We start from the raw sequence: 46026 nt of genomic DNA on the forward strand, positions 1-46026 counted from the left end.
ATTAAAAATTGAATAATATTTTTTAAGATATAAATTATAACTTGTTTATTATTAAAACAAAGGCAAAGTTGCAAACATGCTAAGTCAACTAATAAAAAAACCATCACCAATGATGGTAGGTATTGATATTGGATCGCACTCTATCAAGGCCGTACTTTTAAGTGAAACAGAAACTGGGCTTCGACTAGAAGCACTTGCAATTGAACCTATGCCAAAAGGCGCTATGAGCGAGCGTAATATTCAAGATATTGAAGCAATTGGTAATGTGATAATCAAGTTAAAACGAAAGCTACCAAAGTCGCTAAAATTCGCGTCTGTTGCCGTCTCTGGGCAAACCGTGATTACCAAAGTTATTTTCATGGATGTTTCCTTAAGCGACGCTGAATTAGAGTCGCAGATTGAAATTGAAGCCGACAGCTTAATTCCTTACCCACTAGATGAAGTGAGTCTTGATTTTGAAAAGCTCTCTACAAATAGTGCTGACCCGAGCAAAATAAATGTACTGCTCTCTGCCGCTAGAACCGAAAGCGTTGAAGCCAGAGTCGGTGCGTTAAGTGCTGCGAATTTAACCGCAAAAGTAGTGGATGTTGAAAGCTATGCGCTAAGTCGCGCTATGGATGTTTACTACCAACAGTTACCATCAGATGCATATGACAAAACGGTTGCAGTGGTTGATATTGGTGCTGTACTCACCTTGGTGAGTGTAGTGCAATCTGGTGAGACAATTTATACCCGTGACCAAGTATTTGGTGGCGACCAATACACAAATAGTATCGTTGCTTACTACAACAAAGGCTTTGATGAAGCTGAAATTGGCAAAACAACCGGTGATTTACCTCCAAACTATACATTTGAAGTGTTAGCTCCTTTTCAAACATCGTTACTCCAGCAGGTTCGTCGTGCTGTTCAAATGTTTTTAACCACCACAGGTAAAGAACAATTGGACTATATTGTATTGACGGGCGGCTCAGCGATGATTAAAGGCATTGATAGATTGCTGATTGAAGAATTAGGAATACACACAGTTGTTGTTGAACCATTTGATAAGATGGAAATATCCCCTAGAGTTGATCGTAATATAATACAGCGCCACCGCACTCAATTTGCAATTGCGACTGGCCTGGCGTTGAGGAGCTTTTCATCATGCCACATATAAATTTATTACCTTGGCGTGAGCTACAGCGTGAGCAGTCTAAAAAGAAATTTATAACACTTCTTTTGGCTGTGGTTATCGTCTGTTTTGCTGGTATGTATATGCTGAGTGTGTTTTATGGTGCTCTAAAAGAAGGGCAAACGTTAAAAAATAATTATCTTAGTTCAGAAATTACAACCCTCGACAATAAAATTCGCGACATACGTGATCTAGACAAGAAAAAAGAAAACTTACAACAACGTATGCGTTTAATTGAAGAGTTACAAAGTAGCCGTAATTTAGGCACCCAAATAATGGATGAAGTGGCAAAAATAGTGCCAGCAGGGGTTTATTTAACCAAGCTGGAGCGCAAAGGTAATCAAATTCATGTGTTAGGCAAAAGTGAGTCTAATAATCGTTTATCTACTATGCTCAGACAGGTACAAAGCTCTTACTTATTAGAGCGCCCGACTATGCAAGGTATTGTTGCCGGCGATCAATCTTCACGTTTACTCAGCGATTTTAATATGGAGTTTTACGTAAAACCATTTGGCAAAATAGGTGAGGTACGTAATGAACCTTGATTTTAAATCGTTTACAGAAATCGATTGGAATGAAATCGAGCTCGATAACATTGGTGAGTGGCCCGTTATTGTAAAAGCAATATGCGGAACTTTTGTAGCTTGTTTGGTGTTGTTTTTTAGCTACAGCTTATTAGTGTCGGATGAAATAGACAGCTACCACAATGCCGTTGCTAAGGAAATTGAGTTACGCACAACCTACCGAACTAAATATGCAGTTGCCAGCAAGCTTGATATTTATCGTGAGCAAATGGTTGAGATGGAAGATAAATTCTCTCAATTATTAAAACGCCTACCTACTTCAAATGAGACGCCAGGATTATTGGACGACCTTTCTTATGTGGGTACTACCAGCGGGTTAACATTTTTAAAAATTGGTTGGTTGCCAGAAGTTGAAAAAGAGTTTTATACCGAGTTGCCAATTAAAATTGAAGTGGTAGGTACTTATCATGAGTTTGGCGAATTTGTAGGGAAAGTGGCTCAACTACCAAGAATTGTCAGTTTACATGACTTTTCTATTTTATCATCTGGCGAAAAGCAGCTAACATTCAGTGTAGTAGCAAAAACTTACCGTTATGAAGAGGGGGTGAGATGATGAAGCAGCTTCTCTTTTTAACCACTGTGATGTTTTTGCTCAGTGGCTGTAACGAGGATACATCGGAGCAAAAAGAATTTATTGATCAGGTTAAGGCAAATACCACGGCACGTATTGAAAAAATACCTGAGCTAGTTAAGTTTGAGCACTTTGAGTATAACGCCAAAGACTTACGTAGCCCTTTTGTAGCGCCAGAACCAGAAATTATTCAAAACAAGCTAACACAAGTTAAAAACTGTCTTCACCCAGATCCAGAGCGTGTTCGTCAGCCACTGGAGAAGTACCCATTAGATAATTTAGCAATGAGGGGCACAATAGGATCGAACGGCAAAACATGGGCGCTCATTACAGCTGCTGATGACACCTTGCACCGAGTAACAATAGGAAGCTATTTAGGCACCTATGACGGAAAAGTAAGCAGTGTTAATAGTGACTATATTGAATTAGTAGAATTAATCCCTGATGGGTCAGGTTGTTGGAAAGAACGTTTGACCAAATTAGAAATGTTAGAGGCGGCAACCAATGGCGCAAATTAATAAGAAAAAAGGTATACCCTATATGCACAAAGGTGAGTGTTCGCATCATCGTATTTTATCTGCCTTATTGTTTGTTTTTTTACTACTAATGACAAAAGCCGTAAGTGCAGCCCCTTTACTCTATGACGTTCGATATAATCCATTGCTTAAAGGTGAAACCGAATTACAGCTAGTTTTTGATGAAGAGTTGCAGCAGCAACCAGCAGTACAAGTTTTTAATAGCCCTGCAAGAATAGAGCTACTATTTGATGGGGTAGAATTAGATGAAGGGTTGACGAATATCGCTATCAACCAAGCTGGTATCAGTAACATCACGAGTATGATGACCAGTGCGGGTTTAAAAGTGACCATTAACTTGGACCGATTAAAAATTTATGAGACTGAAGTAAACAATAATTTAGTTTCTATTAGAATTTCTGATAACCCACTCACAGAGCAAATTTTAACAACCAGCGAAGATAAGCCTGCTTACACGTCTAATTATATTAACGGTATTCAAGCAATTGACTTTCGACGTGGAGAAAAAGGTGAAGCGAAAGTACTTGTTTATCTACAAGATACTCAGGCAGCTGTAGAGGTGCATGAAAGCGGCGGAAAAATCATTGCCGAGTTTCATCATACCGATATTTTAGATGATTTATTGTATGAATTAGATGTACTTGATTTTGGTACTGTGGTGAGCAGTATTGAAACGTTTAAAGAAGATAACCTTACACGTTTAGTGATTGAACCGAACACTGCTTTTGCCTATACCTATCAGCAAATTGAGAATATTTTTACCTTAACGGTTGAGAAAGATGAAACGCAAAATGCCTACTTAGATGGTGGTAAGGAGTACTTGGGTCGTCCTATGACGCTTAATTTTCAAGATATCTCTGTTCGTGCTGTGTTACAGATTATTGCCGGTTACAATGATTTTAACTTGGTAACAAGCGACTCAGTGACAGGCAATATTACTCTTCGCCTTGATGGGGTTCCGTGGGATCAGGCGTTAGATGTCGTGCTTAGAATAAAAGGCTTAGACAAACGCATGGACGGTTCTATTTTAATGGTTGCACCATCTGAAGAGCTGGCTGCCCGTGAAGCAAAAGAGTTAAAAGCTAAACAGCAAGTTGAGGATTTAGAGCCACTTTACAGTGAATACATCCGCTTAAATTATGCAAAAGCAGAAGATTTTGCCGACTTATTAAAAACAGATACCAATAGTATTATTACAGCCAGAGGGAGCGTGTCTGTTGATCAACGTACTAATACGTTATTAATGAAAGACACTGCAAAAAGTATTGAAAGTGTTCGTCGTATGGTCGAGACCTTAGATATACCGGTTAAACAAGTGGTTATTGAAGCGCGTATGGTAACCGTACGTGACAACGTAACTGAAGACTTGGGGGTTCGTTGGGGGTTTAGTGATCAGCAAGGCTCAGACGGTGTTTCTGGCACATTAGAAGGAGCTGAAACGATTTCTAATGGTAATATTCCTAGCCTTTCTGATCGACTTAACGTTAATTTACCTGTGGCGAATCCATCGGCAAGTATAGGTATGCACATTGCTAAATTGGCTAACGGAACATTAATTGATTTAGAATTAACCGCCCTTGAAGAAGAAAACAAAGGTGAAATCATTGCAAGCCCACGCATTACTGCTGCTAATCAGCAAAAAGCGCGTATTGAACAAGGTACTGAGATCCCGTATGTGGAGTCAGCTTCAAGTGGTGCAACAACCGTAAGTTTTAAAAAGGCGGTACTAAGCCTAGAGGTGACACCTCATATCACACCCGATAACAAAGTTATTTTAAATTTAATCATTACTCAAGATACCCGAGGGGATACGGTTCAAACAGGTACAGGCCCAGCGGTTGCCATCGATACGCAACAAATTGAGACTCAAGTACTCGTTGAGAATGGACAAACGGTAGTGTTGGGTGGTATTTTCCAACAGCAAATTATTAATTCGACCAAAAAAGTACCTTTATTGGGCGACCTTCCTTACGTAGGAAGACTATTTAAAAGCACAAGCGAGTTCAATGAAAAGCGCGAACTGCTGATTTTTGTCACACCTAAAATCCAAATAGACTAAATATTTAAGCTATCTAGGTTGAATACCAGCCTAGATAGTATGGGTATGTAATTTAGTTATCGTGGTGTGAACACTCCCTATAAATGTACAATAAGACAGTATATAATTTTGATTATGTACTGTACTGCGGATGCATTTAAGGCTGCGTTTATGTTGTTTGTAATTCAGGCTCTTGTAAAGTTACCATGCAAAAGCTTTCATGAAGCAACAATGTAGTAACCTTAATTGCATAAATTTTAACCCTAGAAGATAAACTTGCCTATAATAAGGTGCTTTTTTGTTAACCAGTGGGTAATTATTTAGTTTAATTGCTCGTTATATGGCTTTTTATCCTAATTGACTTGAAATACCCGACCGATTACTGAGATAATCCCTTTCTTAATTTTGGGGCCAGGTCGTTAGGCGGGGTTTTATTTCAAATTTTAGAGTTCGTTTGTACTAAAAGATATGGCTGAGAAACGTAATATATTTCTAGTTGGCCCCATGGGGGCTGGCAAAAGCACGATTGGTCGTCACATCGCTGACCAATTACACCTTGAATTTGTTGATTCTGATCAAGAAATCGAACGTCGCACGGGCGCAGATATTGCCTGGGTATTCGATCTTGAAGGTGAAGAAGGCTTTAGACTTCGTGAAGAATCTGTTATTGGTGACTTAACCGAAATGCAAGGTATTGTACTTGCAACCGGTGGTGGCTCAGTAATGAGTAAAGAAGTTCGAAACAAGCTTTCGGCTCGCGGTATTGTTGTATACTTAGAGACACCGATTGAAAAGCAAGTTGCACGTACGCAACGCGACAAGCGTCGCCCATTACTGCAAACAGAAGAAGCACCTCGTGATGTACTTGAGCGCTTAGCAGAAGAGCGTGAACCATTATATAAAGAAGTAGCTGATTTTGTTGTACGCACTGATGAGCAGAGCGCGAAAGTTGTTGCTAACCAAATCATCGAGAAATTGGATTTTTAAAAGCCAGTATTAAAAAGGACTAACCCAGCATGCTTGAATTAACTGTTAATTTAGACGAGCGAAGTTATCCTATTTATATTGGTCAATCTGCACTTCAAGATACAGGCCGTCTAATCCATCACATTGGTGATTGTCGGCCTATCATCATTACTAATGAAACGATTGCACCGCTGTACCTTCAACAGTTGCTTGATTCATTAGCACAGCTAAACCCACTGCATTTTATTATTCCAGATGGTGAGCAATATAAATCACTCACTTGGTTTGAAAAAATTTCGGCATTCCTACTTGAGAATAATTGCGGCCGTGACACCTGCTTAATTGCATTAGGTGGTGGCGTTGTAGGTGATTTAACTGGATTTGTTGCTGCTTGTTATCAGCGTGGCGTCCCTTTTATCCAAATACCAACCACTTTATTATCTCAAGTTGATTCTTCAGTTGGCGGCAAAACAGCGGTTAATCACCCGCTAGGTAAAAATATGATTGGGGCTTTTTATCAACCCCAAGCTGTATTTATTGACACGCGTTCGTTGCATACCTTACCAACACGCGAGTTTGCTGCAGGCATGGCTGAAGTTATTAAGTATGGCTTGATTTACGATACTGAACTGTTTGCTTATCTAGAGCATAACATCGCTAAATTACAACAATTAGACGAGACGTGTTTACAGCACATCATCTTCAGATGCTGTGAAATTAAAGCGCTTATTGTTGCACAAGATGAAAAAGAGCAGGGCCTTCGTGCGTTGTTAAATTTAGGGCACACGTTTGCGCATGCTATTGAAGCACAAATGGGTTACGGTGTTTGGTTACATGGTGAAGCTGTCGCGACAGGTATGGTGCTTGCTGCAAAGCTTGCTTATACTCGCCAAGATTTAACACGAGAAGATGTAGAGCGTATTGCTGCATTAATAGCGCAATATAGCTTACCAATCGATATACCTAGCGTTATGACCAGTGAGCACTTTTTACTGCATATGCGAAAAGATAAAAAGAATAAAAAAGGGACTATCCGATTCATTTTACCCACCGAATTTGGTCAATGTGCATTAGTTGATGATGTGTCTGATGATCAAGTCAGAGCATTGATCGAGCAATAAATGCAGTCACAAATTTTACCGAGCCGTGCGGCTTTGGTGGATAGAATCGCATTGCAATTTGAATATGGTCAAAACCTAATTGTTTTGTTGGGCACTTCTGGTTTAGGTAAAAGCTATTTGCTTGAAACCTTCATCACTGATAAATATAACGATTTTAATAAAGCGTTTGTGCAAGTTGGCGCTCAAATGACTGATGTGCAATTGATGACTCAATTATTAGAGCAAAGCTTTAATGCCCCTTTAATTGATCACAACCTGAGCTTATCACAAAACTATTATCAATTAGCGAAGCAACAACAATGCGGCGCGTGTTTATGGGTTATCGATGGCGGCAGGCACCTATCTGAAGAACTAATTGCAGAGCTCGAGCTGTTATCAAAAAGTGCGCCCAATGTGCTTTACATTATGATTGCATCGCAATCTAAATTGCCGTTTAAAGAGGCGGTTAATATTCATTTAGAGCCATTAAACTTGGTTGAAAGTAAGCAGCTAATGGGATGGTACTTCACGGCGCTACCTTATGATGAAGACCCTGTATTTAAAACCTTTTTAGTTGAAGCCCAAGGTAACCCAAGTCTTTTATTAGCCTGGCAGCCTAGCGAACAAGTTGCTGATATTATCGTAAAAGACAAAGTATCTTGGCGCTTACAGTTGCTCACACTATTACTCATAATTATGTTATTGATTATTGGCGTTGTATACAAAGCTGATATGACCCAATGGTGGAAAAATGCTAATAGTCAAAGCGATGAGCAAGTCCTCACAACCGCTATTACAACCGAGCAAGCTATTCAAAATAAACAACAACCGGTTAAATCACCAACCCTGTTTACTTCACCACAGCCTATAACTAAAGAGCCAACTACAGATGAGCGTGCCCACAATGACGTGCCAGCAATTGTAGGTAGTTTAACTGAGCCATCGACTTTAACTGAACAAGAAAAGCCAGCACCGCCGCCGGTTGAAGAAGAAGCCATTAGCGTGCCTGAGGTGGTAAAGCAGCAAAGCCAAATAGTAAAAATACCCAGTAACTGGTACCTAGAACAGCCTGAAGATAATTTTGTTATTCAGCTATTAGCCGTAACTCAGCAGCAGGTAGGCAATGAGTTTATTGCTGAACATAAGCTAGAAAGTATTACCAATACATATCAAACTAAGCGAAATGGTAAAATGTGGTGGGTGGTAACAACAGGCAGTTTTGCTAACTTAAATGAGGCAAAACAAGCACTGCAAGCACTCCCTGCTGGAGTAAGAAAAAATAAACCTTTCTATAAAAAAATTAGCAAAATAAAACAAGAAATTGCACGAGTTGATCAGTAAACTCAGTGACTTTAGTGTAAAATCGCGCAACACCGAATTGAAGTAAAGAGCCAATGCAGCAAAAGAGTAGAGCCTTCCTTAAATGGGCTGGCGGAAAATACAGCCTCGTTGAAGATATTAACGCGCGACTAAATCAAGCAAGTAAACATGCAGATACCTTGGTTGAACCTTTTGTTGGTGCGGGCTCAGTGTTTTTAAATAGTAATTTTAAACACTATGTACTTAACGATATAAATGCTGATTTAATCAATTTATATAAAGAGCTTAAACGTTCGCCGGATGAGTTTATTAGCGATGCAAAAAAACTATTTGTTGATTTAAATAACCATCCAGATGCGTATTACGATTATCGTGTGCAGTTTAACCAAAGCAGCGATGTGTATGAGCGAGCTATTTTATTTTTATATATGAACCGCCATGGTTATAACGGATTATGTCGATATAACTTAAAGGGCATTTTTAATGTGCCTTTTGGTAAATATAAAAAGCCTTATTTTCCTGAAAAAGAAATGTACTTTTTTGCCAACAAAGCACAAAAAGCAACATTTACCTGCTTAGGCTACGATGATGTATTTAAACTGGTCCCTAAAAATGCGGTGATATACTGCGATCCGCCCTATGTGCCATTAAGTAAAACCGCATCGTTTACCTCTTACGCTAAAGGCGGATTTAATTTAGATGATCAGGCTAATTTAGCTAACTTGGCTGAGCAAGCGGCATTTGAGAATAACACGCCAGTCCTTATTTCAAACCACGATACCGTGTGGACACGCAAAATTTACAGTCAAGCATCACTGGATAAAATTCAGGTTAAACGTACGATTAGTCCAAAGGGCGGTTCACGAAATAAAGTGGATGAGCTAATGGCTATGTATTTAGCACCGAAGTCACGGTTGCATAAATAGCCAATACAAACAATACAAACAGTACTACGGCAATAGCTATCAGCGTAATTGGAGAGTGGTACTTAAAGTCTGTTTTGCGCTTATCTTCAGATTGAACACCAAAAAATGCAGCCAGTACGCTTTGTAACGCGCTAAAAAAGTGCTGCATTTAATTAAAATAATGGCTTGATTGAAGAGGGCTTGTGTTTGTCATCAGTACCCGTTAACAATTCTAGCAAGTCTAAGTAATGAAACTGAGCGCTACGGCTATCACCTGTCAACCAAGAGGCCCAAGACGAATCTTCTTCAATTTGAATGCAACGGGTTGCGCTATTATTAATAGCGTTGGTTTGCTCTTTATGAAGACAAATGTTGGCTGAGCCTAAATCTTGCTCAGTATTTGAGCAAAGCGATGTTGCTCCAATAATAACACTTACCGACGTGATTAATAATCCAATTTTAAAAGCACGCATAATATAAACCTAATAATTTAGTTCTTCGCGCAGCATAACAAAAACTGCTTAAATAATACACTTTATTTTTGTTATTGTTTATTTGTATTGTGTTTTAAATACTGAGTGGCCCCCGCTTAAAAACTGATTCTTTTTTTAATTATAAAGCCTACATCCTCAGCAGGTTATTCTTTTTCATGAATAGCCACAATAAGGCTTTAACATTACTTATTTGGCGCTATTTTTAAAGGTGCTACTTGGGTAACTTCGCTAATTAAGTTACATTAACGGCATAAATTATTCATTAACGGATTAGCGATGCTCAACTGTGAACAAAAATACTTAATAGCGCCCTCAATATTATCTGCAGACTTTGCACGATTAGGCGAAGATGTCGACAAAGTGTTAGCCGCAGGTGCTGATGTCGTTCATTTTGATGTAATGGATAACCATTATGTACCTAACTTAACGATTGGCCCAATGGTATGTAAAGCACTTCGCGACTACGGGATTAAAGCCCCGATTGATGTGCATTTAATGGTAAAACCGGTAGATAGCTTAATTCCACAATTTGCCGAGGCGGGTGCATCAATTATTACCTTCCATCCAGAGGCGAGCGAGCATATTGACCGTACTTTGCAATTGATAAAAGATGAAGGTTGCCAAGCTGGCTTAGTGTTCAACCCTGCAACAAGTTTAAGTTACCTCGATCACGTAATGGATAAAGTAGATGTGATCTTATTAATGTCTGTAAATCCTGGGTTTGGTGGGCAAAGTTTTATTCCACAAACACTCGAGAAACTGCGAGAGGCAAAACAACGCATTGTTGAATCTGGACGTGATATTCGTTTAGAAGTAGATGGCGGTATTAAAGTAGATAACATAGCCGCGGCGGCTGAAGCGGGTGCCGATATGTTTGTTGCAGGCTCAGCTATTTTTAATCAGCCTGATTATAAAACGGTGATTGATGAGATGCGTCAGCAATTAGAAAGTGTTAAATAATGAAATATGATGCAGCGTTTTTTGACTTAGACGGCACCCTAGTTGATAGCGTGTACGACTTGTATATGGCTTTAAATTTAACACTTAGCGATTTAGCGTTTCCAATTGTCAGTCAGCGATTAGTTGAAAGCTGGGTAGGTAATGGCATTGAGGTGTTAGTTAAACGAGCCCTTTGCGGCGATATGCAAATTAGTGAGCACCTCGATGAGGCTTTAAGCGAACGAGCTATCAACCTGTTTTATCAACATTACAGTGAGCAGGTCGGTGAATACAGCGTGTTATATCAGCATGTTGAAACTGGTCTTGCTGCTCTCAGTGGTATGCCTAAAGCACTTATTACTAATAAAGCACGCCGCTTTACAGAAATGCTTTTGGATAAGCTCGCTATTCGCAGTCATTTTGAGGTAATAGTGTGTGGTGACGACATGGCAAAAAAACCGTCACCTGAGCCGCTATTATTTGCTTGCGATACATTAAATATAACGCCAGATAAAGCGATTATGATTGGTGATTCAAAGAGTGACATACTCGCAGCGCAAGCCGCTAATATTGATGTGATAGCCCTTACTTATGGGTATCATCAGGGAGAGCAGTTAGCGGATTATAATCCGCAGTACCTATGCGATAACTTCTTAGCTATAATACCGACACTAACACAGCGTTAAGCATTTTTAATTAAGTAAAAATAAAGGAAAATCATGAGTAAACCAGTAGTATTAAGTGGCATGCAGCCAACCGGTGGTATGACAATAGGCAACTATGTTGGCGCTATTAACCAGTGGGTTAAGCTACAGGAAGAATATGATAGCTACTTTATGCTTGCAGACTTGCATGCAATTACCGTACGCCAAGACCCTGAATTATTGCGTGCTCGTGTACTCGATGGCGTTGCGTTATATACGGCATGCGGTATTAACCCAGAAAAAGCGGCGTTATTTGTACAATCTCAGGTACCTGAGCATGCGCAACTTGGCTGGGTATTAAACTGTTATGCGCAAATGGGTGAGCTTAATCGCATGACCCAGTTTAAAGATAAGTCGGCAACGCATGCTAATAATATTAATGTGGGGTTATTTGCTTATCCGGCTTTGCAAGCGGCTGATATTTTACTGTACCAAGCAGACAAAGTACCTGTAGGTGAAGATCAAAAACAGCACCTTGAACTAACGCGTGATATTGCAACTCGCTTTAATAATGTTTACGGCGATATTTTTACGCTGCCAGAACCGTATATTCCAGAATTTGGTGCGCGAGTAATGAGCCTGCAAGATCCACTGAAGAAAATGTCTAAGTCAGATGAAAATCCAAATGGCTTTATTATGATGTTAGACGAGCCGAAAAAGATTGAGAAAAAGCTTAAAAAAGCAGTTACCGATTCTGACGATCAAGCGCGTATTTACTTTGATCGCAAAGAAAAGCCAGGTGTATCTAATTTACTTACGCTACTAAGTGTGGCAACTAAGCGCTCAATTGAAGAGTTAGTCCCTGAATACGAAGACAAAATGTATGGCCATTTGAAAAAAGACACCGCAGCAGCTGTTGTCAGCATGATTGAGCCAATTCAAACACGTTTTAAAGAAATTCGTGAAGATCAAACACTTCTTAATGACATCATGAGAACAGGGGCTGAAAAAGCCAGCGCGCGTGCAGAAACTACATTAAAAGCAGTTTATGATGCGGTTGGGTTTATTCCACGCCCATAAGCGCGTTTATTTGCAGATACAAAAATGCCGCTAATTTAGCGGCATTTTTTGTATTTTAATGTTTTGTAGCAGAAATACCGGCAGACTCACAGGCTCTAACTATAAATTTATAACCGTAAGGCATGCTTTGATCAGGCGTTATTTCAATAATTTCGTAATCATTGAGCTCGATTGACTTACTCTCTGTTGATTTCTGACAGCGTGAATAACTGTCTGCTTCATAACTATAGGCAAACATGGCAATTAAGCGCTTACTACGTTCAAAGTAGCCTTTAGTATCTAAAAACTGCCTAACCGTTTGAGTGTTCTCATCTTCGCCTTCTAAGCGAATACCAAATGTTTTTGTCTGAGCGCCGTCATTGTCTGAAGAGGGGAGTTTTTTCTCTATTTGCTCACTCAACTTTTCTATGGCTTGCTCTTGCTCAGCGGGGGATTTATTTGCGAGCGATTGGCTATTTTCAAAGCTATTTACTATATCGTTTAATACTTTTTCAGGCGGTTTTTCATCAATAAATGCAATCAGACTTACAAACACTACCGTCGCTAAAAAAAGCGGGTTAATGCAGTTAGAAGTGGTGAGTAGCTTTGGCTAATAAACTTTATGCGATCAGATCCAAATGGCTTGATTAGTAATAACACTATGATGTAAAAAGGCAAAATAAGTTGTAAGCCGAGCAGTGTTGCCAGAGTTATTCCTAGTGTCCAAGGCGGTAAATATAATAAAGTGGCAAAGTTATGAGTGTAATTAAAGTGATTAGCTGATACCTGAGTGACTTCATTTACAATGCCACTAGCACTTGCTAAAACAAAGTTAGCAATACTGGCATAAAATACCAAAATAAGTGCTTTACCTGCGAGTGAATTCCATAGTTGATTAAACTTAGGCCAAAATTCTACGATTAGTGCAACAATGGTGATGCTGGCGCACAACCAGGTTAACTTAAAAATAGCTAAACTTATAAGTGCAAGAAGATAAAGTTTTTGCGCGGTGTTAAGGTTAAACCATATGCTTTTTATATGGCTAAGCAGTTTAACTTGGTGTGGTTGCCAGCTTTTTTGCTGTTGCTTAAACTGCTTATTAGCACGCCATTTTGCAATTTTTAAATACCTTAACACCGACTTTCCTTATCTAAAGCGTATTACCGTTATTTATTTAATAACGGTTTTAAGTAGTGCCCAGTATGAGAGCGCTGGCATTCAGCCACTTCTTCTGGTGTACCTGCAATCAGTATTTCACCGCCGCCAGCACCACCTTCAGGGCCTAAATCAACGATCCAGTCGGCTGTTTTGATGACATCTAAATTGTGCTCAATCACTACAATGGTATTGCCATGATCGCGCAGACGATGCAGTACTACTAATAACTGCTCTATATCTGCAAAGTGCAGGCCTGTTGTTGGCTCATCTAATATGTATAGCGTTTTACCGGTATCACGCTTAGAAAGCTCACGTGCTAACTTAATTCGCTGTGCTTCACCACCAGAAAGTGTTGTAGCGGCTTGGCCTAAGCGGATATAAGAAAGTCCAACATCCATTAGGGTTTTAAGTTTGCGTGCTATAGCCGGTATTTTATCAAAGTAGTCATGGGCATCTTCAACGGTCATGTCGAGCACTTGGTTGATGTTTTTGCCTTTATATTGTACTTCTAAGGTTTCGCGATTATAACGTTTACCCTTACACACATCACACGGTACATAAACGTCAGGTAAAAAGTGCATTTCTACTTTAATAACGCCATCACCTTGGCATGCCTCACAACGCCCACCTTTAACATTAAAGCTAAAGCGACCCACTTTGTAACCACGTGAACGGGCTTCTTGAGTACCCGCAAACAGCTCACGAATACCGGTGAAAATACCAGTATAAGTTGCAGGGTTTGAACGCGGTGTGCGGCCAATAGGGCTTTGGTCAATATCAATCACTTTGTCAAAGTGTTCAAGACCTGCAATTGACTTGTAAGGGGCCGCTTCTGCGGTTGTGGCACCATTAAGCTCAGTGTGAGCGAGTTTAAATAAGGTGTCGTTAATGAGTGTAGATTTACCTGAGCCCGATACACCGGTAATACAGGTCATTAAGCCAAAGGGTATTTTTAAATCAACATTTTTTAAGTTATTACCGGTAGCGCCAAACAGCTCTAACCATTTATCATTAGTAGCATGGCGCTCTTTAGGCACTTCAATTTTACGCACCCCCGATAAAAACTGACCGGTAACCGAGTCTTTGCTCGCTAAAATATCATCGCGTGTACCTTGAGCAATAACATGGCCGCCATGCACACCAGCACCTGGACCAATATCAATAATATGATCTGCCGCGCGGATCGCGTCTTCATCATGCTCTACAACAATAACGGTGTTACCTAAATCACGTAAATGCACTAAGGTTTTTAATAAACGGTCGTTATCACGTTGGTGTAAACCAATAGATGGTTCATCTAATACATACATTACACCTACTAATCCAGCGCCAATTTGACTCGCTAAACGAATACGCTGTGCTTCACCGCCAGAGAGCGTGTCGGCGCTGCGCTCAAGTGATAAGTAATTTAGGCCAACATTTATTAAGAACGATAACCGGTCGCGAATTTCTTTTAAAATCTTCTCCGCAATTTGGCCTTTTTGCCCAGTCAAATGCAAGCCTTCAAAAAAGCTCATTGCCTCACCAATACTCATATGTGTGATGGTTGGTAAGTTAGTTTGACCAATAAATACATTGCGCGCTTCTTGGCGAAGACGCGAACCTTTACAACTAGGGCACGCCTGGCTGGTTTGATATTTAGCTAGCTCTTCGCGTACAGAGTTTGATTCTGTTTCGCGGTAGCGGCGGTTCATATTGTTTAACACGCCCTCAAATTCATGATTACGCGTAATTAAATCGCCGCGGTCATTACGATAGCTGAACGCAATTTTTGTAGTACCTGAGCCATCTAAAATAATTTTTTGATGTTCTTTTGCAAGTTCCTGATAAGGCACATCTAAATCAAAGTCATAATGCTGTGCAACTGCTTGCAACATTTGATAGTAGTAAAAGCTGCGTTTATCCCACCCCTTAATTGCACCGCCAGCTAAACTTATTTCAGGATTATGAACCACGCGATTAGGATCAAAATACTGTCTTACACCTAAACCGTCACAGCTTTGGCAAGCGCCAGCTGGGTTGTTGAATGAAAATAGACGCGGTTCAAGCTCTGTCATCGCATAGCCACAGGTTGGACAGGCAAAATTTGCTGAAAACAGCATTTCTTCAGCATTGCTATCGTCCATAAACGCAATGTTGGCAACGCCGCCTGACATTTCAAGTGCTGTTTCGAATGATTCCGCGAGACGTTGTTGCTGGCCGTCTTTGACTTTAAAGCGATCAACCACGACTTCAATTGTGTGCTTTTTATGTAGATCTAGTGGTGGTGGATCAGATAGGTCGCACACTTCGCCATCAATACGTGCGCGAATGTAGCCTTGGCTTGCAAGCTGCTCTAATAGCTTTACATGTTCGCCTTTACGGTCTTTAACAACAGGCGCCAAGAGCATTAGCTTTGTGCCCTCAGGCAGTGCCAGCGCAGTATCGACCATTTGGCTGATTGTTTGCGCCGCGAGCGGTAAATCATGAGTCGGGCAGCGAGGCTCACCGACTCGTGCAAACATCAAGCGTAAATAATCGTAGATTTCAGTAATAGTTCCCACGGTTGAACGTGGGTTATGCGAGGTTGATTTTTGTTCTATGGAAATAGCAGGAGAAAGGCCTTCAATATGATCTACATCGGGCTTTTCCATTAATGACAAAAACTGCCTTGCATAAGCAGAGAGTGATTCAACATACCGGCGTTGCCCTTCTGCATACAGCGTATCAAATGCAAGTGATGACTTTCCTGAACCAGATAAGCCAGTAATAACAATTAGTTTATCACGTGGGATGGTTAGGCTGATGTCTTTTAAATTGTGCGTGCGGGCGCCTCGGACTTCAATGTTTTCCATGCTATCTCGTTTATTGCCAAAATTATTTGCTCAGTATCGCATAATACGCTGCAATATTAATCCTTGATCATCGAAAAAATCCTTAGTTATAGACGATTAATTCTTGCCAAGCTTGTGATAGAATCCTTGCCTAATTTTTTAACACAGTAAGATCACGCAAATAATGACCGCATCTTCACTTAATTCACGAGAAAAACGCGCCGCCGTATCGTTAGCGAGTGTGTTTGCATTTAGAATGCTCGGCTTGTTTATGCTGATGCCTGTTTTAGCTATTTATGGTCAAGAGCTTGAAGGCTTTTCACCTATCTGGATTGGTTTTGCAATTGGTGCGTATGGTTTAACGCAGGCCGTATTACAAATCCCAATGGGGAGACTTTCCGACAAAATAGGTCGTAAAAAAGTCATAGTCGGTGGTTTGGCAGTGTTTGCTTTAGGTTCGGTAATTGCCGCTTTGGCAGAGTCTATTCAAATGGTGACGGTAGGGCGTGCCTTACAAGGCATGGGAGCTATAGCCAGCGCATTATTAGCGTTTGCATCAGATTTAAGCCGTGATGAACAGCGCCCCAAAGTCATGGCGGTGATTGGTATGAGCATCGGGATGAGCTTTGCGTTTGCTATGTTATTAGGGCCGATAGTGGCAGCCTCGTGGGGCATTGCAGGCGTATTTTGGCTAACGGCTATTTTGGCTGTGTGTGGTATTTTTATAGTCACTATGCTCGTTCCTAGTGCAATAAATAAAGCCCCAAAAGGCGATACGCTTGCTAGTTTTAGTGACATTAAAAAATTGATTAAACACCCACAGCTGGCACGTTTAAATGCAGGCGTATTATTGCTGCATCTAACATTAACGACTATTTTTGTAGTATTACCAAGCCAATTAATTAAAGATGGTTTAGTGGCCGAAAACCATTGGCAGCTTTATATTCCGGTTTTATTTTTGGCGTTTTTTTTAATGGTGCCCGTGATGATAGTGGCGATTAAAAAAGAGAAAGAAAAACAAGCCTTTATTGGTTCAGTTATGGTTTTAATAGTAAGCATGCTAAGTATGTCTATGTGGGCAAACAGCGTTGTTGGTATTGCTGTTTGTATGCTGTTATATTTTGTTGCGTTTAACTTTTTAGAAGCCACTATGCCGGCTCTTGTTTCGCGTATTGCCCCTGCAAGTCAGAAAGGCTCAGCCATGGGTGGGTATTCATCGAGCCAGTTTTTAGGCGCTTTTTTAGGCGGCATGCTTGGCGGGTATGTAGCACAAACAACCAGTACGCAAGCTGTGTTTGCGGCGGCGGCACTTGTTGGGGTAATATGGCTTATTATTGCGTGGAAAATGCAAGTCCCACCGAAAAGCAAAGTTATTAGTTTAATGACCCAATTAGATTCTGAAGAGCAGGCACAAACACTGGCTTCTCAGTTAGTTGCTTTACCCGGCGTAATAGAAGCAACCGTAGTTCGCGATGAAAGTCGTAGCTACTTAAAGATTAATGATAAAGAATTTGACCTAGACCAAGCCCGAAGAGTGGCTGGTTTAATCTAACGTTTATAGGAGATGGTTCCATGGCACGCGGTGTGAACAAAGTAATTTTGGTTGGTAATTTAGGGCAAGATCCTGAAGTTCGTTACATGCCTAATGGTAATGGTGTAGCAAATATTACCTTAGCAACTTCAGATAGCTATAAAGATAAAAACACTGGCCAAATGGTTGATAAAACTGAGTGGCACCGTGTGGTATTTTTTGGCAAGTTAGCTGAAATTGTGGGTGAATACTGCCGCAAGGGATCACAAATTTACGTAGAAGGTAAACTTCAAACCCGTAAATGGACTGATCAACAAGGCCAAGAAAAATACACCACAGAAATCGTTGTTGATGGCTTTACGGGTCAAATGCAAATGCTAGGTGCACGCGGTGGCGACCAACAAAGTGGTGGCTATCAAGGTAACCAAGGTGGTCAACAAAGTAGTGGCTATCAAGGTAACCAAGGCGGGCAACAAAGCGGTGGTTATGGTCAAAATAACCAAGGCCAAAATAGCCAGCAAGGCAGTTATGCTCCACAGCAGCAATCTGCACCTGCTCAGCAGCCAGCACCGCAGCAAAACAACCAATACCAGCCACAGCAGCAAGGTGGTTTTGCACCACAACAAAATAGTGCACCACAACAGCAAGGCGGGTTTGCACCTAAGCCACAAAATGCACCGCAAGGTGGCGCATCAAACCCTATGGAACCAACAATCGACTTTGATGACGATATCCCGTTCTAGACAAAGACAAAACATCAAATGTTGAAAAATAATCTTAAAAGCCGCTTTTTAGCGGCTTTTTTATTAAAAAAATGACCGTATTCCATTTCTACAGTTTTTAAATCTGAATAAACACTTCCTAAAGTAAACATATGAATGTGTAAAAAGCACTGTGATACTGGTGTTTTTATTTTTTAAGCCAAGCCCTCCTTTGTTCAAACTAATATATAAATAATGACAGCTGTTTAGTTAACTAATTGAAGGCTAAATATAATGTTTATAAACATTAAGTACTAACTTTTAAACCTCCGCTAAACTTTTATTATTGGCTTGTACAATTGCAAATAGTAGACAACACTTTAATAACTTATTTGATGTGCCGGTGGGTTATGAAAGCCAGTAAATTTCACTTTACCAATTATTCAAATGCTTTGTTTTATGCTCTGTGTATCGCCTTGCTAGTTATTATTAATAGCGGTTTAAGTTTGGTTTTACAGCATCAAAACGAGCAAGTTGGTTTAAAGCTAGCGAAGCAATTGCAACAGCCATTGGCCAATGAAAATCAACTTATTGCAAATACGCCTTTTACGCTCGCCCCTAATAAAAACCCTATTTATATAGAAAAACAAAAACATTATTTTAGCGCTAACTCAAAGGGGATTTTGCTCTATTCATGGCCAGTTTGGTATACCTATAGCTATTTGTTTTTAATAATAAACGCGGTTTTTTTGCTCGCTATGTTTTGTATTCGACGCTTTAAAAAGCCTAAAACAATAAAAAACAGCACAATAACCTTTAAACGTCAGCAGCACTTTAATAATAAGAAAGTACGTTATGCACCCAAAGTGAGTTCTTTACAGCTCGCTCCAATAGCGACAACTAATGTGCAGGAAGCAATTAAATATAATGTATTTGCACTTATTCAGTGTGAATGCCATTTTGATGCAAACACTGACTTACAAGCGACTCTTAAAGTCTTATTGGCAAAAGACTTTATTAATACGACTGAAATATCCGTTAAGTTATTAACTGCAGGCAATTTCGCTTTTACTCTCAAAGGGATTGATGCAATTGATAAACTCAATTGCGCTAAATATTTACATCAATGCATTGTAAGTGCCGCTCATGTATTGGCGCCAAGAACTGCACAGAGGCATGTAAAAGTAGGTTTATGTACTTATTATTCAGAGGCTGATCAGGTTATGGTGTATCAGTTGGCAAAGTCGGCACTTACTCTTTCGCAGCAAAATCGAGTTAAGCATTATCACCAATTAGCGTTAAATTATGGTCATGTTCAAAAGCTCGATAGACACTCAATACCACAACGAATTAAAAAGCAAAAATTGGCTATTTTATTTCAACCAGTATACGAGCTCGATAGCGGCGCTATTATTAAGCATTACGTATCAATTAAAAGTAATGACAGGGGAAATAAACAATTACTTAATCAAGAAAGTATCAGTCAATTTTATAACGAAGGTGAGGCGCTATTGCACGATCAAGCGGTAGTTATGCAAGTAAAAAAACTATTGCTTATAGATAACTCATCGTCAGTTATCAGTATTAAGTTACATCCTAAAAACTGGTTTAATACCGAGTTTTGGAGCTGGTTAACTGCTTATATCAATGACTTAAAAAACCAACATACACTGCAATTTTCTATAAATGAATCAGAATTCTTAAATAATCAATTACGTTTGCAAGGCGCTTTTGCAGCAATAGCGGCACTAAACTGCAATATTGTAATTGATGATGTGAGAAGCAGTAAAAATATTTTTAAGTTTACGCTTAATAAACAAATATCAGGGCTTAACTTAGCTTCTGAACTTGTCCATGGGATAGAGCGCAGTAATTCACAACAAAAATACGTTAGGGGGATTGTGCATATAAGTAGATTATTGAGCTTGTCAGTATTTGCACTTGATGTAGAGACGCCTCAGGAGCTACAACTTTTAAAAGTAATAGGCATTAGCGGCGCGCAAGGAGGATATTTTTCTAAATTTCTTCCCAATTATACTCAAGTCGCATTTCACTAATGCTAAGCAATTAACAAGTTAAATACACTCTACACTAATTTGCGATATTTTAGCCCTTCTAAACCTTGCAACCCACCAGTATGTATTGCAATAATTTTGCTGTTAGGGGCAAAGTAATCATTATTGATGAGCTGCCAAAGTGCGTACATCATTTTACCGCTGTAAATAGGCTCCAAGGGTAATTGATGTTGATGCTGCATGTGTTGGCAAAACTGCCATAACTCAGCTGTAAAACGACCATATCCACCACCGTGAAATTGCGTAAGTAGTTGCCAGTTATTTTGTGATTTTGCTTTAGGGCTAAGAGCGCGTATTTCGTCCCGCAGGTAGTCGGCTTGCTTTAAAACAGCAATCCCTAGTAGGTTGATTTTATTTGAGCTGCCCTCTATCAATCCAGCCAAGGTGCCGCCACTGCCAGTTGGACAGATTAAGTAGTCGTGCTCAGGTAAACTCTGGGCAAGCTCTTTACATCCATCTATAGCAAACGAATTAGTGCCTCCTTCAGGTAGAATGTATGCGTTTGGAAAGCGTGCCTGTAATGCGGCTAAATAGGCTTCATCATGTCGTTGTTTGTACTCTATACGATTGACTGCATATAACTGCATACCACATTGCTGTGCAAATTTTAGAGTAGGATTATTTAGATCAAGCTGTGGGCCGCGCACAATTGCGTGGGTTGTTAAGTTAAACTCTTTACCAGCAGCGGCGCACGCATGAATGTGATTTGAAAAAGCACCACCAAATGTAAGTAATTCAGATTTACCCAGTTGTTGCATACGAACTAAATTGTATTTGAGCTTTCGCCATTTATTACCGCTGATAAGTGGATGCAATAAATCATCGCGCTTAATAGTTAAAGTTATTTTCTTGTCTGTTAGTAATTCACTGGTAATTGTTTGTAAATAGCTATGTTCATTAATACTGAATGGTATTGGCATTATCACTCTTTTTCATTAGTTACATGATGAATGTGCTGTGTAATAGCGTTATTTTGACTCAGTTTTTATTACTTAAGCAAACTAAAAAATATGAATACGCGGCTAAATTGGCATCTTAATAGCGTAAAATGCAGATAAATCTCGGTGTTGTTAAATAAATTAGCTATTTAGTACAAATGAAACGGTTATTTACTGGCATGAAACGGGATAATAGTTGTAAACTGAGATAATAAATGAACAAAGCTTGTGTTTTGTGCTTCAAGTACATAGCATAAGGTTTTATTATAAAAAATAATAATAACCAAATAATTGCCGCTTTTTTGGGACTGGAATATATGCGAATTGCTCCTTTATCTCTGTTAATTTCTGCTAGCTTTTTTGCAAGCACAGTATTTGCACAAGATACAACTACTGTAAACAGAATTGAATCAGAGATTAATACGAAACAAACAGAATACACTCGTTCAACGACGATGCTCGACAAATATTTAAAAGAAGAGAATCAACTTCAAACCCAACTTGAATTGCTGAGAACGCGTTCCACACAGCTTGATAAAGAAAAAAACCAAGCGTTGGATGCGATGAATGATATGTATCGACGTTTAATTGATAATCCGTCGCTAGACATTACCTCTGCACAATCGCGTTATCAAAAAGCCGTTGTTGATCAAGAACAAAATAAAAATGATATTTCTATGCAATTGGCGGCAATTGCATCCCATCTAAAAGATATTGAGCAAATTCGCGCTGATAAACATGCACTTCAAAACACGATTGAAAGCTTAAAAGTGCAATATACTACGGCGCGTGTAGAGCGATTACGCAATGAATTTACCCGAGAGGGTACGCTTGAAGTTGACCATACCATTAACTGTAAGCGCACTGAAACACTGGCGGCATGTGAGCAGAGCGGTCAGCAAATAGGGCTGAAAAAGGCAACTAAACGTTTTTTAGATCAAATATTTGAAAATCTTACAGAAAAACGTCTTGTTGAACCTAAGCGAGACATGGCAGGGGCACAAGTACAAATTTTAAGTAGTCACGTGATTAAGAGCGCATTTAGCGGGCAAGGTGATTACAACGTCAATTTAAGCGTTACTATGCGCGGAGATGTAAACAGCAGTCGTTTATGTCACTTACTTAGTGTGAATAATAGTTTTTGTTTAGAGTATGGTACCCCGCTGGCAAATACTTATCAGCCAGCTTATAGCACTACTTTCTCTGATAGTCAGTTAACATTCAGCGATAATGGGGATAATAAAGCCGCTGCCGTTGTCGCTAAAACAGTTAATAAAAAGCCTAAAGTGGTCGCTGAGAACAAGAAAGATCAATTAGTTCAGTTAACCTTACGCTCTAATGTACACGGCGATGAAGTATTTATTAATGATATTCGAGTAGGTTCTACTCGTTTGGTGACGAACTTACCACGTGGTTTGCATAAATTAGAAATACGCAAAGAAGGTTACATCCCTTATAAAGCACGTATTGACTTAAAAAAGACACGCACGCTTTTTGCTAAGTTAGAAAAAAAGTCAGAGTCGATTGCTGCACCGACTAAAAAGCGAGAGCAAATAATACAAGCAGATTGTCCTAAGGGAATGGAAATTGATACGCAGCCACCAACAGTGGATTCGTCAGCCGTAATAATCCCTGTTGGCACATTTAAAATGGGCGATATTAACGGCAATGGACTGGAAAACGAGCGTCCTGTTGTTGAAAAAACGATTAGTGAATCTTTTGTCATGCAAAGTAAAGAAGTCACTGTTGGCGCATTTGAAGCGTTTGTAAACGAAACGCAATATAAAACCGAAGCTGAAAAAGGCAAAGGTTGCGCATATTACCTCAACGGCGAACCTGTTTGGGAAGCAAGCTTAAATTGGGGTGCTCCAGGATTTGAGCAAACCAATGAGTTTCCTGCTGTGTGTTTGACAAAAAATGATGCTATTGCTTACGCTGAATGGTTTTCTGATAAAACAGCGCAAACGTATCGTTTACCTACTGAGGTTGAGTGGGAATATGCGGCGCGTGCAGGCACTGAGACAGAGTACCCATGGGGTAACGAAATTGGTAAAAACCTAGCTAACTGTGGTTGGTGTGGTAGCGAGTGGTCGAATAAACGCACGGCTCCGGTAGGGTCTTTCTCTGCAAATGCATTTGGCTTATACGATACTGTAGGCAATGTATGGGAATGGACTAGCAGCACAGGGAATAAAAAAGATGCCGTTGTTCGCGGAGGTGCATGGAATTTTGCCCCTAGCCTTGCTCGTGCATCAACGCGTTTAATTTTAGCGCCAGATTTTAGAGCTAATTATATTGGCTTTCGCTTAATGAGCGAACGATAATATTTAATGGGGAAGCGGTGCTTCCTCTTTTTAATGATTACAAAGACGGCTGCGCTTTACATTGCTCATTGTGTTGAGAATGTTAAAGTAAGCGCAACTACAATAAGAACGAATTTCAAAGGTCATCCAGCCTCATGTTTAAAAAACTCCGTGGTATTTTTTCAAACGATCTATCGATCGATTTAGGTACAGCCAACACACTAATTTATGTAAAAGAAGAAGGTATTGTATTAAATGAACCTTCAGTTGTTGCTATTCGTCAAGAGCGTGCTGGTGGACCTAAAAGTGTTGCATCTGTAGGTACAGAAGCTAAGCAAATGTTGGGCCGTACGCCTGGTAATATTAAAGCTATACGTCCAATGAAAGACGGTGTGATTGCTGATTTTTATGTTACTGAAAAAATGTTACAGCACTTCATCAAACAAGTGCACAATAATAATTTTATGCGCCCAAGCCCACGCGTGCTTATTTGTGTTCCTTGTGGAGCTACTCAAGTTGAAAAGCGTGCAATTCGTGAATCAGCAATGGGTGCAGGTGCTCGCGAAGTCTACTTAATCGAAGAGCCAATGGCAGCTGCAATTGGTGCCGGTTTACCGGTGTCTGAAGCAACGGGTTCTATGGTGGTTGATATTGGTGGCGGTACAACAGAAGTCGCTATTATTTCACTTAATGGTGTTGTGTATTCATCTTCAGTACGCATTGGTGGTGATAAGTTCGATGAAGCCATTATTAATTATGTGCGTCGTAACTTTGGTAGCTTAATCGGTGAAGCCACCGCTGAGAATATTAAACACCAAATTGGATCGGCATTTAAAACAGACGAACCAGTAGAGATAGAAGTGCGTGGTCGTAACCTTGCAGAAGGCGTTCCTCGTTCGTTTACGCTTAACTCGCATGAAATCTTAGAAGCATTACAAGAGCCACTAATGGGAATTGTAAGCGCTGTCATGGTGGCGCTTGAGCAGTCTCCACCTGAGCTGGCATCTGATATTTCAGCGCATGGTATGGTGTTAACTGGCGGCGGCGCATTACTAAAAGATTTAGATCGCCTGCTAATGGAAGAAACGGGCATTCCAGTGGTTGTTGCTGATGACCCACTTACGTGTGTTGCACGTGGCGGCGGCAAGGCCCTTGAAATGATTGATGTGCACGGTGGTGACGTTTTTAGTTACGATTAATGAAATCAATGTTTGAAAAAACGGTTTCTTTGCAACTGCGACTTTTTGTCGCAGTGCTTTTGAGTATCGTATTGATCCTTGGAGACAAGTACACGCAAGGTGGCGAGAACATTCGTACTAGTTTGAATACGTTGGTTAGTCCACTTATTTATGTTGCTAACCTACCTTACGAAGTATTTAGCTTTAGCGCCAAAAGTTTGCATACCCGTGAGCAGTTACTAACCGAAAACGAAGCACTCAAAAAGAAGCAAGTATTGCAAAGTGAGCAAATCCAGCAGTATGAGTTTTTAGCAAAAGAGAATCAAAAACTTCGTGCATTACTTGGCTCTTCCTCTAAACACACCAATCGTAAAATTATTGCTCAAGTACTTTCTGTTCATTCAAATCCTTATAGTCACCAAGTGGTGATAAATCGGGGAACCACCGATGGTTTAAGCGAAAGCCAAGCGGTGATTGATGATATGGGGTTAGTCGGGCAGTTGACTAAAGTTGGTTCAACAACCTCGCGAGTGCTGTTAATTACAGATACTACCCATGCAACACCGGTGCGTATATTACGAAACGATGTGCGCACAGTGGTTGAAGGTATCGGTAAAATTAACGTGCTAAAGCTATCACATGTGCCGCATAGCTTAGATGTGCGTATTGGTGATGTGCTGGTGACCTCTGGCCTAGGAGGGACCTTTCCTGAAGGTTATCCAGTTGCGGTGATCACCGAAATAACTCGTGATGAAGGCCAACCTTTTGCGCAAGTATTTGCTGAGCCGATAGCTCAATTAGATCGAATTCGGTTATTAGTGGTGTTATGGCTAAATCAGCAGGAGTTGATGGGTGATGATTAACCGTCATATGCTCTTAATCGCATTAAGTATTTTCTTTGCATTAGTAATGGCGCTAATGCCGTTACCTTTTTCACTTGAACCATTTCGTCCTGATTGGGTGCTGTTGGTGCTTATGTACTGGTCTTTAGCTTTACCGCATAGACTAAATATAGGGACTGCTTGGGTTGTTGGGTTATTAATTGACTTAGCAACAGGCTCCTCATTGGGTGTTAATTCCTTAACTTATTCAGTGTGTATTTTTGTTACTGCAAGTAACTTCCAAAAAATTCGCAATTTTTCATTGTGGCAACAAAGCCTACTTATAGGCTTGTTCTTAACGCTTTACCACTTAATGCAGTTTTGGTTAAATCACTTTTTACTTGGCGTTTATTTTAGCCCACATTACTTATGGCCTGTATTAACAGGCATGTTGAGCTGGATATGGGTATTTTTATTACTTCGAAAATACCGTAGACATTTTAGGATCAGATAATGACTTGCGCAGTATATTTAGCCTCCGCGTCTCCCCGTCGTAAAGAGCTTCTAACCCAATTGGATATTGAATTTTCACAGTTTAGTGTTGATGCCGATGAAAGTCAGCTTGCTAATGAACTCCCGCATGACTATGTAGAGCGTTTAGCGCGTTTAAAGGCGCAAATGGGCGTAGAGCAAGGTTATACTGACCGGCCAGTGCTAGGTAGTGATACTGTGGTGGTGATGGATAACCAATCATTATGTAAGCCTCGAGATAAAGACGATTTTACTCAAACCTTAAAGCGCTTATCAGGGAACACGCACCAAGTGTTAACTGCCATCGCTTTTGCTACATCAGATAAAGTACTCAGTTGTGTGGTCAGTACAGATGTCACCTTTAAAACGCTCAGTGATGAAGAAATACATGCTTATTGGCAAACGGGCGAGCCTCAAGATAAAGCCGGTGGTTACGGTATCCAAGGGTTAGGTGGGCGCTTTGTAACGCATATTTCGGGTAGCTATTTTGCCGTTGTCGGCTTACCTTTATATGAGACAGAACAATTATTAAATACATTCTTAAGAGGGTAGCATGAGTACAGAACTACTGATCAATGTCACGCCAAGTGAAAGTCGCGTTGCCCTAATCGAAAACGGTGTATTACAAGAAATTCAGCTAGAGCGTATTGGTAATTTAGGCATAGTGGGCAATATTTACTTAGGTAAAATAAGCCGTGTTCTACCGGGAATGCAAGCCGCTTTTGTTGATATAGGCTTAGAAAAAGCGGCTTTTTTACACGCTTCAGATATCGTCAATAGTGCCTCTATTGTGGAAGGTGTTGATGATGAGCCAATTAAAAAAGTCCAAGATATTCGTGAGCTTGTTCGCCAAGGTCAGTACATTATGGTGCAAGTGGTTAAAGACCCACTGGGCAGTAAAGGTGCACGCTTAACTACTGATATTACTATACCGTCACGCTATTTAGTATTTATGCCAGATGCGACACATGTGGGTGTGAGTCAACGTATCGAAACGGAAGAAGAACGCGCTAGGCTGAAAAAAATTGTTGCTGAATATGGCGATGAAAACGGTAGCTTTATTGTTAGAACTGCCGCAGAAGGCGCAAGTGAAGTAGAGCTACGTCATGATGCTGCGTTTTTAAAAAAACTGTGGGATAAAATAGTTTCTAAGCGCCGTAAAACCAGCAAAGCCAGTATTTTGCATGAAGATCTTACGTTGGCTTTTAGAACGTTACGTGATTACGTAGGTGAAGATATGGAGCGCATTCGTGTTGACTCTAAGCTTACCTACCAAGAGCTTAAGCTGTTCACTGAAGAGTTTGTGCCTTTGTTATCACAAGTGCTTGAGTATTACCCAGGTGAGCGCCCCATTTTCGACTTATTTGATGTAGAAAGTGAAATTCAAAAGGCATTGCATCGTAAGGTGACTTTAAAGTCGGGTGGTTACCTGATCATAGATCAAACAGAAGCTATGACCACAGTTGATGTTAATACCGGTGCATTTGTTGGTCACCGTAACCTTGAAGAAACTATTTTTAATACCAATGTTGAAGCAACCTCCGCTATTGCCCGTCAACTAAGGCTGCGTAATTTAGGCGGTATTATTATTATCGACTTTATTGATATGGTCAGCGATGAGCACAAGCGCCGGGTAATGCACTCATTAGAATCTGCGCTTTCTAAAGATCGAGCTAAAGCCAATATTAATGGTTTGTCAGCATTAGGGCTGGTTGAAATGACCCGCAAGCGAACTCGCGAAAGTTTAGAGCATATACTGTGTGATGTATGCCCAGCATGTTCAGGGCGTGGCTCACAAAAAACAGTCGAGACAGTCTGCTATGAAATTCTTCGTGAAATAGTACGTGTTAATCGCGCTTACGATGCGGATAAGTTTGTAGTGTATGCTTCGCCTGCAGTATGTGAAGCGCTATTAAATGATGAGTATCATAACCTCGCCGAATTAGAACTATTTATTGGAAAGCAGGTCAATATTCAAACCGAAAGTTTATACAGCCAAGAGCAGTTTGATGTGGTAATGATGTAATGAAATTTAAAGCGGCCTGTTTTTATTGTGTGCGAAAATTATGGCAAATAAGTGCTGTAATTTTAGTACTACTGGCCGTGATTGTTTCTATTTTAAAATACACCTTACCCTACGCGAACGATTATAAAGGAGATATAGAAAGCTACCTTGATGATAAGTTTGATATTAGTTTATCTATAGGTGCTATATCAGCAAGTTGGCAAGGCAGTGGTCCCGCTTTAGTACTCGAAGAATTATCATTTAAAGACAACCAAACAGCCCCTATTTCTTTAACCATAGCTAAAACCAGTTTAGAGCTAAACCTTTGGGAAAGTTTAAAGTCGCTGCAGCTTAAATCAAATTACTTTGTGATCAATGGCTTTCATACCAAGGTTAATGTCGCTAATTTATTTGCTGGTAATCAAGATGAAGTTTCATTTGAGCAAAAAGAACTAATAGAAGGACTGTTTTTAGGTGAAACGGGTCACTTTGCAATAGAAAACTCCAGCATCAGCTTTGTACTAGAAGATAACAAAGAACGTAAACTGTTATTAGAAAACATTGTATGGCAAAACCAAGATAAACAGCATCTTGGTAGCGGTAGCCTAGCGTTACCGGGTATTTCTGTGGGTAATTTTGATGCCCGTATTGCGCTCAAAGGTGAAACCTTAGAGCAAATGGTGGGCGATTTATATGTGCAGGCTAATCAGGTTGATGTGTCAAATTGGTTGGCCCAGTATATAAATACTCAAAAGCAGCAACTACATAGTGATTTAAATTTACAAGCATGGCTTAGGCTAGAGCAAGGCTTAGTAAGTGACGTAAAAGTACAGTGGTTACCGAGTGCGGTAAATTGGCAACTCAATGCGCAAACACAAAAGGTCAGCCTAAGTGAAGGGGGATTTCATTTATACCCTGAGCAAAATAGCTGGCGGTTAAAAAGTACCGGCTTAGCGTTTAGTACCAACGAAATAACGTGGCCTAGCCTCGAATTTGAAGCTTTATTAGGCAAGCAAAATAAAATATGGCTACAGCAACTCGATTTAGCCCTATTAAATGATTTAGCAGAATTAACTAATTTTACTGATTTAACCCCTTTTTTAGCTCGCCAACCCAGTGGTGAAATAAAAAACGCGTATCTAGAGTTTGCCGATGCAAAGCAATGGCAGTTGTGGTTTGAAGCCGATGAAATTAGCTGGCAAGAAAAAAACGCCGTACCCGCCGCTCAATCCTTAAGGGTTGATGGATTGGTTAATCAGCAATATGGCCGGATCACTATTTTTGGTGAAAACAGCCACTTAATTACAGGTGCTAGTTTTAGTAATAATATTGACTATAACCAGCTAAACATTGAATTAGATTTAGCTAAGCGCTCAGGCGATTGGCATATTAGTAGTGATAACCTGTGGTTTGATAACAATGAAGTGACCTTAAGCGCACAGATGCAATTAAGTTTAGGTAAAACGCCTCGCTTAGATTTATATGCCGAAGCATTTGCCCCCGATGCTAGTATTGCTGGCCATTATTTTCCCTTAACGTTAATGAGCCCTGAGTTAGTTAGTTATTTAAATGGCGCAATAAAATCAGGTGAAGTAACAAATGCCCAGGTGTTATTTTCTGGTCCATTATCAGGCTTTCCATTTGACGATGGTTCTGGGCAGTTTGATGTTTTAGCGCAAATAGATAATGCTACCTATCAATTCGATCCGGCTTGGCCAGCAGTCACAAATGCCAGTGTAAAGCTGCATTTTGCAAATGAGCGAATGGATATTTATAGCCAGCAAGGCCAACTGGTAAACCTTGACGTTGGCAGTAGTGTACATGTGAGTATTGATGACTTAATGGGCGATGCGCCATTGGTGGTTAGTATTGATAAGCAAGCTGAGCTTGAAAAAATGCACGATTTTTTTGTCGCCACGCCTTTAGCAAATCCATTAGCTGATATTTTTAATGTTGTGCAAGGACAGGGGCTTGCCAGCGCAAACATTGAATTGCTAATCGGCTCACAATTTGAGGGCGGAGCGAGTGTAACTGGTAAGGTTAATTTACTCGACTCACCTCTTTATATTTCTGCTCCCGGTATTTCGCTTGAGCATTTAAAGGGTGAACTTAGCTTTAATAATCAACAAATAAACCTCACCGATGCTACGGCTACATGGCTTGGTATGCCATTAACGATTAACTACACTAGTGACGCAAACGCAGAGGATTATCGCGCTAATATAAATATAAATGCTCAGCTTGATGCGCAAACACTCATAAACCATGGTCAAGGTATTTTAGATGGTTACTTAAGCGGGCAAAGTGACGTTGATATTGCTTTAGAGCTTAATTTTACCGAGCAAGGGTTTAACTATCGTGCCGAAGTTGAATCGCCACTTATTGGCTTAAATAGTTCCTTGCCAGGAGTATATACAAAAAGCAGTGAGCAAATTTGGCCTCTGAGTGCGGTTATTCAAGGTGATGATATCTCTAATCTGATAACTGCACATATTAATGAGTTATTTTATTTCAATGCCATTCTAGACAATACTCAATCGCAGTTTACCAACGCTCATTTTATCATCGGTGAAAAAGACTTAGGGCTTAACTCACAAAATTTAGCGGTGAGTATTAATTTAGCGCAGAGTGAGTTATTACCTTGGATTGATTTAATTGATCAAATTATTAATGTGGCTAAAGCGCAGCCTGACAGTGCCTCGCCGGGCGTGATGCCGCCTTTACATGAAGTGGTTGCGAATATTAACTCTTTTAACGTGAGTGGCATGCAGTTTAATGATTTTGATATGCGTTTATCGCCCCTAAATAATAATTTGCAATTAAAGCTCAATGCCAAAGAGTTAAGAGCCGAAGTGTTTGTACCTAGCGGGCAATCAAGTCAGCCGATTCGAATTAACAGCGACTATTTAAGGCTTAACTTTTTAGATAAACAATCAGAGCAACCGAGCGAAAAATCAACCCCAGAACAACTTGCATGGCTTACAAAATTACCGGCTATTGAATTTGAATGTGCCGATTGTAAAGTGAGTCATTATCAACTTGATAAAGTAAGCGCCTCATTGTTAGGCGATGGTAAAAAGCTGCTTATTTCTGAGCTAGTGGTTGATAAGGGCGACCATATATTACGGACTAAAGGGCAATGGCAGAATGGCCTAACGGCGATGAGCGGTGAACTTAAAAGTGATGATATTGGCGCCTTATTTAATGAGTTTGATATTACCACCACTATTAAAGATTCAAACGCCAATCTAAATTATCAGCTAAATTGGCAAGCGGCACCTTATGATTTAGACATTGCCAGTTTAGATGGCGAAATTAGCTGGGATTTAGGCGAAGGCCATTTAACTGAAATCAGTGATGGAGGTGCACGCGTATTCTCATTACTGAGCCTTGATTCATTAGTGCGTAAGCTAAAGCTTGATTTTAGAGATGTATTTTCTAAAGGTTTTTTTTATAACAGCATGCAAGGCACCATGCAGATAGATAAAGGCATTGCCTATACCCAAGATACTAAAATGGATGGGGTACCTGCCGATCTCTCGATTAAAGGGTATGCAAATTTAAATACCCTTGAAATAGACTACGACTTAGCCGTGGCACCACAAGTAACCTCGAGCATTCCGGTGATTGTGGCTTGGATGGTCAATCCGGTAACGGGGCTTGCAGCTTTAGCAATTGATAAAGTGATTCATTCTGCCCGAGTGATCTCAGAGATCAATTTTAAAGTAACAGGCAAAATGAACGATCCTCAGGTACAAGAGTTAGATCGTAAGAGTCGAGAGGTGACTTTACCGCAAGCAGCACAAAGTCAGCCACAAGCATCCTCAGAGTTAAAACTCAAAGATGCCGAGGTTAGCGCCACACAATGAATAAACAAGGTATAAATTCAGCTCCTAAGATTATTGCATTGCAAATGTGCTCAGGCTTAAATCCTGATGAGAATATTGCAAAATTAAAACAGGCATTGCAAAACTTACCGACAGCTCGCCCGCTGCTAGTGTGTCTACCAGAAGCGTTTTTAGTGTTTAGTAAACACGCTGGTGATACGTTGTTAGTGTCACAGCGTATTGAACAGTACAAACAGCAACTCAGTGAATTGTGCCGTAAACACAACATTTGGTTAAATGCTGGCACCATGCCAGAGCCCTATAACCAACATAAGTATTACGCTGCCTCACACTTGTTTAATAACCAAGGCGATATTGTTGCAAGCTATAACAAAATACATTTATTTGATGTTGAAGTAGATGACCAGACCGGCAGCTACCGAGAATCCGATTTTACTCAAGCCGGCGATGAGGTTGTGGTTGTTGATTCGCCCTTTGGTAAAATTGGTTTAACAGTGTGTTATGATTTGCGTTTTGCTGGTTTATTTAATGCCTTAGTTCGCAAAGGCGCCGAAATTATATTAGTACCCAGTGCGTTTACTGTTCCAACAGGTAAAGCGCATTGGCAGCCGCTACTTGCAGCGCGAGCTATAGAAACGCAATGTTATGTTATTGCTGCAGCGCAATATGGAACGCATGAAAACGGTAGGCAAACTTATGGTCACAGCCTCATGTTATCGCCTTGGGGTGAAACATTAAGTGAAAAATCAACAGGGCTTGGTTTTATTAGTTGCACCGTAGATTTAAACCAGTTACACAAAATTAGACGAGATATGCCGCTGCAATCTCACCAACGATTTAGAGAGCCATTATTATGAATTCGGTTGAACAGCATTTATTACACGACAGCCAGCTAAATCGAGAAGAACTCGAAAAAACATTAGCTTATATTCACCAGCACAAAGTTGATTATGCCGATCTTTATTTTCAATCGAGCCATCATGAGTCTTGGGTATTAGAAGACGGCTTAGTGAAAGAAGGCTCTTATAACGTTGAGCGTGGCGTGGGGGTGCGGGCTGTAAGCGGTGAAAAAACCGGTTTTTCATATTCAGACGCAATCAATCTTGAAGCGTTAAACAAAGCAGCCACGGCAGCACGAAGTATTGCCGATGCCGGTGAAGATAAAGCGGTTAAAGTATTTAGTGACGTGGCTGCAAAGCAGCAGTTTGCACCGCATCAACCAATTTCTAGTATGAGCGATACCGATAAAGTTAATTTGTTACGTGAGCTTGAAAATTATATTCGTGAATTAGCCCCTGATGCTGAGCAAGTTATTAGCTCAATGTCTGCGGTATACGAAGAAGTATTAATTGCAGCCAGCGATGGCACCTTTGCTACCGATATTCGCCCACTGATCCGTTTAAACTGCTCTGTATTGCTAGAGAAGAATGGTCGTCGTGAACGTGGCGGTGCTGGTGGCGGTGCGCGCCTAGATTATGGTTACTTTAAAGAGCTGGTAGATGGTAAGCCGCGTTGGATGGGTTTTGCAGAAGAAGCCGTTCGTCAAGCTAAAGTAAACTTAGAAGCTATTGATGCCCCAGCGGGTACTATGGAAGTGGTATTAGGTAATGGCTGGCCAGGCGTGTTGTTGCACGAGGCCGTAGGTCATGGCCTAGAGGGAGACTTTAACCGTAAAGGCGCGTCTGCGTTTAGCGGTAAAGTAGGTCAAAAAGTTGCTTCAGAGCTATGTACTGTGGTTGATGATGGCACTATGGCCGATCGCCGTGGTTCACTTAATGTAGATGACGAAGGTACGCCTGCAGCCTATAACGTACTTATCGAAAACGGTATTTTAAAAGGCTATATGCAAGACAAAATGAACGCGCGTTTGATGGGGGTAAACCCAACAGGTAACGCACGTCGTGAGTCATACGCGCATTTACCAATGCCACGTATGACCAACACTTACATGTTAGGCGGAGAGCACAGCCAAGCTGATATTATCAGCACGGTTAAAAAAGGCGTGTTTGCCCCTAATTTTGGTGGCGGCCAAGTGGATATCACCTCAGGTAAGTTTGTGTTTAGTGCCTCAGAAGCTTACTTAATTGAAAATGGTAAAATTACTCAGCCAATTAAAGGGGCAACATTAATTGGTAATGGCCCTGAGGTTATGCAACAAATCTCTATGGTAGGTAATGATTTAGCGCTTGATAAAGGTGTAGGTGTTTGTGGTAAAGACGGTCAAAGTGTACCAGTAGGCGTTGGCCAGCCAAGCCTGAAAATAGATAACCTAACCGTGGGTGGCACGGCTTAATTTTATTACAAAGTCGTTATAAAAAACCGCGTTTTGAAGTGACCCCATAAAGTTGGACTCATTTCTAAGCGGCTGCCAAGGCCTGATTTCGATACTGTATCGGACTCAGGCCTTTTAGTTTCAGTTTAATACGCTCATTGTTGTAATAGTGGATATATTCTTTAATTTTTTCAATAAGATCATTCACGTCTTTAAACGTTTCGTTGTGGTACATCTCACTCTTCAATATGCCGAAGAAGTTCTCAGCAACCGCATTATCTAAACAATTTCCTTTTCTAGACATACTTTGTTGCAATCCTTTTTCCTTAAGGTGATTTTGATATTGTTTGTTTTGATATTGCCACCCTTGATCTGAGTGTACAACTGGCTTTTCATTTGGCTTCAACCTAGCAGTTGCTGTTTTAAGCATGTCAGTTACCAAAGGGAGTGCAACGGATTTTCTGACTTCGTAACTGATTACCTCTTGGTTGAATAGGTCAATCATAGGCGATAGATATACCTTCTCATTATCCACTTTAAACTCCGTCACATCCGTCACATCCGTCACCCATTTTTGATTTGGCTTCTGCGCTGTAAACTCGCGGTTAAGCGTATTTTCTGCGATTTTACCCACTTCACCTTTATAGGATTTATAGCGCTTAGGCCTTACTTTTGACTTGAGCCCTAACTCATTCATCAACCGTTGAACGCGCTTATGATTAACAAGTACCCCCATTGCTCTCAGGGCACTCGTAATTCTGCGATAGCCATATCGCCCTTTATGCGCGTGATAAATATCACGTATTTTTACCAGTAAATCATTGCTTGCACAGGGTTGCTTACAAGTAGTGCGATGATAATAGTAAACACTCTTTGGCAGCCCTGTAGCCTTTAAAAGGTGTCGTAAGCTATGCTTTGCCTTGAACTCTTCGACGACTATCGTTTTGTCTTTGCTTTTTTCTTTCTGGCTTGAGCCAAGGCTTCTAACTTTTTTAGCACATCATTCTCAGCTCGTAAGTATGCTAATTCTTCTCGTAACTCCTCCTCAGTCATTTGCTCTACTAGTTTTGATGAAGAAGAATTATTTGTCATGAATGGCTTACCTTTTTTCTGTGGTTTAAGACGGGATATACCATCACGAGCATAAAGCTTTTGCCATTGAAAGAGAATGCCTGGGGACGATAAATCGAAGAAAGCACTGGTATAACCGAGTGACCAACTGTTTGCTGTCATCGTTTTTAACACTTCAGCCTTAAATGCTAGAGAATAAGGTTTGTGAACAGACCTGAAGCTTTCAGCGCCATGAATTCGATAAATAGCGGTCCAATATCGGACCTGCCTATCTGTAACATTAAATCTGTTACTTACCGCCGAAGAGCTTTCAGACAAAGCGAGTTCAGCTATTTTGAGCTTGAAAGCTCGGTGATGTTTGGACATAAAAAGACCCCCAGTAATTGGAATGTCCAACTATTGGGGGTCACTTCATTTTTACGCGGTTTTTATTTTAAGAATTAAAGCTCAAAAGGAGCAACACCGACAGCTTGCATTGTGTAACCTACTTGGGCGATTTCGCCAGACCAAGTTTGCGTTTTAATAATACCCGTTACAACAATCGCATCGTATAAGCTATCGATAGGAACACCGCCTTTAATGGTCACATGAACCAGCTGATTTGGCGGCGGGGGTGGCACATGAATACAGGCACCAAAGTAAGGGACTAATAAAAACTCGGTGATAAGTTCGCTATCGCCTTCAAGAGGTACAACAAAACCAGGTAAGCTAACAGACTGCCCATCAAGTGCTTTAACAACTGGCGCGTCTAAATCAGGTTGCACCCAGTTTTGTTCACTGCCTTCGTGATTAGCTTGTGCTTGAGTATCTATTTGTACATGGCCCTCGGGTATGAGGTCTTCCCAAAAAATTTCCTTGGGTGGATTTGCAATGCTAGCAAAGCTAATTAGCACTGCGCTTAATAGCATTAAAGAGTGTGTAGTTACTTTAAACAACGTCATGATCATCCTAAAGTTTATATTTTTATACTCATACCATCACTGAGAGAATAAAAGTAAGCGCGTGTAGCGGGGATCAAGCCAATAATAAATCCCGCAGCCATAATAACGCCAATCAAAGTGAGTTCATAGTCAGAGAGCATGCTGATATTAATACTCACTCCAGCTTGGCTTTGTAAGTAACCCGCGGTCGTACCCATAAGCGCATAAAATAGAGTGCAACCTACTAAGCAACCTAAAAAGGTGGTAAGCAGTGATTCCATACTGATCAGCGAAAATAATTGCCAAGGGCGGGCACCCACAGAACGCAGTATTGCCAGTTCTCTGCGGCGTTGATTAAGGTTAGCAAGTAATGTGGTTAACATACCGAGCAAGCTAATAATGACCACCACAAATGAAAATAACAGCAGTATTTTTTCTATTATTGCCAGCATTTCCCAAAGCTCTTTTAAAGTGACTGTGGGCATAATCGCTAATAGAGGCTCTTGTTTATATTGGTTAATGTTGCGCCTAATTTGTAGCGTATAAAGCGGTGAGTCGAAGCCCATTAAAAAGGCGGTAATTTGTTTTGGGTGCCCAATTAATGCATGGCTCGAGTGATCATGATGATCGTCATGATCATGATGGCCGCCACCATGGATCAGCTCAATTGCCGCCAGTGGCACATGCAAGGTTTTATCCACCGGGGTACCGGTAGGCTTTAAGATACCAACCACTTTAAAAGGGTTATCGTCATGATGATGAAAGCTAGTATTGCCCATACCATGAGAAATAACGATTTCATCACCAATTTGATAAGCTAATTTTTTTGCAACCTCACTACCTATAACAACTTCATTGATGCTAGAAAAAGCCTGCCCTTGTTCAAATGCTAAGGGCTGTTTTTTAGCAAATCGATAGTTCTTAAAATAATCGAGTGTGGTGCCCAAGACTGCTTGGCCTTTGTGGCTATCTCCAAGGCTGATAGGAATACTCCACTTAACCCCGCGCTGTTTTGTTATGTATTGATAGCTTTGCCAACTCACCCCATTGTTGGTATGGCCAATTCTAAATACCGAGGAGAGGAGTAATTGAATATCGCCAGTGCGTGCGCCAACAATTAAATCGGTACCCGAAATGGTATTACTAAAACTACTTTTAGCATCTACGCGAACTCGCTCAATACTGAGTAATAACATGACGCTAATCGCAATAGTGAGCAATGTCAGTAATACGCTGGCACGTCTATTGAGCAAACTTTTATAGGCAAGTTTAAATAAAATCATACATCACCTTGTAAACTTACTAAGTCGATTGTGCGGCTAAAGAGTGGCTTTAATGTTTCATCGTGACTGACAAAAACAAGCGTGCTGTTACTTTTTTTTGCTTGTTCAAATAGCAGCTTAATAAAGCTTTCACGATTTTGGGTATCAAGTGCTGAAGTAGGCTCATCGGCAATAATAAGTTCAGGGCTGCCTATAAATGCGCGTGCTGCAGCAACACGCTGTTGTTGCCCAATACTTAAAGTGGCAACATTTTGATTATGAAAGTGCGGCTCTAACCCCAGTGCATTGAGTAATCTGGCTGCTTCACTCTCTAAATTATCGGCTTGGCTGAGCACGTGTTGCTGACGCTTTTTCGAAAATTGGCACCCTAAACACACGTTTTCTAATGGGGTTAAATAAGGTAGTAAATTAAAGTTTTGGAAAATATAGCCAATATGATCAGCTCTAAATGCATCGCGCTGTGCGTTGGTGAGCGCACTTAGGTTTTGGTTTAAAACACAAAGTTGGCCGCTAGTGGTTACATTAATGCCTGCTAGTAGCGCTAGTAAGGTAGATTTACCACTACCGCTTGGACCATGTAAAAAAACATGTTCCCCGGCATTAATCGTAAGCTGCTTAATAGCGAGAGTCGGGGTGACTGCGCTTTTTTGCCATTTGAAAGAGACATTTTCAAGGTTGATCATAACGGCTTACCAACTCCAATAGTTAAGTCTTTTGCGCATTTTAAATTGTCTAATAAAATTAAGCGGTTTTGCTTTGAGCTTTTCATCACTATGCAACAGTTCATTGGTTGCGCAAAGTACTCGTTGGCTTGATTTACCATCTGTGTATGGGTGTAATTCTTGGCAAAAAGCTTCAATATTATCCACAAGTTCTTTTGGGTAAGTTAGTGCGGAGTCTATTGCGGCTTCAACGTTATTTTTATCAGTAATATCCAGTAAGTGTTTTTCAGGTGCTTTATTGCAAAACGTTACAACTGGTTTTCGTTGTACCAAAAACATCAGTAATATGGATGAAGTGTCGCAAAGCATTACATCAGCAGATTGTAATAAAGGAATAACATTGTCTGTTTCAACAAAGGTTAGATTGTCATTACTTAACGCTTTGTATTTATCAACCCACTCTTGTGCCATTTTAGGATGAAACTGAACTAAGAGTCGCCATTTACCGCTTTCACTAAAGTGTTTTATTTGTTCATAAAGTTTAGGTGCAAGAGATAAGCGTTTTGAGAATGTAGAGCAGATCAATACTGTTGGGCGAGAGTCTGTTTCATCAATGTGGCTAGGCTTTGAGTTACCGTTAAAAAATTGATCTAGGGGAGGCCAACCTGTTTCTACTACCTTAAAATAACCCAATTTTTTTTGTAACGCCGTAAATGGAGCCGTTGTATTTGGGCCTTGTGTACAATATAAATCAAAGCAGCCCCGCACTTTAAAGTGATCGTTTTGGCCTTTTTTATTTAGCTTTCCAGCATCAAAGCCGTGAAAAACAGCCACTTTCTTTCCGGGAAAAAATGTAGGGATGGAGTTCGCTGGTGCAAAGGTTGCGTCAGGCGCCCATTGATTTATTTCGTGGATGGAGCTTAGCGTTTTTTCATCACTTTTTAGAAAGTCAGGATTAACATTATCGCCTTCTAAAAACCATTTAACTTCCCCTCCTTGAGCTAATATTTCTGCTTGCAAAGGTCTTAAAATAGCGTAGGAATAATTTTGAGAAATATACATTAAATATTTCTTATTCTTAGTGGCAGTTAAATAGTTCAAGCTAGCTCCTTAGGGCAAGTAATCATTCAAGTTTACCCCAATGTGCTAGCTAGATAAATATACTGAGATGATTTGTTTTTAGCCTAAGATTGAGCTTTGTGGTTGGCTAGATTATTATAGAGCGCCTAACCCCAATTCCATACTTTGCTCTTTGAGCATGCCAAACCCCGGAGATAGCATGACTAGCTATAAAGTTTTAGACGTAAACGATGACTTACCCATTCGTACCAAAGGTAAAGTACACAGTGGTAAAGTGCGTTCAGTTTATTGGTTAACCGATGCAGATAGTAAACGCTTAATAAATGAAAAAGGCTATAACGTACCTGCCGATACTGAACTTGCCATTATGGTTATTTCAGACAGAATTTCTGCTTTTGATTGCATATGGCAAGGTGAAAATGGGCTAAATGGCGTGCCTGGTAAAGGGATTGCATTAAACTCAGTGGCCGCTCATTGGTTTAACATGTTTGATGAAGCTGGTTTGGCTGGCAATCATATTGTTGATATTCCTCATCCTTATGTATGGATTGTTCGTAAAGCCAGTACAGTTAAAGTTGAAGCGATTGCTCGTCAATATATTACCGGCAGTATGTGGCGTGACTACGCCAAAGGCGAACGACACTTTTGTGGTTTACAACTTCCTGAAGGCTTAAAAGCGAATCAAAAGCTTGCACAGGTGCTTATTACTCCTTCTACTAAAGGCATTATTGAAGGAGTGGCTGATATTCCTGCTGTTGATGATGTAAATATTACGCGTGAGAATATTACAAATAACTTAGATGTTTTTAATTTTAAATCGGCTGACGATGTCGCCAAATACGAAAAATTATTGGTAGAAGGGTTCGAGCTAATTAGTAATGAGTTAGCTAAGCTCGGGCAAATTTTTGTTGATACTAAATTTGAATTTGGTTACGTAGAAGATTTAAATGGTGCGCAGCAACTTATTTATATTGATGAAGTAGGGACACCCGATTCATCACGTATTTGGGATGAAGCATCTTATAAAGATGGCAAAATTGTTGAAAACTCAAAAGAAGGTTTCCGTCAACTATTAATTAATAACGTGCCAGAGAGCGATGTGTTATTAAATAAAGACCGTATGGCTGAGCGTGAGCAGTTAGCAAAAGATTATATTTTACCTGAGTCAGTAATGCTTGAAGTGTCTGACACTTATGTGGGCATCGCGAGCAAAATTATTGGTAAAGAGATTATTATACCTAATGATCCGCGCCAAGAAGTGATTGCTATTTTAGATGCTGATTACGGTTTAATCGTTAAATAACGTAGTAAGTAGACAGATATAGCAAAGCTCATTTTAACTAATAAAAAAGTATTTATTTTAAGTAACTGAGCTATATTTCTTGCAATTAGTGCTCGTCTCTAATTAACTTAACCTATGGTGAATTTTTGGGTGTGGTTATGTTAGAGCGAGCATGGCAAGTTATTGCAAAACGTCGTTATTTATTAGTACTGGGTGTATTGTTTAGTGTATCGGCTTTTGGTAATACCATTAATTTGGTTATTAAAGATCAGCATGACCAAGTATTGCCTAATGCTGTCGTAGAAATAAATCATTTACCTTCTTCAAAAACTTCGGGCAATTTACCCACAGCGGTAATGGATCAAGTTGATAAACAGTTTTCTCCAGAGTTGCTTATTGTGCACCAAGGTCAGTACGTCGACTTTCCAAATAGCGATAATATTCGCCACCATGTTTATTCTTTTTCAAAAGCTAAACCTTTTCAATTAAAGCTTTATTCTGGCCAGCCAGAAGAACCTATTAAGTTTGATAATCAAGGTGTTGTTGTTCTAGGCTGCAATATTCATGACTCCATGGTGGGCTATATTTATGTCGCTAACAGTAATCATGTGTATACCAGTAACGAGCAAGGCCTGATAAAGCTGCAAGTAGACACTTTTCCTGTGCAAGCCAGTGTTTGGCATTCACTGCAAACAGCTCCCTTGGATAATAAAAAACAGTTTAATATAGAATCAACCAGCCCGTTATCAATAACTATAAATACATCTACCCCTGCACCACGTAATACCTTTGGCAGTCAATTTAGGGAAGGCAATGGCCAATAATTTACGCAGTCGTATTACAACGCTTTGCGTTGGCTTGGTATTACTTACAACTTTACTCAGTTTAGTGAGTTTTTGGTGGTCTACGAGTAAGTTTCAGGCAGAAAAAGTCCAGCAAAATATAACGGTTGCGCAAAGCGTTTATAAACAATATTTAAAATCAAAAGAGAGCTTATTATTAACAGCCGCAAAGGTGTTAACCGCTGATTTTGGTTTTAAGCAAGCGGTTGCAACTCGTGATGCCGCCACTATTAGCAGTGTGTTATACAACCACAGTCAACGGATCAATGCGGATCTTATGCTGTTGCTCGATTTATCAGGGCGGTTAGTATCAGCTAATGTTAATGCACAAAATTTTGCCGATAACCTACAGCCCTTAATGGATGAGTTATTAAATAATTCTGAGCAATCGAGCTTTGTGGTGTTAAATAACCAGCTGTACCAAGTGATTTTATTGCCCGTTAAAACTCCCAGAACCATAGCTTACAGTTTGGTCGGATTTAAAATAACATCTGCAGTGGCTACTGAGCTAAAAAGATTAACCGGAATGGAGGTTAGTTTTGTTGCGCAATTAGATAGTTTTGCAGCAAGCTCGTTTGCACCTCAACCTGAAAAATTTCAACCCATAGAATACTTTGAAAATAAAACTACAGCTCGTTTTTTTGCTGAATATTTGGCCTATGAAAATCAACAAATAGCTTTACCATCTTTACAATCGCATCCGATAACCCTACTACTAAGTGCTGATTTAACCTCAAGTTATCGAGATATTGAGCAACTATTGCTAACGCTAGTTACATTGGCCGTGTTAACCATGTTATTTGGTGTGATCACCAGTAGTTTGCTGGCCAATAACTTAACCAGCGGACTTACACAGTTAGCGGTTATCGCAAGGCAATTTGCTAAAGGTGACTACCGTTTTAAATTTGAAGGTAAAAAACAAAGCAGCGAAATAGCAACGCTAGTCAGCGCCTTTAATAACATGGGTAATGATATTAATAAGCGTGAGCAGCAAATTAGTTTTCAAGCACATCACGATACCTTAACGGGGTTTTATAATCGTTCAGCCATGTTGGATTTATTAGCAAAGCAACTCACGAAAGATAAGCGCTACACGCTTGTTGCTATTGATATAAAAGGCTTAAGACACATAAACGACAAGCTTGGTCCACAAGTAGGGGATGGATGTTTAATTGCAGTGGCAAACCGTATTCGTCAATTTTCTGATGAGCTAGGTGGTTTTCATGCGCGAATTGGTGGCGATGAATTCTTAACGATTTACCCCAGTGTGGAGGCTGACCAAGTAAAATGTGCTGTAGCCGATTTGATTGAGCAATTACAGGCACCTTATCAGATTAAAAGCTTAAAAATAAGTTTGCGTTTTAACGCTGGGATTGTGCAGTACCCAGGACAAGGCGTTAAAGCGGACGATTTAATGCGGCGTGTACTTATTGCTGTTGATGCGGCTACAACAAGCCAACAAAGCTTACATTACTACCAAGATGGTGAAGATGAGGCGCACTTAGACCGTTTAATCATGCTTGATGAGCTCAAACAAGCGATTGATGATGATAACGGGCAACTGTTTATGACTTATCAGCCTAAGTTGAATATTAAAAGTCAGAAAATTGATAAGGTTGAGTCACTTATTCGTTGGCAACGTGATGATGGGAGCTGGGTTCCGCCTGAAGTGTTCATTGATTTAGCTGAGCAGTCAGGATTAATTGTGGAACTAACTGCCTGGGTTGTCGATACAGTTATTGCGCAAATAGCCGATTGGTATAAAAAAGGGATTCACTTACAGGCCGCCATTAATGTGTCAGCCCAAGATATTGCGCATGCGGGATTTCATAATTTGTTGGTCGCGACCTTAAAGAAATATCATGTAAGCCCAAGTTCTGTCACTATTGAGTTGACGGAGCGCGATATGATCGAAAATGAAGCTCAAGGTATCAAAGCGTTAGAGAACTTAAAAACTATCGGTGTTAAAATATCACTAGACGATTACGGTGTCGGGCAAACATCATTGGGGCGATTAAAAATGTTACCTATTGATGAGCTTAAGCTAGATAAATGCTTTATTTTAACTTTGCATGAGTCACAAAAAGATCAATACATAGTGCGCTCGTCAATCACACTTGGACACCAACTTGGGTTTTCAGTGGTGGCCGAGGGCGTAGAAACGGCAGCGTCTTTATCATTGCTTCATGAAATGCAATGCGATCATGCGCAAGGTTACTATTTAAGTCGCCCTTTAAAAGCGCAGCAATTAGAACAATGGTTAGAGGAATATCAGCGTGTACATTAAGTTATTATTCGCCTTGGCACTCTCATTTTGTAGTGCGTTAAGTATGGCTGCTACGGGGAAATTATTAGCAACACCTGGGGTGTCTCAAATTGAAGGCAGTGCAGGGGGCGGATTAGTTCCTTGGGCACAATTAGCAGGGTATGCCAGTGAAGACGAATGGGCTGTTAATGGTTTTTGTAGTCGTGCTGATGTTACTGACTACCGTCTTGATGTCTGCGGCATGCAGCTTAACCTATTCAATCGAGTTGAGCTCAGTTATGCGGTGCAGCAGTTTGATGTGCCTGCGCTCAATACCGAAATAGAGCAGTCAATTACTGGAGCAAAAGTACGTTTATACGGTGATATTGTATACAGTAAGTGGCCACAGCTAAGCATGGGGGTACAGCATAAATCACTAGAGGATGGCACAGTAGCAAAGTTAGTTGGCGCAAAAAATACCAGTGGTACAGATGTGTACCTAGCAGCTAGTAAATTACATTTGGGCGCACTTGCTGGGTACAACTGGTTTTGGAATGTGACCACCCGCTACAGTAAAGCCAATCAGCTAGGACTGTTAGGATATGGCGGGGATAATGAGGGCAGCCATATTTTGCTAGAAGCAAGTAGTGCAGTTTTTGTAAGTCGTGAACTTGCCATTGGTGTTGAATATCGACAAAAAGCCAACAACTTGGGGTTAGGCGAACAAGATTGGCGTGATTTATTTATAGCGTGGATACCAAATAAGCATATGAGTTTGACTGCGGCCTATTTAGATTTAGGGCGGATTGCTGGTGTTGATAAACAAACCGGCTGGTATTTATCGGTTACGGGGTATTGGTAATGAAACTGAGTGTATTTATTTTTTGTTGTTTAAGCTTACTTTCAGGGTGTACAACACAACCTAACACTTCTCTGTATCACCAGCTTGGCGAGCGAGCTGGGCTTGAAAAGTTAACTGACAGTTTTATTGCCCAAATAGGCAATGATAAACAAGTGTTTCATTACTTTGAACACAGTAATATTAGCCATTTTCGACAAGGATTTATTAGCCACTTATGTTCGCTGGTGGAGGGCCCTTGTGAATATAAAGGTGACTCTATGGTTGCTATTCATACTGGTATGAACATTAACGAAAAAGACTTTAACCACGTTGTCGATTTATTAATAAATGCAATGAATGAGCAAAATATTCCACATACAGTGCAAAATAAAATTTTAGAAAAAATGGCGCCACTGCGTGGCGAAATTATTAAAATTTAACAGGTCGCAGTCATGCAGCCAATATATTGAACTTCAGTTATAACTTTCTAGTTATAATTGACAGATCAGCTGATATTTTTTTGCGTTGCATATATAAGTTTAACCTGTGTTTTAAATTTCTAATAAATGTACTTTTATTAGAATGCCGACCTGAATTTGTCCTTGCTATTTCACTTTCAAATTGGCTATTAGTGGCAATTGGATATGGCTTAATACCTACGATATTGAGCCCAACTTCACTATGAAACTGTATATCAACATCAACAGGTCTAAAAAATGGCTTTCTGTGCAGAAGTTTCTTAGCCCCCTCAAGAGATAATATATATCCTTGAGCTCCATTTGGGACTTTAAGGTAATTCCCCAAAACAAACTCACTTTCAAGGGGGTGTGTATTAATAAATGCTAAATCTCGGCTATCGGAAAGTTTTATAAAATCCCAATTTTTTAATTTTTCTGCTGATTCAATCGTATTAGTTAAATGCGATTTAATTATAATGTCGTCCTCAAGTATTACGCACATAGGTATCGAGTGTGTAACTATATGCTCCCAGACTCGCATATGGCTAATGTAACAACCTATTTCTCCTAGTGTTAAGTTGCGATGATATGAGTTTTTATTCTTTTTCGGGCAATACCATTTGAGGAGCTCTTGCTCACCAAGATTTTTACCAATAGTAGCTTCAAAGCGTTCAGCACTTATATTAAGATCTTTAAGTCGCTTTTGAACCTCATACCAACGGGATTCACAAGGTTTCATGTTGATAATAAATATCGAAGTTTTCATTTTTTAATTATTTTATTGTTTGTAGCTTAATAGTCTTTAAGCGAAATAGATTCATTTAAAAAATCCAGTATATGT

42 protein-coding genes are annotated in these 46026 nt (G+C 40.2%); 29 read left to right on the forward strand and 13 right to left on the reverse strand.

Going from position 1 to position 46026, the window contains the following annotated elements; genetic code table 11:
- The first annotated feature begins 76 nt into the window (after positions 1 to 76).
- The 9 genes from A9479_RS13335 (at position 77) to A9479_RS13375 (ending at position 9212) form a co-directional block, all read left to right on the forward strand.
- Positions 77 to 1156, forward strand: coding sequence for a pilus assembly protein PilM (locus A9479_RS13335; protein WP_013463905.1), 1080 nt, complete (start codon positions 77 to 79; stop codon positions 1154 to 1156).
- Positions 1144 to 1716 (forward strand): PilN domain-containing protein, encoded by a 573-nt coding sequence (locus A9479_RS13340; protein ID WP_064663650.1) that lies wholly within the window; start codon positions 1144 to 1146, stop codon positions 1714 to 1716. The genes A9479_RS13335 and A9479_RS13340 overlap by 13 nt, the downstream gene beginning before the upstream one ends.
- Positions 1706 to 2308, forward strand: coding sequence for a type 4a pilus biogenesis protein PilO (locus tag A9479_RS13345; protein ID WP_008115035.1), 603 nt, complete (start codon positions 1706 to 1708; stop codon positions 2306 to 2308). The genes A9479_RS13340 and A9479_RS13345 overlap by 11 nt, the downstream gene beginning before the upstream one ends.
- The gene (locus A9479_RS13350; protein WP_197487257.1) at positions 2308 to 2844 is read left to right on the forward strand and encodes a pilus assembly protein PilP; all 537 of its coding nucleotides are present in this window, start codon (positions 2308 to 2310) and stop codon (positions 2842 to 2844) included. The genes A9479_RS13345 and A9479_RS13350 overlap by 1 nt, the downstream gene beginning before the upstream one ends.
- Complete coding sequence (locus A9479_RS13355) at positions 2831 to 4921, forward strand: type IV pilus secretin PilQ (protein ID WP_013463907.1); 2091 nt, start codon at positions 2831 to 2833, stop codon at positions 4919 to 4921. The genes A9479_RS13350 and A9479_RS13355 overlap by 14 nt, the downstream gene beginning before the upstream one ends.
- A gap of 447 nt (positions 4922 to 5368) precedes the next feature.
- Positions 5369 to 5887: a shikimate kinase AroK gene (gene aroK, locus A9479_RS13360; protein ID WP_008466255.1), complete on the forward strand. Its 519-nt coding sequence runs from the start codon at positions 5369 to 5371 to the stop codon at positions 5885 to 5887.
- A 29-nt stretch (positions 5888 to 5916) separates the two neighbouring features.
- Positions 5917 to 6987, forward strand: coding sequence for a 3-dehydroquinate synthase (gene aroB / locus A9479_RS13365; RefSeq protein WP_064663652.1), 1071 nt, complete (start codon positions 5917 to 5919; stop codon positions 6985 to 6987).
- Complete coding sequence (locus A9479_RS13370) at positions 6988 to 8307, forward strand: SPOR domain-containing protein (RefSeq protein WP_064663653.1); 1320 nt, start codon at positions 6988 to 6990, stop codon at positions 8305 to 8307.
- A 53-nt stretch (positions 8308 to 8360) separates the two neighbouring features.
- On the forward strand, positions 8361 to 9212 hold the full coding sequence (locus tag A9479_RS13375; RefSeq protein ID WP_008115051.1) for a Dam family site-specific DNA-(adenine-N6)-methyltransferase: 852 nt from the start codon (positions 8361 to 8363) through the stop codon (positions 9210 to 9212).
- On the opposite strand, the gene A9479_RS13380 is transcribed toward A9479_RS13375, so the two are convergent.
- Both A9479_RS13380 and A9479_RS13385 read right to left on the reverse strand, forming a co-directional pair.
- On the reverse strand, positions 9175 to 9360 hold the full coding sequence (locus A9479_RS13380; RefSeq protein ID WP_008115053.1) for a DUF2970 domain-containing protein: 186 nt from the start codon (positions 9358 to 9360) through the stop codon (positions 9175 to 9177). The two genes, A9479_RS13375 and A9479_RS13380, sit on opposite strands and share 38 nt — an antisense overlap.
- Positions 9361 to 9364: 4 nt before the next feature.
- Entirely contained in the window at positions 9365 to 9664 is a 300-nt protein-coding gene (locus A9479_RS13385) for a hypothetical protein (RefSeq protein ID WP_008115055.1), read from the reverse strand.
- Between the two features lie 297 nt (positions 9665 to 9961).
- On the opposite strand from A9479_RS13385, the gene rpe reads away from it, so the two are divergent.
- From rpe to trpS, 3 genes are read left to right on the forward strand one after another with little or no spacing between them, the layout of a single operon-like run.
- Positions 9962 to 10645 (forward strand): ribulose-phosphate 3-epimerase, encoded by a 684-nt coding sequence (gene rpe, locus A9479_RS13390; protein WP_028834492.1) that lies wholly within the window; start codon positions 9962 to 9964, stop codon positions 10643 to 10645.
- Complete coding sequence (locus tag A9479_RS13395) at positions 10645 to 11310, forward strand: phosphoglycolate phosphatase (RefSeq protein WP_064663654.1); 666 nt, start codon at positions 10645 to 10647, stop codon at positions 11308 to 11310. The genes rpe and A9479_RS13395 overlap by 1 nt, the downstream gene beginning before the upstream one ends.
- Positions 11311 to 11343: 33 nt before the next feature.
- Positions 11344 to 12348, forward strand: coding sequence for a tryptophan--tRNA ligase (gene trpS / locus A9479_RS13400; RefSeq protein ID WP_064663655.1), 1005 nt, complete (start codon positions 11344 to 11346; stop codon positions 12346 to 12348).
- Between the two features lie 55 nt (positions 12349 to 12403).
- On the opposite strand, the gene A9479_RS20115 is transcribed toward trpS, so the two are convergent.
- The 3 genes from A9479_RS20115 to uvrA are packed head-to-tail and all read right to left on the reverse strand — an operon-like array spanning position 12404 to position 16319.
- Complete coding sequence (locus tag A9479_RS20115; protein ID WP_231893569.1) at positions 12404 to 12883, reverse strand: hypothetical protein; 480 nt, start codon at positions 12881 to 12883, stop codon at positions 12404 to 12406.
- 8 nt (positions 12884 to 12891) lie between these two features.
- Positions 12892 to 13464: a hypothetical protein gene (locus A9479_RS20120; protein ID WP_231893570.1), complete on the reverse strand. Its 573-nt coding sequence runs from the start codon at positions 13462 to 13464 to the stop codon at positions 12892 to 12894.
- 29 nt (positions 13465 to 13493) lie between these two features.
- Entirely contained in the window at positions 13494 to 16319 is a 2826-nt protein-coding gene (gene uvrA, locus A9479_RS13410) for an excinuclease ABC subunit UvrA (protein ID WP_064663656.1), read from the reverse strand.
- A 163-nt stretch (positions 16320 to 16482) separates the two neighbouring features.
- Between uvrA and A9479_RS13415 the strand changes: the two genes are divergently transcribed.
- The 3 genes from A9479_RS13415 (at position 16483) to A9479_RS13425 (ending at position 20587) form a co-directional block, all read left to right on the forward strand.
- Positions 16483 to 17850 (forward strand): MFS transporter, encoded by a 1368-nt coding sequence (locus A9479_RS13415; protein ID WP_024602150.1) that lies wholly within the window; start codon positions 16483 to 16485, stop codon positions 17848 to 17850.
- A gap of 20 nt (positions 17851 to 17870) precedes the next feature.
- On the forward strand, positions 17871 to 18572 hold the full coding sequence (gene ssb / locus A9479_RS13420) for a single-stranded DNA-binding protein (protein ID WP_024602151.1): 702 nt from the start codon (positions 17871 to 17873) through the stop codon (positions 18570 to 18572).
- 368 nt (positions 18573 to 18940) lie between these two features.
- Positions 18941 to 20587: an EAL domain-containing protein gene (locus A9479_RS13425; protein ID WP_064663657.1), complete on the forward strand. Its 1647-nt coding sequence runs from the start codon at positions 18941 to 18943 to the stop codon at positions 20585 to 20587.
- Positions 20588 to 20616: 29 nt separating this feature from the next.
- Here A9479_RS13425 and A9479_RS13430 read toward each other — a convergent pair whose 3' ends face one another.
- Complete coding sequence (locus tag A9479_RS13430) at positions 20617 to 21525, reverse strand: 1-aminocyclopropane-1-carboxylate deaminase/D-cysteine desulfhydrase (protein WP_064663658.1); 909 nt, start codon at positions 21523 to 21525, stop codon at positions 20617 to 20619.
- 335 nt (positions 21526 to 21860) lie between these two features.
- On the opposite strand from A9479_RS13430, the gene A9479_RS13435 reads away from it, so the two are divergent.
- From A9479_RS13435 to tldD, 9 genes are all read left to right on the forward strand, one after another.
- Positions 21861 to 23867, forward strand: a complete 2007-nt coding sequence (locus tag A9479_RS13435) for a formylglycine-generating enzyme family protein (protein WP_064663659.1) — start codon at positions 21861 to 21863, stop codon at positions 23865 to 23867.
- A gap of 134 nt (positions 23868 to 24001) precedes the next feature.
- A complete protein-coding gene (locus tag A9479_RS13440; protein ID WP_013463921.1) occupies positions 24002 to 25045 on the forward strand; it encodes a rod shape-determining protein in 1044 nt (347 codons plus the stop codon).
- A complete protein-coding gene (gene mreC, locus A9479_RS13445) occupies positions 25045 to 25887 on the forward strand; it encodes a rod shape-determining protein MreC (protein WP_016900309.1) in 843 nt (280 codons plus the stop codon). Before A9479_RS13440 ends, mreC begins: the two co-directional genes overlap by 1 nt.
- Positions 25880 to 26359 (forward strand): rod shape-determining protein MreD, encoded by a 480-nt coding sequence (gene mreD, locus A9479_RS13450; RefSeq protein WP_016900308.1) that lies wholly within the window; start codon positions 25880 to 25882, stop codon positions 26357 to 26359. The genes mreC and mreD overlap by 8 nt, the downstream gene beginning before the upstream one ends.
- On the forward strand, positions 26359 to 26928 hold the full coding sequence (locus tag A9479_RS13455) for a nucleoside triphosphate pyrophosphatase (protein ID WP_064663660.1): 570 nt from the start codon (positions 26359 to 26361) through the stop codon (positions 26926 to 26928). Before mreD ends, A9479_RS13455 begins: the two co-directional genes overlap by 1 nt.
- Before the next feature lies 1 nt (position 26929).
- Positions 26930 to 28402 carry a ribonuclease G gene (gene rng / locus A9479_RS13460; protein WP_008113735.1) on the forward strand — a complete coding sequence of 491 codons (1473 nt, stop codon included), beginning with the start codon at positions 26930 to 26932 and terminating at the stop codon, positions 28400 to 28402.
- Entirely contained in the window at positions 28402 to 32250 is a 3849-nt protein-coding gene (locus A9479_RS13465) for a YhdP family protein (RefSeq protein ID WP_064663661.1), read from the forward strand. The genes rng and A9479_RS13465 overlap by 1 nt, the downstream gene beginning before the upstream one ends.
- Positions 32247 to 33086 (forward strand): carbon-nitrogen hydrolase family protein, encoded by an 840-nt coding sequence (locus A9479_RS13470; protein ID WP_064663662.1) that lies wholly within the window; start codon positions 32247 to 32249, stop codon positions 33084 to 33086. The genes A9479_RS13465 and A9479_RS13470 overlap by 4 nt, the downstream gene beginning before the upstream one ends.
- A complete protein-coding gene (gene tldD / locus A9479_RS13475; RefSeq protein ID WP_013463928.1) occupies positions 33083 to 34522 on the forward strand; it encodes a metalloprotease TldD in 1440 nt (479 codons plus the stop codon). The genes A9479_RS13470 and tldD overlap by 4 nt, the downstream gene beginning before the upstream one ends.
- A gap of 64 nt (positions 34523 to 34586) precedes the next feature.
- On the opposite strand, the gene A9479_RS13480 is transcribed toward tldD, so the two are convergent.
- The 6 genes from A9479_RS13480 to A9479_RS13505 all read right to left on the reverse strand — a co-directional run bounded on the left by A9479_RS13480 (position 34587) and on the right by A9479_RS13505 (position 39499).
- Positions 34587 to 35441: an IS3 family transposase gene (locus A9479_RS13480; protein ID WP_231893572.1), complete on the reverse strand. Its 855-nt coding sequence runs from the start codon at positions 35439 to 35441 to the stop codon at positions 34587 to 34589.
- Positions 35438 to 35938, reverse strand: coding sequence for a helix-turn-helix domain-containing protein (locus A9479_RS13485; protein ID WP_064663664.1), 501 nt, complete (start codon positions 35936 to 35938; stop codon positions 35438 to 35440). Before A9479_RS13485 ends, A9479_RS13480 begins: the two co-directional genes overlap by 4 nt.
- 74 nt (positions 35939 to 36012) lie before the next feature.
- Positions 36013 to 36513, reverse strand: a complete 501-nt coding sequence (locus A9479_RS13490) for a DUF3299 domain-containing protein (protein ID WP_028834506.1) — start codon at positions 36511 to 36513, stop codon at positions 36013 to 36015.
- Between the two features lie 14 nt (positions 36514 to 36527).
- A complete protein-coding gene (locus A9479_RS13495) occupies positions 36528 to 37775 on the reverse strand; it encodes an ABC transporter permease (RefSeq protein ID WP_064663665.1) in 1248 nt (415 codons plus the stop codon).
- Positions 37772 to 38458: an ABC transporter ATP-binding protein gene (locus A9479_RS13500; protein ID WP_064663666.1), complete on the reverse strand. Its 687-nt coding sequence runs from the start codon at positions 38456 to 38458 to the stop codon at positions 37772 to 37774. The genes A9479_RS13495 and A9479_RS13500 overlap by 4 nt, the downstream gene beginning before the upstream one ends.
- A gap of 6 nt (positions 38459 to 38464) precedes the next feature.
- Positions 38465 to 39499 (reverse strand): CDP-glycerol glycerophosphotransferase family protein, encoded by a 1035-nt coding sequence (locus tag A9479_RS13505; protein ID WP_064663667.1) that lies wholly within the window; start codon positions 39497 to 39499, stop codon positions 38465 to 38467.
- A 217-nt stretch (positions 39500 to 39716) separates the two neighbouring features.
- On the opposite strand from A9479_RS13505, the gene A9479_RS13510 reads away from it, so the two are divergent.
- The 5 genes from A9479_RS13510 (at position 39717) to A9479_RS13530 (ending at position 45167) form a co-directional block, all read left to right on the forward strand.
- Entirely contained in the window at positions 39717 to 40820 is a 1104-nt protein-coding gene (locus A9479_RS13510) for a phosphoribosylaminoimidazolesuccinocarboxamide synthase (protein ID WP_028834510.1), read from the forward strand.
- 137 nt (positions 40821 to 40957) lie between these two features.
- A complete protein-coding gene (locus A9479_RS13515) occupies positions 40958 to 41623 on the forward strand; it encodes a methylamine utilization protein (protein ID WP_064663668.1) in 666 nt (221 codons plus the stop codon).
- On the forward strand, positions 41613 to 43928 hold the full coding sequence (locus A9479_RS13520; RefSeq protein WP_064663669.1) for an EAL domain-containing protein: 2316 nt from the start codon (positions 41613 to 41615) through the stop codon (positions 43926 to 43928). Before A9479_RS13515 ends, A9479_RS13520 begins: the two co-directional genes overlap by 11 nt.
- Entirely contained in the window at positions 43918 to 44748 is an 831-nt protein-coding gene (locus A9479_RS13525; protein WP_064663670.1) for a DUF3034 family protein, read from the forward strand. The genes A9479_RS13520 and A9479_RS13525 overlap by 11 nt, the downstream gene beginning before the upstream one ends.
- A complete protein-coding gene (locus tag A9479_RS13530) occupies positions 44748 to 45167 on the forward strand; it encodes a group 1 truncated hemoglobin (RefSeq protein WP_064663671.1) in 420 nt (139 codons plus the stop codon). The genes A9479_RS13525 and A9479_RS13530 overlap by 1 nt, the downstream gene beginning before the upstream one ends.
- A gap of 37 nt (positions 45168 to 45204) precedes the next feature.
- Here the strand turns inward: A9479_RS13530 and A9479_RS13535 are convergent, their stop codons facing one another.
- The gene (locus A9479_RS13535) at positions 45205 to 45951 is read right to left on the reverse strand and encodes a glycosyltransferase family 25 protein (protein ID WP_064663672.1); all 747 of its coding nucleotides are present in this window, start codon (positions 45949 to 45951) and stop codon (positions 45205 to 45207) included.
- Positions 45952 to 46026: the final 75 nt, after the last annotated feature.

The organism is Pseudoalteromonas sp. MQS005, assembly GCF_001661605.1.
GTDB classification, from domain to species: Bacteria; Pseudomonadota; Gammaproteobacteria; order Enterobacterales; family Alteromonadaceae; genus Pseudoalteromonas; species Pseudoalteromonas tetraodonis.

Coding starts and splice junctions, on each gene's coding strand:
- A9479_RS13520 (WP_064663669.1), top strand. CDS start 41,613: ATGGCCAATAATTTACGCAGTCGTATTACAACGCTTTGCGTTGGCTTG.
- A9479_RS13485 (WP_064663664.1), bottom strand. CDS start 35,938: ATGTCCAAACATCACCGAGCTTTCAAGCTCAAAATAGCTGAACTCGCT.
- tldD (WP_013463928.1), top strand. CDS start 33,083: ATGAATTCGGTTGAACAGCATTTATTACACGACAGCCAGCTAAATCGA.
- A9479_RS13500 (WP_064663666.1), bottom strand. CDS start 38,458: ATGATCAACCTTGAAAATGTCTCTTTCAAATGGCAAAAAAGCGCAGTC.
- A9479_RS13505 (WP_064663667.1), bottom strand. CDS start 39,499: ATGTATATTTCTCAAAATTATTCCTACGCTATTTTAAGACCTTTGCAA.
- trpS (WP_064663655.1), top strand. CDS start 11,344: ATGAGTAAACCAGTAGTATTAAGTGGCATGCAGCCAACCGGTGGTATG.
- ssb (WP_024602151.1), top strand. CDS start 17,871: ATGGCACGCGGTGTGAACAAAGTAATTTTGGTTGGTAATTTAGGGCAA.
- aroB (WP_064663652.1), top strand. CDS start 5,917: ATGCTTGAATTAACTGTTAATTTAGACGAGCGAAGTTATCCTATTTAT.
- A9479_RS13435 (WP_064663659.1), top strand. CDS start 21,861: ATGCGAATTGCTCCTTTATCTCTGTTAATTTCTGCTAGCTTTTTTGCA.
- rng (WP_008113735.1), top strand. CDS start 26,930: ATGAGTACAGAACTACTGATCAATGTCACGCCAAGTGAAAGTCGCGTT.
- A9479_RS13345 (WP_008115035.1), top strand. CDS start 1,706: ATGAACCTTGATTTTAAATCGTTTACAGAAATCGATTGGAATGAAATC.
- A9479_RS13375 (WP_008115051.1), top strand. CDS start 8,361: ATGCAGCAAAAGAGTAGAGCCTTCCTTAAATGGGCTGGCGGAAAATAC.
- A9479_RS13510 (WP_028834510.1), top strand. CDS start 39,717: ATGACTAGCTATAAAGTTTTAGACGTAAACGATGACTTACCCATTCGT.
- A9479_RS13440 (WP_013463921.1), top strand. CDS start 24,002: ATGTTTAAAAAACTCCGTGGTATTTTTTCAAACGATCTATCGATCGAT.
- A9479_RS13395 (WP_064663654.1), top strand. CDS start 10,645: ATGAAATATGATGCAGCGTTTTTTGACTTAGACGGCACCCTAGTTGAT.
- A9479_RS13415 (WP_024602150.1), top strand. CDS start 16,483: ATGACCGCATCTTCACTTAATTCACGAGAAAAACGCGCCGCCGTATCG.
- A9479_RS13380 (WP_008115053.1), bottom strand. CDS start 9,360: ATGCAGCACTTTTTTAGCGCGTTACAAAGCGTACTGGCTGCATTTTTT.
- A9479_RS13455 (WP_064663660.1), top strand. CDS start 26,359: ATGACTTGCGCAGTATATTTAGCCTCCGCGTCTCCCCGTCGTAAAGAG.
- A9479_RS13350 (WP_197487257.1), top strand. CDS start 2,308: ATGAAGCAGCTTCTCTTTTTAACCACTGTGATGTTTTTGCTCAGTGGC.
- A9479_RS13430 (WP_064663658.1), bottom strand. CDS start 21,525: ATGCCAATACCATTCAGTATTAATGAACATAGCTATTTACAAACAATT.
- A9479_RS13490 (WP_028834506.1), bottom strand. CDS start 36,513: ATGACGTTGTTTAAAGTAACTACACACTCTTTAATGCTATTAAGCGCA.
- A9479_RS13335 (WP_013463905.1), top strand. CDS start 77: ATGCTAAGTCAACTAATAAAAAAACCATCACCAATGATGGTAGGTATT.
- A9479_RS13495 (WP_064663665.1), bottom strand. CDS start 37,775: ATGATTTTATTTAAACTTGCCTATAAAAGTTTGCTCAATAGACGTGCC.
- A9479_RS13470 (WP_064663662.1), top strand. CDS start 32,247: ATGAATAAACAAGGTATAAATTCAGCTCCTAAGATTATTGCATTGCAA.
- mreD (WP_016900308.1), top strand. CDS start 25,880: ATGATTAACCGTCATATGCTCTTAATCGCATTAAGTATTTTCTTTGCA.
- A9479_RS13530 (WP_064663671.1), top strand. CDS start 44,748: ATGAAACTGAGTGTATTTATTTTTTGTTGTTTAAGCTTACTTTCAGGG.
- A9479_RS13465 (WP_064663661.1), top strand. CDS start 28,402: ATGAAATTTAAAGCGGCCTGTTTTTATTGTGTGCGAAAATTATGGCAA.
- A9479_RS13515 (WP_064663668.1), top strand. CDS start 40,958: ATGTTAGAGCGAGCATGGCAAGTTATTGCAAAACGTCGTTATTTATTA.
- A9479_RS13340 (WP_064663650.1), top strand. CDS start 1,144: ATGCCACATATAAATTTATTACCTTGGCGTGAGCTACAGCGTGAGCAG.
- A9479_RS13370 (WP_064663653.1), top strand. CDS start 6,988: ATGCAGTCACAAATTTTACCGAGCCGTGCGGCTTTGGTGGATAGAATC.
- mreC (WP_016900309.1), top strand. CDS start 25,045: ATGAAATCAATGTTTGAAAAAACGGTTTCTTTGCAACTGCGACTTTTT.
- A9479_RS13425 (WP_064663657.1), top strand. CDS start 18,941: ATGAAAGCCAGTAAATTTCACTTTACCAATTATTCAAATGCTTTGTTT.
- A9479_RS13385 (WP_008115055.1), bottom strand. CDS start 9,664: ATGCGTGCTTTTAAAATTGGATTATTAATCACGTCGGTAAGTGTTATT.
- rpe (WP_028834492.1), top strand. CDS start 9,962: ATGCTCAACTGTGAACAAAAATACTTAATAGCGCCCTCAATATTATCT.
- aroK (WP_008466255.1), top strand. CDS start 5,369: ATGGCTGAGAAACGTAATATATTTCTAGTTGGCCCCATGGGGGCTGGC.
- uvrA (WP_064663656.1), bottom strand. CDS start 16,319: ATGGAAAACATTGAAGTCCGAGGCGCCCGCACGCACAATTTAAAAGAC.
- A9479_RS13355 (WP_013463907.1), top strand. CDS start 2,831: ATGGCGCAAATTAATAAGAAAAAAGGTATACCCTATATGCACAAAGGT.
- A9479_RS13535 (WP_064663672.1), bottom strand. CDS start 45,951: ATGAAAACTTCGATATTTATTATCAACATGAAACCTTGTGAATCCCGT.